The 57,125-nt window shown below is 70.9% G+C and carries 55 protein-coding genes, 1 tRNA gene and 1 pseudogene (1 of these 57 running past the window's edge); 41 read left to right on the top strand and 16 right to left on the bottom strand.

All coding sequences use genetic code 11. The features are described from left to right. On the top strand, positions 1–428 hold the end of the coding sequence (locus IFY26_RS12075) for a glycoside hydrolase family 68 protein (protein ID WP_232549251.1). The gene continues 1,726 nt to the left of window position 1, outside the view; only the last 428 of its 2,154 coding nucleotides appear in the window; the start codon falls outside the window, past its left edge; the stop codon is at positions 426–428. 22 nt (positions 429–450) lie between these two features. Here IFY26_RS12075 and IFY26_RS12070 read toward each other — a convergent pair whose 3' ends face one another. Then, positions 451–1,011: a hypothetical protein gene (locus tag IFY26_RS12070; protein WP_232549250.1), complete on the bottom strand. Its 561-nt coding sequence runs from the start codon at positions 1,009–1,011 to the stop codon at positions 451–453. Positions 1,012–1,074: 63 nt separating this feature from the next. Between IFY26_RS12070 and IFY26_RS12065 the strand changes: the two genes are divergently transcribed. The 4 genes from IFY26_RS12065 to IFY26_RS12050 are packed head-to-tail and all read left to right on the top strand — an operon-like array spanning position 1,075 to position 4,500. Beyond that, positions 1,075–2,370, top strand: coding sequence for an aminotransferase-like domain-containing protein (locus tag IFY26_RS12065; protein WP_232549366.1), 1,296 nt, complete (start codon positions 1,075–1,077; stop codon positions 2,368–2,370). Between the two features lie 29 nt (positions 2,371–2,399). After that, positions 2,400–3,365 (top strand): D-alanine--D-alanine ligase family protein, encoded by a 966-nt coding sequence (locus IFY26_RS12060; RefSeq protein WP_232549249.1) that lies wholly within the window; start codon positions 2,400–2,402, stop codon positions 3,363–3,365. After that, complete coding sequence (locus tag IFY26_RS12055; RefSeq protein WP_232549248.1) at positions 3,362–4,114, top strand: SURF1 family protein; 753 nt, start codon at positions 3,362–3,364, stop codon at positions 4,112–4,114. The genes IFY26_RS12060 and IFY26_RS12055 overlap by 4 nt, the downstream gene beginning before the upstream one ends. 2 nt (positions 4,115–4,116) lie before the next feature. Continuing rightward, positions 4,117–4,500: a DUF3817 domain-containing protein gene (locus tag IFY26_RS12050; protein WP_232549365.1), complete on the top strand. Its 384-nt coding sequence runs from the start codon at positions 4,117–4,119 to the stop codon at positions 4,498–4,500. Positions 4,501–4,573: 73 nt separating this feature from the next. Here IFY26_RS12050 and IFY26_RS12045 read toward each other — a convergent pair whose 3' ends face one another. Then, on the bottom strand, positions 4,574–5,593 hold the full coding sequence (locus IFY26_RS12045) for a ParB/RepB/Spo0J family partition protein (RefSeq protein ID WP_232549247.1): 1,020 nt from the start codon (positions 5,591–5,593) through the stop codon (positions 4,574–4,576). Positions 5,594–5,661: 68 nt separating this feature from the next. Beyond that, positions 5,662–6,570, bottom strand: a complete 909-nt coding sequence (locus IFY26_RS12040) for a ParA family protein (RefSeq protein WP_269779459.1) — start codon at positions 6,568–6,570, stop codon at positions 5,662–5,664. Between the two features lie 331 nt (positions 6,571–6,901). Here IFY26_RS12040 and cbiB point away from each other — a divergent pair, with 331 nt between their 5' ends. Both cbiB and IFY26_RS12030 read left to right on the top strand, forming a co-directional pair. Further along, the gene (gene cbiB / locus IFY26_RS12035) at positions 6,902–7,933 is read left to right on the top strand and encodes an adenosylcobinamide-phosphate synthase CbiB (RefSeq protein ID WP_232549246.1); all 1,032 of its coding nucleotides are present in this window, start codon (positions 6,902–6,904) and stop codon (positions 7,931–7,933) included. Continuing rightward, on the top strand, positions 7,930–9,180 hold the full coding sequence (locus IFY26_RS12030) for an NAD(P)-dependent oxidoreductase (protein ID WP_232549245.1): 1,251 nt from the start codon (positions 7,930–7,932) through the stop codon (positions 9,178–9,180). Before cbiB ends, IFY26_RS12030 begins: the two co-directional genes overlap by 4 nt. An 18-nt stretch (positions 9,181–9,198) precedes the next feature. On the opposite strand, the gene IFY26_RS12025 is transcribed toward IFY26_RS12030, so the two are convergent. Then, positions 9,199–9,801, bottom strand: coding sequence for a DUF1707 SHOCT-like domain-containing protein (locus IFY26_RS12025; RefSeq protein ID WP_232549244.1), 603 nt, complete (start codon positions 9,799–9,801; stop codon positions 9,199–9,201). Positions 9,802–10,082: 281 nt separating this feature from the next. Here IFY26_RS12025 and IFY26_RS12020 point away from each other — a divergent pair, with 281 nt between their 5' ends. Continuing rightward, entirely contained in the window at positions 10,083–11,528 is a 1,446-nt protein-coding gene (locus tag IFY26_RS12020) for a cobyric acid synthase (protein WP_232549243.1), read from the top strand. After that, positions 11,525–12,637, top strand: coding sequence for an Rv2231c family pyridoxal phosphate-dependent protein CobC (cobC, locus tag IFY26_RS12015; protein ID WP_232549242.1), 1,113 nt, complete (start codon positions 11,525–11,527; stop codon positions 12,635–12,637). Before IFY26_RS12020 ends, cobC begins: the two co-directional genes overlap by 4 nt. On the opposite strand, the gene IFY26_RS12010 is transcribed toward cobC, so the two are convergent. Continuing rightward, on the bottom strand, positions 12,593–13,174 hold the full coding sequence (locus tag IFY26_RS12010) for a histidine phosphatase family protein (protein ID WP_232549241.1): 582 nt from the start codon (positions 13,172–13,174) through the stop codon (positions 12,593–12,595). The two genes, cobC and IFY26_RS12010, sit on opposite strands and share 45 nt — an antisense overlap. A 36-nt stretch (positions 13,175–13,210) precedes the next feature. Between IFY26_RS12010 and cobT the strand changes: the two genes are divergently transcribed. From cobT to cobS, 3 genes are read left to right on the top strand one after another with little or no spacing between them, the layout of a single operon-like run. Beyond that, the gene (gene cobT, locus IFY26_RS12005) at positions 13,211–14,281 is read left to right on the top strand and encodes a nicotinate-nucleotide--dimethylbenzimidazole phosphoribosyltransferase (RefSeq protein WP_232549240.1); all 1,071 of its coding nucleotides are present in this window, start codon (positions 13,211–13,213) and stop codon (positions 14,279–14,281) included. Position 14,282: 1 nt separating this feature from the next. Continuing rightward, positions 14,283–14,837, top strand: coding sequence for a bifunctional adenosylcobinamide kinase/adenosylcobinamide-phosphate guanylyltransferase (gene cobU, locus IFY26_RS12000; RefSeq protein ID WP_232549239.1), 555 nt, complete (start codon positions 14,283–14,285; stop codon positions 14,835–14,837). Further along, entirely contained in the window at positions 14,834–15,628 is a 795-nt protein-coding gene (cobS, locus tag IFY26_RS11995; RefSeq protein WP_232549238.1) for an adenosylcobinamide-GDP ribazoletransferase, read from the top strand. Before cobU ends, cobS begins: the two co-directional genes overlap by 4 nt. 42 nt (positions 15,629–15,670) lie before the next feature. Here the strand turns inward: cobS and IFY26_RS11990 are convergent, their stop codons facing one another. The 8 genes and pseudogenes from IFY26_RS11990 to rpmH all read right to left on the bottom strand — a co-directional run bounded on the left by IFY26_RS11990 (position 15,671) and on the right by rpmH (position 23,252). Next, entirely contained in the window at positions 15,671–18,127 is a 2,457-nt protein-coding gene (locus IFY26_RS11990; protein WP_232549237.1) for a glycoside hydrolase family 31 protein, read from the bottom strand. Between the two features lie 208 nt (positions 18,128–18,335). Then, positions 18,336–20,012 (bottom strand): murein biosynthesis integral membrane protein MurJ, encoded by a 1,677-nt coding sequence (murJ, locus tag IFY26_RS11985; protein WP_232549236.1) that lies wholly within the window; start codon positions 20,010–20,012, stop codon positions 18,336–18,338. Positions 20,013–20,062: 50 nt separating this feature from the next. Then, positions 20,063–20,688: pseudogene (rsmG, locus tag IFY26_RS11980) on the bottom strand (16S rRNA (guanine(527)-N(7))-methyltransferase RsmG). A 3-nt stretch (positions 20,689–20,691) separates the two neighbouring features. Continuing rightward, positions 20,692–21,330 (bottom strand): Jag family protein, encoded by a 639-nt coding sequence (locus IFY26_RS11975; protein WP_416046576.1) that lies wholly within the window; start codon positions 21,328–21,330, stop codon positions 20,692–20,694. A 97-nt stretch (positions 21,331–21,427) separates the two neighbouring features. After that, positions 21,428–22,525 carry a membrane protein insertase YidC gene (gene yidC / locus IFY26_RS11970; RefSeq protein WP_332836190.1) on the bottom strand — a complete coding sequence of 366 codons (1,098 nt, stop codon included), beginning with the start codon at positions 22,523–22,525 and terminating at the stop codon, positions 21,428–21,430. Continuing rightward, positions 22,518–22,754, bottom strand: a complete 237-nt coding sequence (gene yidD / locus IFY26_RS11965) for a membrane protein insertion efficiency factor YidD (protein ID WP_232549234.1) — start codon at positions 22,752–22,754, stop codon at positions 22,518–22,520. Before yidD ends, yidC begins: the two co-directional genes overlap by 8 nt. Beyond that, positions 22,751–23,101, bottom strand: a complete 351-nt coding sequence (gene rnpA, locus IFY26_RS11960) for a ribonuclease P protein component (RefSeq protein WP_232549233.1) — start codon at positions 23,099–23,101, stop codon at positions 22,751–22,753. The genes yidD and rnpA overlap by 4 nt, the downstream gene beginning before the upstream one ends. Before the next feature lie 13 nt (positions 23,102–23,114). Next, positions 23,115–23,252, bottom strand: a complete 138-nt coding sequence (gene rpmH, locus IFY26_RS11955; protein ID WP_232549232.1) for a 50S ribosomal protein L34 — start codon at positions 23,250–23,252, stop codon at positions 23,115–23,117. Between the two features lie 319 nt (positions 23,253–23,571). Between rpmH and dnaA the strand changes: the two genes are divergently transcribed. From dnaA to IFY26_RS11935, 4 genes are all read left to right on the top strand, one after another. After that, positions 23,572–25,023 (top strand): chromosomal replication initiator protein DnaA, encoded by a 1,452-nt coding sequence (gene dnaA, locus IFY26_RS11950; protein WP_232549231.1) that lies wholly within the window; start codon positions 23,572–23,574, stop codon positions 25,021–25,023. A gap of 515 nt (positions 25,024–25,538) precedes the next feature. Beyond that, complete coding sequence (gene dnaN / locus IFY26_RS11945; protein WP_232549230.1) at positions 25,539–26,699, top strand: DNA polymerase III subunit beta; 1,161 nt, start codon at positions 25,539–25,541, stop codon at positions 26,697–26,699. Positions 26,700–26,739: 40 nt separating this feature from the next. Further along, positions 26,740–27,972: a DNA replication/repair protein RecF gene (gene recF / locus IFY26_RS11940; protein WP_232549229.1), complete on the top strand. Its 1,233-nt coding sequence runs from the start codon at positions 26,740–26,742 to the stop codon at positions 27,970–27,972. Then, positions 27,965–28,555 carry a DciA family protein gene (locus IFY26_RS11935; protein WP_232549228.1) on the top strand — a complete coding sequence of 197 codons (591 nt, stop codon included), beginning with the start codon at positions 27,965–27,967 and terminating at the stop codon, positions 28,553–28,555. Before recF ends, IFY26_RS11935 begins: the two co-directional genes overlap by 8 nt. Here IFY26_RS11935 and IFY26_RS11930 read toward each other — a convergent pair. Next, positions 28,552–29,661: a winged helix DNA-binding domain-containing protein gene (locus tag IFY26_RS11930; RefSeq protein ID WP_232549227.1), complete on the bottom strand. Its 1,110-nt coding sequence runs from the start codon at positions 29,659–29,661 to the stop codon at positions 28,552–28,554. The genes IFY26_RS11935 and IFY26_RS11930 overlap by 4 nt on opposite strands. Positions 29,662–30,174: 513 nt before the next feature. Between IFY26_RS11930 and IFY26_RS11925 the strand changes: the two genes are divergently transcribed. After that, positions 30,175–30,966, top strand: coding sequence for a hypothetical protein (locus IFY26_RS11925; protein WP_232549226.1), 792 nt, complete (start codon positions 30,175–30,177; stop codon positions 30,964–30,966). A 21-nt stretch (positions 30,967–30,987) separates the two neighbouring features. On the opposite strand, the gene IFY26_RS18250 is transcribed toward IFY26_RS11925, so the two are convergent. Then, positions 30,988–31,785: a response regulator transcription factor gene (locus tag IFY26_RS18250; RefSeq protein ID WP_232549225.1), complete on the bottom strand. Its 798-nt coding sequence runs from the start codon at positions 31,783–31,785 to the stop codon at positions 30,988–30,990. A gap of 573 nt (positions 31,786–32,358) precedes the next feature. Here IFY26_RS18250 and IFY26_RS11915 point away from each other — a divergent pair. The 23 genes from IFY26_RS11915 (at position 32,359) to IFY26_RS11805 (ending at position 55,788) form a co-directional block, all read left to right on the top strand. Next, positions 32,359–34,413 (top strand): DNA topoisomerase subunit B, encoded by a 2,055-nt coding sequence (locus tag IFY26_RS11915; protein WP_232549224.1) that lies wholly within the window; start codon positions 32,359–32,361, stop codon positions 34,411–34,413. 15 nt (positions 34,414–34,428) lie between these two features. Beyond that, complete coding sequence (gyrA, locus tag IFY26_RS11910; RefSeq protein ID WP_416046575.1) at positions 34,429–37,227, top strand: DNA gyrase subunit A; 2,799 nt, start codon at positions 34,429–34,431, stop codon at positions 37,225–37,227. Further along, the gene (locus tag IFY26_RS11905) at positions 37,220–37,720 is read left to right on the top strand and encodes a DUF3566 domain-containing protein (RefSeq protein ID WP_232549223.1); all 501 of its coding nucleotides are present in this window, start codon (positions 37,220–37,222) and stop codon (positions 37,718–37,720) included. The genes gyrA and IFY26_RS11905 overlap by 8 nt, the downstream gene beginning before the upstream one ends. A 24-nt stretch (positions 37,721–37,744) precedes the next feature. After that, positions 37,745–38,389 carry a CDP-alcohol phosphatidyltransferase family protein gene (locus tag IFY26_RS11900; protein WP_232549222.1) on the top strand — a complete coding sequence of 215 codons (645 nt, stop codon included), beginning with the start codon at positions 37,745–37,747 and terminating at the stop codon, positions 38,387–38,389. 39 nt (positions 38,390–38,428) lie between these two features. Continuing rightward, positions 38,429–38,505 (top strand) — tRNA-Ile (locus IFY26_RS11895). A gap of 174 nt (positions 38,506–38,679) precedes the next feature. Continuing rightward, the gene (locus IFY26_RS11890) at positions 38,680–38,970 is read left to right on the top strand and encodes a hypothetical protein (protein WP_232549221.1); all 291 of its coding nucleotides are present in this window, start codon (positions 38,680–38,682) and stop codon (positions 38,968–38,970) included. After that, a complete protein-coding gene (locus IFY26_RS11885; RefSeq protein ID WP_232549220.1) occupies positions 38,967–39,977 on the top strand; it encodes a hypothetical protein in 1,011 nt (336 codons plus the stop codon). Before IFY26_RS11890 ends, IFY26_RS11885 begins: the two co-directional genes overlap by 4 nt. A 5-nt stretch (positions 39,978–39,982) precedes the next feature. Continuing rightward, positions 39,983–40,411 (top strand): hypothetical protein, encoded by a 429-nt coding sequence (locus tag IFY26_RS11880; protein WP_232549219.1) that lies wholly within the window; start codon positions 39,983–39,985, stop codon positions 40,409–40,411. A 185-nt stretch (positions 40,412–40,596) separates the two neighbouring features. After that, positions 40,597–42,507: a hypothetical protein gene (locus IFY26_RS11875; RefSeq protein WP_232549218.1), complete on the top strand. Its 1,911-nt coding sequence runs from the start codon at positions 40,597–40,599 to the stop codon at positions 42,505–42,507. Between the two features lie 12 nt (positions 42,508–42,519). Continuing rightward, positions 42,520–43,071: a hypothetical protein gene (locus tag IFY26_RS11870; RefSeq protein ID WP_232549217.1), complete on the top strand. Its 552-nt coding sequence runs from the start codon at positions 42,520–42,522 to the stop codon at positions 43,069–43,071. Then, positions 43,065–43,970 (top strand): hypothetical protein, encoded by a 906-nt coding sequence (locus IFY26_RS11865; RefSeq protein ID WP_232549216.1) that lies wholly within the window; start codon positions 43,065–43,067, stop codon positions 43,968–43,970. The genes IFY26_RS11870 and IFY26_RS11865 overlap by 7 nt, the downstream gene beginning before the upstream one ends. Before the next feature lie 163 nt (positions 43,971–44,133). Further along, positions 44,134–44,694, top strand: coding sequence for an SAF domain-containing protein (locus IFY26_RS11860; RefSeq protein WP_232549215.1), 561 nt, complete (start codon positions 44,134–44,136; stop codon positions 44,692–44,694). Positions 44,695–44,701: 7 nt separating this feature from the next. Next, positions 44,702–45,511: a hypothetical protein gene (locus tag IFY26_RS11855; RefSeq protein WP_232549214.1), complete on the top strand. Its 810-nt coding sequence runs from the start codon at positions 44,702–44,704 to the stop codon at positions 45,509–45,511. After that, positions 45,508–47,043: a CpaF family protein gene (locus IFY26_RS11850; RefSeq protein ID WP_232549213.1), complete on the top strand. Its 1,536-nt coding sequence runs from the start codon at positions 45,508–45,510 to the stop codon at positions 47,041–47,043. The genes IFY26_RS11855 and IFY26_RS11850 overlap by 4 nt, the downstream gene beginning before the upstream one ends. Continuing rightward, a complete protein-coding gene (locus IFY26_RS11845) occupies positions 47,040–47,945 on the top strand; it encodes a type II secretion system F family protein (RefSeq protein ID WP_232549212.1) in 906 nt (301 codons plus the stop codon). The genes IFY26_RS11850 and IFY26_RS11845 overlap by 4 nt, the downstream gene beginning before the upstream one ends. Further along, a complete protein-coding gene (locus IFY26_RS11840) occupies positions 47,942–48,844 on the top strand; it encodes a type II secretion system F family protein (protein ID WP_232549211.1) in 903 nt (300 codons plus the stop codon). The genes IFY26_RS11845 and IFY26_RS11840 overlap by 4 nt, the downstream gene beginning before the upstream one ends. 38 nt (positions 48,845–48,882) lie before the next feature. After that, positions 48,883–49,071 carry a hypothetical protein gene (locus tag IFY26_RS11835; protein WP_166230675.1) on the top strand — a complete coding sequence of 63 codons (189 nt, stop codon included), beginning with the start codon at positions 48,883–48,885 and terminating at the stop codon, positions 49,069–49,071. A gap of 10 nt (positions 49,072–49,081) precedes the next feature. Continuing rightward, positions 49,082–49,471: a TadE/TadG family type IV pilus assembly protein gene (locus IFY26_RS11830; protein ID WP_232549210.1), complete on the top strand. Its 390-nt coding sequence runs from the start codon at positions 49,082–49,084 to the stop codon at positions 49,469–49,471. 8 nt (positions 49,472–49,479) lie between these two features. After that, the gene (locus IFY26_RS11825; protein ID WP_232549209.1) at positions 49,480–49,899 is read left to right on the top strand and encodes a TadE/TadG family type IV pilus assembly protein; all 420 of its coding nucleotides are present in this window, start codon (positions 49,480–49,482) and stop codon (positions 49,897–49,899) included. A gap of 5 nt (positions 49,900–49,904) precedes the next feature. Then, complete coding sequence (locus tag IFY26_RS11820; RefSeq protein ID WP_232549208.1) at positions 49,905–50,339, top strand: TadE/TadG family type IV pilus assembly protein; 435 nt, start codon at positions 49,905–49,907, stop codon at positions 50,337–50,339. Further along, entirely contained in the window at positions 50,336–53,584 is a 3,249-nt protein-coding gene (locus IFY26_RS11815; protein ID WP_232549207.1) for a LysM peptidoglycan-binding domain-containing protein, read from the top strand. Before IFY26_RS11820 ends, IFY26_RS11815 begins: the two co-directional genes overlap by 4 nt. A 382-nt stretch (positions 53,585–53,966) precedes the next feature. Next, positions 53,967–55,367: a hypothetical protein gene (locus tag IFY26_RS11810; RefSeq protein ID WP_232549206.1), complete on the top strand. Its 1,401-nt coding sequence runs from the start codon at positions 53,967–53,969 to the stop codon at positions 55,365–55,367. Beyond that, complete coding sequence (locus IFY26_RS11805; RefSeq protein ID WP_269779462.1) at positions 55,327–55,788, top strand: S66 peptidase family protein; 462 nt, start codon at positions 55,327–55,329, stop codon at positions 55,786–55,788. Before IFY26_RS11810 ends, IFY26_RS11805 begins: the two co-directional genes overlap by 41 nt. A gap of 87 nt (positions 55,789–55,875) precedes the next feature. Here the strand turns inward: IFY26_RS11805 and IFY26_RS11800 are convergent, their stop codons facing one another. Continuing rightward, positions 55,876–56,193 carry a hypothetical protein gene (locus IFY26_RS11800; protein WP_232549204.1) on the bottom strand — a complete coding sequence of 106 codons (318 nt, stop codon included), beginning with the start codon at positions 56,191–56,193 and terminating at the stop codon, positions 55,876–55,878. A gap of 361 nt (positions 56,194–56,554) precedes the next feature. Here IFY26_RS11800 and IFY26_RS11795 point away from each other — a divergent pair. Then, positions 56,555–57,125 (top strand): transposase (locus IFY26_RS11795; RefSeq protein WP_463366323.1); only part of this gene is annotated, 571 nt, incomplete at its 3' end.

Genomic DNA, 57,125 nt, shown 5'->3' with positions numbered 1-57,125 from the left:
CGGACTTCACGCCGGATGGCCAGACGTTCGTCGACGTGGGTGAGGACAACCAGTTCTACACCGAGATCGAATGGTTGGCGGCCCAGGGCATCACCACCGGCTGGGAGACCGACGCGGGCCGCGAGTTCCGGCCCACGACGGCCATCAACCGCGACGCCATGGCGGCCTTCCTCTACCGCTTCGCCGGTTCGCCGCGGCACGTGCCGTTCGGCCAGCGCTTCGTGGACGTCCCGCCGAGCATGCCGTTCCACACGGAAATCGACTGGCTGGCCACGACGGGCATCACCACCGGCTGGCCGACGGCCAACGGCAACGAGTTCCGTCCGACCACGCCGATCAACCGCGACGCGATGGCCGCCTTCCTCTACCGCTACGACAACCACTACCCCGAGGTGAGCCCCCTCGGCGCGGCGGTTGCGGAGCGCTGAACCCCTCGTCCGCCGGGTCGACTTACAACCGTGTGATTCTGTGCACAGTTGGGGACAACCCTGTGGACAACTCCTCCCGAACGCTCGGCGTCCCTCGTGCGGACGCCGGGCGTTCGGCGCGCGTGGCCCGGACGAGGGCGTCCACCACGCCGCGCACGGCGTCCGGCACCCGCACGGTGCTGCGCAGATCGAGCTTCCACTGCTTGCCGCGGACGCACTCCACGAACCCACGGCCCTCCAGCCACACGCCGGGGAGGTGCGCGCAGTCGGGCGTTCCGAGCGTGCCCGGGGCGATGATGCGTCGGACGCGGCGCGCCCCCTCCGCCGCCGCCAGCCGTTGGATCAGTTGCGTTCCGATCAGCTCGCCGAGATCGGGTTGACGCACCCACATCTGCACGATCACCACCGAACCGGGCGGGTGGACGTCGCCCACCTGCGACGCGGGGGCGCAGGCCACGGCGCCCACGACGGCACCGTCCCGCACCGCCTTCCACCCGAACAGGGCGCCCCGCGGCGTCCGCCCGCACCACGGGCAGGCGAGGGAGCGCAGATCGACACTGTCGAGCCGAACGAGCGATCGCACCGCCGCACCTCCTTTGGCCGACACCGGCCCGAGTGGGAGGATGGACCGGTGAGCTCGCTTGAGATGCCCCGCCGCAGCACGCGGCTGGACCCCTACGTCGACCAGTATGCAGAACGGACGTCGTCCATGACGGTCTCCGCGGTCCGAGCTCTCTTCGCCGTCGCCAACCGCCCCGAGGTGGTTTCTCTGGCCGGCGGCATGCCGAACATCACCGACCTACCGCTGGGCACGATCGGGGACGCCTTCAACGACCTCGTGCGCAGCGCCGGCGTCCAGGCCATGCAGTACGGCTCCGGGCAGGGCGAGCTGTTCATGCGCGAGAAGATCGTGGAGGTGATGGCGGAGGAGCAGATCCACGCCAACCCCGACGACGTCGTCGTCACCTGCGGCAGCCAGCAGGCGCTCGACCTGGTCACGCGCATCTTCATCGACCCGGGCGACGTCATCTTGTGTGAGGCGCCGAGCTACGTCGGGGCGTTGGGGACGTTCAACGCCTCGCAGGCGCGGATCCACCATGTGGCGATGGACGAGCACGGACTGCTCCCGGACGCGCTGCGCACCGCCGTGCTGGCCCTGCGCGCCGAGGGGGCGCGCGTGAAGTTCCTCTACACCATCCCCAACTACAACAACCCCACCGGCATCACCCAGACGCTGGACCGGCGCCGGGCGCTGCTCGACGTGGCCCACGAGGTCGATCTGCTCGTCGTCGAGGACAACCCGTACGGCCTGTTGACGTTCGACGGCGACCCGGTGCCGGCGCTGCGGGCGATGGACGACCAGGTGATCTACCTCGGGTCGTTCTCCAAGACGTTCGCGCCGGGGTTCCGCATCGGGTGGGTGCTCGCGCCGCACGCCGTGCGCGAACGCCTGGTCATCGCCCAGGAGGCGGCCGTGCTGTCCCCGCCGGTGTTCAGCCAGTTCGCGATCGCGGCCTACCTCGACCGGTTCGACTGGCGCGGCCAGATCGTGGCCTTCCGCGACATGTACCGCGAGCGGCGCGACGCCATGCTCCGCGGCTTGGAGGACCACATGCCGGCCGGCACCACGTGGACGCGTCCGACGGGTGGCTTCTTCGTGTGGGTCACGCTGCCGGAGGGTCTGGACTCCCAGGCGCTGCTCGCCCGCGCCGTCAACGAGCGGGTGGCCTACGTGCCCGGCTCGGCGTTCTACGCCGACGGTTTCGGCGGCCGCAACCTGCGGGCGTCCTACTGTTTCCCGACCGCCGAGCGCATCTACGAGGGCACGCGGCGACTCGGCCGCGTCATCGCCGCCGAGCTCGAGATGCGCGCCACCTTCGGGCTGGGCGCGGAGACACCGCTGCACCGGCCCGGCCTCGGCCCGGCGCCCGACCTGAGTTGACCCCCTCACCACCAGCCAAGGAGCACACCGTGGCCGATCCCACTGGAACCGTCGTCGTCCTCGCCGGAGGGCTCTCCCACGAACGCGAGGTGTCGCTGCGCTCAGGTCGGCGGGTTGCCACGGCGCTCCGCGAGACGGGTCACACCGTCCTCGAGGCGGACGTGAACGGTCAGTTGCTGTCGGTGTTGGCGGACGCGGACGACCCGCTGGTCTTTCCGGTGCTGCACGGCGGGGCCGGGGAGGACGGGGCCCTGCGCGAGGTGCTCGACGTGCTGGGCGTGTCCTACATCGGCTCCACCGGCCGGGCCTCGCACATCGCGTTCGACAAGGCGGTCGCGACGCCGCTGGTGGCCGCCGCCGGTTTCGCCACGCCGCGGCAGGCCGCGCTCCCCCAGGACATGTTCCGCGAGCTCGGGGCCCACGCCCTGGTCGAGGCGCTGGCGTCCGGCATCGGGTTCCCGATGATGGTCAAGCCCGCGCAGAGCGGATCCTCGCTGGGCTGCACCCGGGTCGAGAGCGCGGACGCCCTGCCCGCCGCCATCGTGACGGCGTTCGGCTACGGCGAGGTCGCCATCGTCGAGGAGTTCATCGAGGGCCGCGAGGTGGCCGTCTCCGTCGTGGATCTGGGCGACGGACCCACCGCCCTGCCGGCGGTCGAGATCGAGCCCGTCAGCGGGCCCTATGACTACGCGGCCCGCTACACCGCCGGGCAGACCCGGTTCAGCGCCCCGGCCGACCTGCCCGCGGCCGTCGCGGACGCCTGCGCCGACCTGGCCGTGCAGGCGCACCGGATCCTCGGGCTGCGGGACGTCTCCCGCACCGACCTCATCATCCGCGACGACACCCCGTACTTCCTCGAGGTGAACGTTGCCCCCGGCATGACCGACACCAGCCTGCTCCCCCTCGCCATCGAGGCGAGCGGGGTGTCGTTCGAGGAGATCTGCTCCTCGCTCGTGGCCGCCGCGCGGGGCCGGGAGGAGAGCGCCTCGGCATGAGCACCCGCCTGAAGCAGATCTTGCTCGTGACCGCCGGTGCGGTGGTGGCGTTCGTCATGGTGCTGCTCGGGCTGTGGCAGATGCAGGTCTTCGTGGATTCCGGCAACCGCGGCATCGCCGACCGGGCCGCCCAGCCACCGGTGCAGCTCGCGGACAACATGACCGATGGTGAGGTCACCGGTGACGTGTACGGCAAGCAGGTGATCGCGTCCGGTACGTATCTGCCGGGCCAGGAGCTGCTGCTGCCCACCGACGGGCAGTTTCGCGTCCTGACCGCCCTGGAACTGCCCGACGGCCGCGTCCTGCCGGTGGTGCGGGGCCTCGTGGCGGACGGCGGGGCGGTGCCGGAGCCGCCCACCGGGCCCCAGACCGAGACCGGCCTGCTCCTCCCCGGTGAGGGGGACGTCGACGGCACCCCGCCCGGCACGATCGCCTCCGTGCGCATGCCGGCGCTCGCCCAGGTGTGGCCCCAGCAACTCGCCGCCGGCTTCATCACGCTGACGGCCGACGAATCGGCCGACCAGGGTTTGGCCGTGGCTCCGGTCGCCCTGCCCGAGGGTGAGGGCGCCGCGCGGAACAGTGGCTACGCTCTCCAGTGGTGGGTGTTCGCCGCCTTCGCGCTCGGCATGAGCGTGCGCATCGCGCACGGCATGGGGCGCCGCGATCGACTGGACGCCGAGGCGGCCGCCCGCACCGAGCTGAGGGACGTGACCCCACCGAACGACCAGGAGAGGACGCCCACCCCGTGAGCATGTCGTTGGACACCCACCCGCTGCAGCCCCAGGATGTGCCGGGCGTCACCGGCGCCCTCATGCGGTACCGCGTGATGGCCTGGGTGGTCGGTGTGCTGCTCGCGGTGCTCGTGCTGGTCGGGATGCCCCTGAAGTACCTGGCGGGCAACGACCTGGTCGTGACCCTGACCGGTATGCCCCACGGTTGGCTCTACATGCTCTTGTTGATCACGGCCTACGATCTCGGGCACCGCGTGAAGTGGCCCTGGCTACGGCTTTTGATCATCGCGGCGGCCGGGACCGTGCCGTTCCTCTCGTTCTGGGCCGAGCACAACGCCACCCGCGATGTCCGGCAGCGCCTCGCCGCCGTCGAGAGCCCCGTCGAGACGACTCCCCCCGCCTGAGCGGTCGTCCCGGGTGACCTTCGCCCCGGGGCCACTGTCCCGGGGTTCCCGGTTCAGTACATTTATCGACTTGTTAGTTTGTGGGCACGCCCTGCCTGAGCACGGTGAGGATGCGCTCCAGGTCGTCCTCCCCCGCGAACTCGATGGTGATCTTGCCCTTGTTCTTGCCGATCTGCACGGCCACCCGCGTGTCGAGACTGTCGGTGAGGGTGGACGCCAGGGTCTCGGCCCGCGGGGACGGGGCCCGCACGGCCCGCGGGCGCCGGCCGACGCGTTCCCGCTCCCCCAGCGCCACCAGCTCCTCCACCGCTCGGACGCTGAGCCCCTCGGCCACGATCCGCTGCGCGAGCCGCTCCTGCGCCATCGGATCCTCCAGGCTCAGCAGGGCCCGCGCGTGCCCGGCGGAGAGCACCCCGGCTGCGACGCGACGCTGCACGGGCGCCGGGAGACGCAGGAGGCGGATGGTGTTGGAGATCTGGGGCCGGGACCGCTTGATCCGCGCCGCCAGCTCCTCCTGCGTGCACCCGAAGTCGTCCAACATCTGCTGGTAGGCGGCAGCCTCCTCCAGCGGATTGAGCTGCGCCCGGTGCAGGTTCTCCAGCAGGGCGTCACGGAGAAGATCGTGCTCGTCGGTGTCCCGAATGATGGCTGGGATCGTGGCGAGGCCGGCCAGCTTGCTGGCGCGCAGGCGACGCTCCCCCATCACCAGCTCGTAGTCACCTCCCGCACGACGGACGACGATGGGTTGAAGCAGACCCACCTCGGCGATGGACGCGCTCAGCTCGGCCAGATCGTCCTCGTCGAACACCTGGCGTGGCTGCTTCGGGTTGGGCGTCACCCGCTCGATCTCGATCTCGGCGAACGCTGCCCCGCTGGGTGCCGGAACGAGGTCGAGGGCCTCAGCCTCGTTACCCCTGTTCGTCCCCGTCGTCGCGCGGCCCTGGCCAGCCGCCGCTGTGCCATCCGGGTGTCCGGTCGAGGCGGCGTCCGTGATTCGGCCCGGGCTTGCCTGGGAGGGCTCCGACGGAGCGCTCGTGGGCCGGATTAGGTCGCCCAGGCCCCGTCCCAGGCCACTACGCGGCTTGTTTGCCATGGTGCTCTCTCCTCTTCTGGGCGCAGGTGCGCCTCGCTGGGTGGACGGCGCAGGGCGTGCCAGCGCTGTCAGTGGACACCGACGCCTCGCTCAGCGATCTCGACGGCAGCCTTGTGATAGGCCTGCGCCCCAACGGACGCGAGTTGATAGGTCAGCACGGTCTGGCCGTAACTGGGGGCCTCGGCAATACGGACGGACCGAGGAATGACGGTGTCAAGCACCTCACGTGCGAAATGCGTGCGTACCTCGTCGGCGACTTGGGACGACAAGTTCGTCCGCCCGTCGAACATCGTCAGCACCACGGTGGTGAGGGTGAGTTCGTCGTTCAAGCGGCCCTTGACGAGGTTGATGGTGCGCAGCAGTTGCGTGACACCTTCCAGCGCGTAGTACTCGCACTGAATCGGGATCATGATCTCCTTGGCTGCCACGAGCGCATTGAGGGTAAGGAGGCCCAGTGAGGGTGGGCAGTCGATGATGACGTAATCGACATAGAAATCGCGAAAGAACACGTCGAGCGCGCTGCGGAGCCGCGTTTCACGTGAAACCGTGGCGACCAGACCGACTTCAGCTCCGGCGAGATCGATGGTGGCGGGCAGCACCCACAGCCCGGGGATGTCGGCGCACCGCTGGAGAGCATCCACCAACGGATGCCCGTCCACCAACACCTCGTAGGCACCGGTGGTGCCTTCCTCGTGGTCCACGCCCAGCGCCGTGGAGGCGTTGCCTTGGGGGTCCATGTCGACGACCAAGACGCGTAGGCCCCCCATGGCCAATCCTGCGGCGATGTTGACCGCGGTCGTGGTCTTGCCGACCCCGCCCTTCTGATTGGCCACCACCATGACACGGGGCGCGTCGGGCTGGGGGAGTGTCGGGGTTTCACGTGGAACGTCAATAGCCAGGTCATCGGGGGCGTCGGGCACGTTGGCCCCGAACTCCGGCTCGTCGTAGGCGGCGCGACGCGCTGCACCTTCTGTCATGTGTGGATTCCCCCTCAGCAACGGCGTCCATCGGCCCGGAACGCCGAGCCGCGTGACCGTCCTCGACCGCGATACTGCGTGAACACTACCCATCTCGCGGACCTTGGTCAGCTGTCCTCGCCGTGAGACCCGCAACTGAACGACAACAGCGGCACCTTCCCACTCTCGGGCAGCACCACTGGCGCTGCGTGTCGACAAACCCCTTTGTCATATCGTTTTATCGGTATATAGCCCAGCTGCCGGGTGTCCCCATCGACGCCCTGTTAAGGTGAGCAGACCGCACCACCAAGGCCAGCTGCGGCCTCGCGGCGGGAATCGGGGGAGGAGTGGCATGGACGCCGAGCGACGCGGTGTTCACCGTTCCAGGCGCCGCTCGCTCCTGACGGCGCGCGGTCTGGGACTGCTGCTCGGCCTTGCTGTCGATGCCGCCTGGGGCGATCCCGAACGCCACCATCCCGTCGCCTGGTTCGGCGCCTGGTCAAGCACGGTCGAACGCTGGCTGTACAGCGACTCCAGCGCGCGTGGCGTGGCGCACACCGCTCTCAGCCTGGCCCCGGTCGCGGTGCTCGGACTTCTCGTGGACACCGGGACGCGTCGTCACCCCCTCCTGGCCATGGCAGCCACCGCTCTGACCACGTGGGTGTGCGTCGGAGCCCGTAGCCTCTCCCGGGAAGGGCGGTTGCTGGCCGCAGCGTTGGCGTCCGATGACATGATGGCAGCCCGGCAACGCCTGCCGCACCTGTGCGGCCGGGACCCGACAGGGCTCGACGGGGGAGAGCTGGGCCGCGCGACGGTGGAGTCCCTGGCCGAGAACACCGCCGATGCGGCTGTCGCCTCGCTGTTCTGGGGAAGCGTGGGCGGCGTGACCGGCCTCCTGGTGCACCGCGGTGCCAACACCCTCGACGCCATGGTGGGCCACCGCACTCCCCGGTATCGGCACTTCGGCACGGCGGCCGCACGCCTCGACGATGTGCTGGACTGGGTTCCCGCCCGGGTCACGGCCGCGTTGGCCTGTGGCTGGGCGCCGGCGGTGGGTGGTTCCACGTGGAACACTGCGCGGACGGTGCTGCGCGATGCCCATGACCACCCCAGCCCCAATGGCGGGTGGTGCGAGGCCGCGTGGGCCGGTGCGCTCGGAGTTCAGCTGGGCGGGGCCAACGTCTACGGCGAGCGAGTGGAGGTACGCGGCCTGCTGGGTTCGGCCAGCCACCCCCGCCCGGACGCCGTCGCCGTCGGCCGCGCGGCCTTCTTGGTGACGGCCGTCACGTGGTCGGCCGGATTGGTGAGCGCCGTGTGCCTGGGCTGGCTCGCCCGAGCCCGCGCGCAGCGTCCCGTTCGCCGAGGGCGGGGGGCCGACCGGTGAAGCCCGCCCTCGTCCTGGCCGTTCCGGGCGCCTGCGATGGCCCCGAGCACGCGGCGGAGGTCGAACCGCTGCAGGGCGTCCTCGCCCAGACGCTCCCCGACGTCAGGGTCATGGTCGGATTCATCAATGGCTCTGTTTCGTCCCTCGCCGACGCAGTCCGGGAAGCGCTGGGGAGCGCGAAGAGCATGGTGGTCGTCCCCCTCCTGACCGAGGGTGACCGCCACGGCCTCGACGCGATCATCGCCCGGGTGGAACCGGCCCGCCCGGTGCGCGGCAGGGCACGCCGGGGCGTCGCCGATGACCTGGTCGGCGAGGTCGCCTACACCACGTCACCGGCGGGGGACCCCCGGCTGTCGGACGACCTGGGCAGCCGCCTGCGGTCCGTCACCGGGGCCGGCCCGTCCCGCGTCGCCTCGGTGGTGCTCGGGCCGGGGGTCGGCACACCCGAGGGGCGGGCGGCGCAGGCGCGGGCGGCGCGCCTCGTCGTGGAGCAGGGCCTGTGGGGGTTGGGGCTGACCGCCTTCCTCGGGGGGACGGCACGCCCCGACCTGATTGACGCCCTGACCAGCGCCGTTGCTCTCGGATTTCGTGAGATCGTGGTGGGTGTCCTCGGCCTGGGCACCGGCGGGCTCCACGCCGAGACGCGTGCCGCCCTGGACTCCTGGCGGGCCGCGCACACCGACGTCGACGTTCGTCTGGCCCCACCCCTGACTCCCACCGCGCTGGCCGCCATCGTGGCCGATCGGTACCGCAGCGCAGCACGCTTCGGAGGGGCGCCGGGTGCCCCGGTCCACCTCGTGGGCCTGGCCCTGGCCGGCCGCCGCGTCGTGGTGGTGGGCGGCGGCGCCGTCGCCTCCCGCCGCGTCCCGCGCCTGCTCGCCGATGACGCCGCCGTGGTGGTGGTCGCGCCACGGGTGACCCCGGAGCTGGCCCAGTTGGCCGCCGCCGGGGCCCTCACCTGGCGGCAGAAGGAATTCACCATGGAGGATCTTCAGGGGGCGCGCTACGTCCAGGCGCTGACTGACGAGCCCCAGGTCAACGCCCGGGTGGCCGCCTGGGCGGAGGCACAGGGCATCTTCTGCGTGCGCGGGGACGACGCCTCCGGCGGCACGGCCTGGACGCCGGCGTCCGGCACCGCCGGAGGCCTGACCATCGGTGTGGTGGGGCATCGCAACCCCCGACGATCGGCCGCCGCGCGCGATGTGGCCGTGGCCGCCGTGGAGTCCTGGGACCTCACCGAGCGCTGACCCGCGTCGGCCCCACGGTCAGGGCCGTTCGAGCCGAACCGTGTGCCCGCCCATGATCTGGCGCCCGCGCAGCACCAACGTGCCCTGCGAGCCGTCGCCCTGGGCCTTGCGGCGCACCGTGTTGCCGCCGAGCACGCCCTGGGTCTCCTCCACCACGCGGACGCCGGCGGGGACGAACAGGGTGTGCCCGCCCAAGAAGGTGGGCACCTCGAGGATCAGCGTGACCCCGGGGCCCAACGCCGCGCCGAGGTGAATGGAGTCGCCGCCCAGCACCGCGAGGTTGCGCACCGTCTCTCCGGGGGCAACGTCGACGCGGCGTCCGGTCATGACGGTGTAGGTCCAGGACTGGCCGGCCGGGCTGACGTCCACCGAGCCTCCGACCCGGGACGCGGCCAGGGCGTGGGAGCCGTGGTCGCTGGCCCAGGCGGAGCCCTCCGGCAGGTCGTCCACGAGCGGCGGCAGTTCGTCGACGTACACGGCGTGCAGCGCTGATTCCTGCCGGGAGCGCAGGTCGGCGAGCCCGAGGCGTCCGGCCACGTGGGCCTCGTTCAGCACCTGCAGGATGGCGTCGCGATCGGCATCACCGGCGCGGAACCGGCGCCTGTGGTGCTGCTGGGCCATGCGCCCAAGCCTACCGAGCCGCCCGGCGTCCGACCCACCCGATCGGCCGAGGCCCGCCGACGCCCCCGCGCTCCGGCGGCGTGTGCCAGACTGACGCACGAACCACCGTTGCCCACGTGAGGAAGCCGGGGAGAGCCGGCACGGTCGCGCCACTGTGGACATCCTGCGGATCGCCGCAGGGTGGCAGTCAGGAACTCACGGGCGTCGGTCCCGACGATTCGAGACGCGCCATCTCGACAGTGAGGATCCATGTCTGTGCACCCGACCCCGCCCCGTCCGCGATGAGCGGCCTACTCATCGCCGGCACCTCCTCGGACGCCGGCAAGTCGCTCGTGGTCACGGGGTTGTGCCGCGCGTTCGTGCGTCGGGGGATCGACGTGGCTCCGTTCAAGGCGCAGAACATGTCGAACAACGCCGCCGTGTGCGCGGACGGCGCCGAGATCGGCCGCGCCCAGTACCTCCAGGCGCAAGCGGCGCGGGTGGAGCCCTCGGCCAGCCACAACCCGGTGCTGCTCAAGCCCGGGTCGGACCGGCGGGCGTTCGTCGTGCTCGACGGACGCCCCGCCGGCACGCTCGAGGCGGGGGAGTACGCCACCGGACGCGCCCACCTCGCGGAGGCCGCCTTCGCCGCGTACGAGCGGTTGGCCGCCGCACACGACCTGGTGGTGGTGGAGGGCGCGGGATCGCCCGCCGAGATCAATCTGCGGGCCCGCGACTATGTGAACCTCGGCCTGGCACGCCGGTTCGACCTCCCGGTCGTGCTGGTGGGCGACATCGACCGCGGCGGCGTCTTGGCCTCGCTGTACGGCACGTGGGCGCTCGTGGACGACGACGACCGGGCGCTGCTCGCGGCTTATGTCATCAACAAGTTCCGCGGCGACCCGTCGGTGCTCGCCCCGGGGTTGGACGAGATCAGCCGTCGCACCGGTCTGCCGTGCCTCGGCGTCCTGCCCTGGCTGGACGACGTGTGGCTCGACTCCGAGGACGCCCTGACCGTGGGTCCTTGGCGACCGAGCGCTGACGGGGCCGATCTCGTGGTGGCCGTCGTCCGGCTCCCGCGGATCAGCAACGCCACCGATGTGGACGCGCTCGCCCACACCCCCGGCGTCCGAGTGGTCGTGACGGCGGATCCCGCCGTCTGCGCGGCCGCCGACCTGCTCGTGCTGCCCGGCACGCGCGCCACGGTGGCCGACCTGGCGTGGCTGCGCGCCCGGGGGATCGATGCGGTGGTGGGGGAGCGTCACGCGGCCGGACGCCCGACCCTCGGGGTGTGCGGCGGGTACGAGATGCTCGCCGCCACGATCGACGACGGGGTCGAGTCCGGCGTGGGTGAGGTGCCGGGCCTGGGGATCTTGCCCGTGGCGGTGACCTTCGGCGCGAAGGTGACGGCACGGACGTCGTGGCCGTGGCGCGGGCGTGACGTCGCCGGTTATGAAATTCACCACGGGCACTGCGCTCTGATCGGCGAGGTGGACGAGCCCTTTCTCGACGGGGTGCGCGTCGGCGCCACCTTCGGCACCCTGGTGCACGGGGCGCTGGAGGACGACGCGTTCCGCGTGGCGTTCTTGGCGGAGGTCGCGGCGCTGAGTGGGTCGGCCTGGAGGCCCGATGCCGACGCCCCCGGTCATGCCGCCCTGCGCGAGGCCATGATCGAGCGCCTCGCAGACGCGGTGGTGACCCACGTGGACCTCGACGCGCTGCTCGCGCTGGCGGGGAGGGCGTCGTGAGCACGGCGCCCTCGTTCGATCTCGACCACCACGGCGACGCCGATACCTCGCCCGGGTTGGTGGATCTGGCCGTCAACGTCCGCCCCGGCCCGCCGCCCTGGCTGGCGGCGGCGCTGGGGACGCCCCCCGACTGGGTGGCCTACCCCGACCCCACCGCGGCCAGGGAAGCCCTGGCCGCGCGGCACAGCGTCCCGGCCGCGTGCGTGCTGCCCACCGCAGGCGCGGCGGCCGCGTTCACGCTGGTGGCCCGCGGTGTGCGCGCGCGCAGGCCGGCCATCGTGCACCCCCAGTTCACCGAGCCCGAGGCCGCCCTGCTGCGCGCCGGGGCCCAGGTGCGCCGCGTCCTGCTGCCGCCGCCGTTCACGCTGGACGCGGCCCTCGTGCCGGCCGATGCCGACCTGGTGGTGCTGGGCAACCCGACCAACCCGACGGGCGTGCTGCACCCGGCCGAACGGGTCCGCGCGTTGCGCCGCCCCGGGCGCGTGCTGGTCGTTGACGAGGCGTTCATGGACTTCGCCCACGAGTCCGCCTCCCTGCTGGGCCCGCGTGAGGTGGGTGGCGGGACGCCGGACCTCACCGGCCTGCTGGTGGTGCGCTCGGTCACGAAGATGTGGGGCCTGGCCGGCGTGCGGGCCGGCTACGTCGTGGGCGACCCCAATCTCATCGCGCGCCTCGCCGCGCAGCAGGTGCCGTGGGAGGTGTCGACTCCGGGGCTGCGCGCCCTGAGCGCGTCCGCCACGCCGCGGGCCAGGGCCGAGGCGTCCGCCATCGCCACCCGGACGGACGCCGACCGCGCCGCCCTGCTGTCCGCCCTGGCCGGGGCGGGATTCCCGGTGCCCCACGCGACCACACCCGGGGCCCCGTTCGTGCTGGTGGACGCCACCGCCGCCGGGCCGCGCGTGCGGGAGCGGCTCGCCGATCGGGGGTTCGCGGTGCGGCGTGGGGAGACGTTCCCGGGGCTCGGCCCGGAGTGGATCCGGGTCGCGGTGCGCGACGCCGCCACCTCGCAGCAGTTCGCCCGGGTGCTCGGGGCCCTCCGTCAGGAGGCGGTCGAGGCGTCGTCCTCAGGTTTCGGGCACGTCCACCACCAGGACTCCGCCCGTGAGTAGCGCATCGTGCCAGGTCACGTCACGCCAGCTCACCTCGGCACCGGACCGTCCCCCCAGCACCGCGCGCAGCACCTGCAGGGTCGCGCTGTGGGAGACGACGACCACCGCCGCGGCCGGCGGCGTCCGGGCCACGAACCGGGCGACGCGCTCCCAGACGTCCGCGATCGACTCCCCGCCGCCCCACCGCACCGCGTGCACGTGGCTCCCGGGAGGCGTCGGCAGGGCGGTGAGCTCGCGCGTGAGGCGTCCGGTCAGGGTGCCGGCGTCCTGCTCGCGGAGGTCCGGGTCGGCCGCCACCGGCGCGCCGACCGCGTCCGCCACCACCGCGGCCGTCGCGGCGGCCCGCTCGAGGTCGGAGGTGAGGACGCGCACGCTCGCTCCGTCCACCTCGGGGCCCAGCACCGCCGCGACCGCGGCGCCGGCGTCCGCCGCCTGCTGCCGGCCCAGCTCGGTCAGGCCGACGCCGGGCGCTTGGCCCTGCACCCGACCCTCGACGTTCCACGTCGACTGCCCGTGCCGCACCAGGATCCACCTCACCCCCTCACCGTAACGACACCCACCGGAGAGAAGCCCATGACCCATCCCGACAGCCCGCTCGGCCGCACGCTGGCCGCCATCACCGGCGCGGACGCCGACGCGCGCGCCGCAGCCGAGGCCCACCAGCTGGCCATGCTGAAACCGCCGGGTTCGCTCGGCGAGCTCGAGACGCTGGGGTGCAGGCTGGCCGCCATCGCCGGCACGTGCCCGCCGCCGGTGCCCGCCCCCGCGCTGGTGACGGTCTTCGCCGGCGACCACGGCGTCCAGACCCACGGCCCCTCACCCTGGCCGCAGGAGGTCACCGCGCAGATGGCGGCCGGGGTCGCGGGCGGGGGAGCCGCTGTCTCGGTCCTGGCCCGGCACGCGGGGGCGGACGTGGCGGTGTACGACGTCGGCATGGTCACGGCCCTGCCCGAGGACGCCGGCGTCCACGACCGGCGCATCGCGGCGGGCACCGCCGACATGACGGTCGGGCCCGCCCTGACGCCCGCGCAGTGCACGGCCGCGATCGAGGTGGGGCTCACCGTCGCCGCCGACGCTGTGGCCCGCGGCCACCGCTGCCTGGTGCCCGGCGAGGTCGGCATCGGCAACACGACGGCGGCCGCGGCGTTGGTGTCGGTGTTCACGGGCTTGCCGCCCGCGGAGAGCACCGGCGCCGGCGCCGGCGCAGCCGGGGAGCGGCTGGCGCGCAAGAAGGCGCTCGTGGCGCGGGCGATCGACGTCAACGGCGCCACTGCCGCCGATCCGCTCGCGGCGCTGGCGGCCGTGGGTGGGTTGGAGCACGCGGCCATCGTCGGGGTGCTGCTGGGGGCGGCGGCGGCGCGGGTGCCGGTGGTGCTCGACGGCGTGAACGTCTTGTCGGCCGCGCTGGTGGCCGCGGCGCTGGCGCCGGCGGCGTCCGACTTCTGGATCGCCGGTCACGAGGGGGCCGAGCCGGGGTGCGCCGCCGCGCTCGCCGCGTTGGGGTTGCGGCCGGTGCTGCGTTTGGGGTTGCGGCTCGGGGAGGGCTCCGGGGCGGTGACGGCGCTGCCGGTGGTGGCGGCGTCGGCGACGCTCATGGCCGAGATGGCGACGTTCGCGTCCGCCGGCATCGCGCCGGGGGCCTGACGTGCGGCGGCTGGTGATCGGCGGGGCGCGGTCGGGCAAATCCCGGTTCGCCGAACAGCTCGTGGCGGACGCCGCGTCCGTCGACTACGTCGCGACCTCCGAGCCGCGCGTCGATGACCCGGAGTGGGCCGAGCGCATCGCGGCGCACGTCGCGCGGCGGCCGGCCTCGTGGCGCTCGGTGGAGACCGTCGACCTGGCGGCCGTGCTGGGGGAGGGCCCGGGAAGCGGATCGGCCGAGCAAGGCGCCGTCGTCCTGATCGACTGCCTGACCGTGTGGCTCACCCGCGTGATGGACGCGTGCGGCTGCTGGGAGGCCGACGCCGCCGAGGGACTGCGCTGCCTGGGTGACCGGGTCGATGAGCTGGTGGCCGCGCTGGAGCGCACGGGGCGCGACGTGGTGCTCGTGACGAACGAGGTGGGCCAGGGCGTGGTGCCGGCCACGGCGTCCGGCCGCCTGTTCCGCGACCAGATGGGCATCGTCAACGCCCGCGTGGCGGCCGTGACCGACGAGGTGTGGTGGCTGGTGGCCGGCCTGCCGACGAGGTTGAAGCCGTGAGCCGCGGGTTCTTCGCGGCGGTGGGGGAGGGGGTGCACGCCGGCGTCAGCTTCTTCACGTGGCTCCCGGTGCCGCCCGTGGCCGTCGGACCCCACACGCCGCGGCGGGCCATCGCGGCGCTGCCGTGGGTCGGGCTGCTGCTGGGGGTGCTGGCGGGTGTCGCGGCCTGGGTGGTGCTCGCCGCCGGGGCGGGCCCGCTGCTCGCCGCCGCGGTGGGGGTCGCCGCGCTGGCCGGCCTCACCGGCGCCCTCCACCTCGACGGCGTCGCCGACACGGCGGACGCCCTCGGCTCGCGCAAGCCGGCCACCGACGCGCTCGTCATCATGCGGCAGTCCGACATCGGGCCGATGGGCGTGGCGACACTCGTGTTCGTGTTGCTGCTGGACGTCGCGGCGCTGGCGTCACCGCGGTTGGACGCCGCGGGCGTGGTGGCGGCCCTCGTGGCCGCGCCGCTGGTGGGCCGGGTGTCGGCGCTGCTGGGCACGACGCGGTGGTTCGCTCCGGCCCGCGACGGCGGGTTCGGGCAATTGTTCGCGCAGGTGACGGCGCCGGTCACATTCCTCATGACGGCCGTCGCTGCGCTGGCCGTCGCGGGGGGTGCCGGTTGGTGGGCCGGGGGAGTGCGCGGGGCGGTGGTGCTCGGCGTGGGCAGTCTGCTGGCCTGGCTGGTGGCGGCCGGCTGGATCCGTCACCTGCTCCGGCGGTTCGGCGGCCTGACCGGGGACACCTTCGGCTCCCTGATCGAGATCACCCAGGCCCTCGTGCTGCTCGCCGTCGCCCTCGCCTGGTGAGGGGACGCCACCACCGGCCCATCGCTGGGGGCTGCGCCGGCCTCACCAGACCGCGCCGCCTGAGGCGATCTCGACCAGCGCACCGCGGAGGTCGTCGGGCAGGTCGATGGTCGCCAGCTCCTCGGCCAGGGCGAGGCCGGTGTGGTTCTTCACCGCCTGCCAGGCCTGTTCCTTGGCGACGAACGCGATCTCCGCGGCGGCGAGCAGCGCGTGGGCGTCCGCGGTGGTGTCGCGCGCGATCGGGCGCGCGCCACGCAGGGTGAGCTCGAAGCCGGCGTCGAGGTCCACGTGGCCCAGCTCGCACCGCAGCGCCGGTGCCAACAATTCATCACCATGCGGGCTTCCCTGCGCGGCGCGGGGCAGCTCGACCACGCTGCCGCCCACCCGGAGCTCGGCCGCCGCCACCGACGCGACACCGGCCACGTCGACCACGACGGAGCGGGGCGCACCGTACGCGGGTCCGGTGGGCGCCTCGGCGGTGAGCACGAGCTCGGCCGCGCCGTCGGCGTCCACCACGAGACGCTGGGTGAAGACGGTCTGGCGGCGATCGGCCAGGGTGGGGACGCCGGTCACGTCGTCCTCAGCAAGGGTGGAGCGCCCGTCGCCGGGAATCACGCGCAGCTCGAGGGCGTCCGGATTGGCGGCGATGTCGGCCAACGCGTCCGCCTGCAGGGGGAGGACGGCACCGGCCCGGGCGAACACCGGGTACTGACCGAGGGGGCGGTGGAGGACGAGGCGGCGTCCGCCGTCGTAGCGCAGCCCGGTGAACAGGTCGACCCACGCGCCGGGCGGCAGCCACGCGGCGACGGACGCGACATGCGTGCGCGGGTCGCCGGGGGCAGTGATGGGGGCGAGCAGCAGGTGCTCGCCGATGAGGGCCTGGTTGGGCACGAGGTAGGCGTCGCGGACCATCGGGTGCTCGTGGTACACCGGCCGGACGAGGGCGGTGTGGTCGGTGTGGGCGGCCCAGGCGGCGGTGTACCAGAAGGGCACCATCTTGTGCCGCAGCCGCAGGAACGCGCCCATGACGGCGGCGGCCGCCGGGCCGTAGGACCACGGCTCCTTGGTGGCGAACGGGCTGTTCGCCGAATGGAGCCGGTTGATCGGCGAGAACGCGCCGAGCTGGAACCACCGGACGGCCATTTCGACGTCACGGTCGCCGAACATGTGGCCGCCGATGTCGTGGCTCCACCACGGGTAGCCGATGTTGGCGGCCGTGGCGGTGAAGTAGGGCTGGAAGTCGAGGGACTCCCAGGTCGTGATCGTGTCACCGGAGAACCCCACGGGGTAGCGGTGGCTGCCCGGCCCCGCGTAGCGGGAGAACGTGAGCGGGCGCCGGCCCGCGCGCGCGGCGTCCGTGTAGTGGATGTGGTTGAGCATCCACAGCGGGTCCAGGCCGGGGATGCGCGTGGTGCCGCCGGACTGCCAGTCGAGCCACCAGAAGTCGACGCCCTCGGCCTCCCGGGGGTGGTGGAGGTGGGTGAGGTAGGCGTCCACGAAGGCGCGGTCGGTGACGTCGAATTCAACACGGACGCCGTCGGCGGGGTCCATGCCGAGGGCGCGGGCCATCTCCGGGTACCGCTCCTCGTGGCGGCGGACGCCGTCGGCGGGGTGGACGTTGAGCGTGGCCGCGAGGCCGCGGCGGTGGAGCTCACCGAGGAAACGCTCGGGATGGGGGAAGAGGTCGGGGTTCCAGGTGTAGCCGGTCCACCCCGTTCCGATCTCGGGGTCGATGTCGACGAGGTGCCAGTCCATGTCGATGACCGCGACCGAGAAGGGCAGCCTGTGCTCGGCGAAGGTGTCCATGAGGGCGAGGTACTCGGTGTCGGAGTAGGGCCAGTAGCGCGACCACCAGTTGCCGAGCACGAAGCGGGGGACGAGCGGCGTCGGGCCGGTCAGGTGGTGGTAGTCGGCGAGGGCGGCGGCGTAGTCGCGGCCGTGGCCGAAGAGGTAGAGGTCGCGGGCGGGTTCGGACGCCCCCAGGCTCGGCCGGGGCGCCACCCAGCCGTCCGGGGTGAGGATCACCGAGGTGGAGTCGTCGAGCGTGGCGAAACCGTAGGTGGCGAGGATGCCCGGTTCGAGCGGGCAGGCGCCGTCCACCTCGTCCAGCGTCCGGGCCGTGCCGAACAGATTGCCGCGCAGGGGCAGGTGCTGGGGGTAGGAATCGCCGAAGCGCCACGTGGTGTAGTGCGGGTCGGTGCCGCCGCGGACGAGCGTCACCGAGAGCGACGACCCGGAGAACGGCCCCCCGGAGTAGCGCAGGCGCAGGTGGCTCGTGGTGATCTCCACGCCGTCGCCGTCGCCGTCGCCGACTTCGGTGACGGTGAACTCCGGCACCTCGAACTCCCGGTTGACCACCAGCTGCGTGCGCTCGTCGACGAAACGGCCCTCGGCGTCCCACTCCAGGCGGATGAGCCGTTCGGAGAGCACCGTGAAGCGCCAGGTGTCTCCGCTGATCACCGCATCGGGGTGGGCGGGAGCGGGCTTTCCGTCGGACATCGCGAACACGGTGGATCCCTTCACGTCGCTGGTTGGGCACGGGCCGGATGGGGTGGGCGTCACGTGGCCCCGGTCGGGCCTGCGCGAGACCACCGTAGTCGCTGGATCGGCTCCACGGTCGGGCCGGCGGGGGGTGCGAGGTTTCACTCGGGAAGGGGTCGGACAGGGGTGAGGGGCCACGCCCGAGGTTCAAACTCCGGAAACGTGCTCAAACTCCGTCACCGGTACCGGAGTTCGAGCCCGGAGTGTGCGTGTCGGCGGCCCCTGCGGCCCCGGCGGCCCCGGCGGGGCGGAAGCGGCGGGGGAGGGTGGCGTCCAGCTCGGGGATGCGGAGCAGCCGGGTGCCGAGGGCGAACGCCACCAGGAACGCGGCCGTGCCGGCGCCGAGGGCGAGCAGGGAGGTCGTCCACGCGAAGGGGAGCGCACCGGACACCCAGGCGACGGCCCCCCCGGCCAGCAGCGCGGCGGGCACCGACACCACGACCAGCCGCAGCAGCAGGACACCGAGGCGGCGCAGCGGCAGGCCGCCGACCTGGCGTTGCGCCACCGCCACGAACGCGAGCGCGGCAAGGCCATTGCCGAGGGTCTGGCCGGCGCAGATCACGGCAACCGCCCAGGCCGGCGGCACGAGCAGGGCCGCTCCGCAGGACAGCAGCTGGACGCCGGTGACCACCAGTTGGAAGCGCACGTTCATCCGGCCGTCGCCGCGGGCCAGGGCGTACCGCTGCTGCAGCGCGACGACGCCGTAGGGGAACAGCCCCACCGCCATGAGCGAGAACGCCCACGCGAGGCTGGTCACGCCGGGCGGCTCGAGCGAGGGCGTCAGCACCTTGACACCGGGGGCGGCCAGCGCGACGGCGGCGGCGCTGATCGGCACCATGATGAGCGCGGGCACGGTGAGGGCACGGGTCACGTCGGAGCGGAGGCCGGCCACGTCCCCGGCGTGGGCGGAGCGGGCCATGCGCGGGTAGAGGGCGGTGAGGATCGAGGTGGTGATGATGCCGTGCGGCACCATGAAGATCTGGAACGCCAGCGTGTACACCATGTAGCCGGCCACGACGACCCCGGCCTCGCGGGCTGCGGACGCGACCGCATTCGCCACCATCGTGACCACCACGCCGCCGGCCTGGCCGATGAGCAGCGCGCTGATCGTCCAGACCGCGACCCGGAACGGCCGCCGGAACCCGTAGCCGCGCCAGCCCCAGCGCGGGGTGAAGCGGAACCCCGTCCCCCGCAGCGCCGGGATCAGCGCCACCGCCTGCACCGCCACGCCCAGGGTCGCCGTGCCGGCGAGCAGCCAGATCATCGGCGGCGTCCACCGCTCGGCCGGCTGGGCGCCGAGGTACTGGCTGAGGAAGATCCCCATCCCGGCGATCTGGACGACGTTCGCGAGCACCGGCGTCCACATCACCGCCGCGAAGCGATCGTGGGCGTTCAGCACCTGCCCGAGGATCGCCGAGACCCCGTAGAAGAAGATCTGCGGCAGGCACAGGTAGGCGAAGAAGATGCCGAGGTCGCGGGCGGGGCCCTGCAGCTGGAACAGCGTGATGAGCGGCGCGGCGAGCAGCGTGGCCGCCACGGCGACGATCGTGACGAGGCCGAACGCGGCGGTGAGGAGCCGGTCGATGATGTCCTGGCCGCCGTCTTCACGGGCCATCGCCCGGGTGATCTCGGGGATGAGGACGGCGCTCAGCACCCCGCCGGAGAGCAGGATGAAGATGGTGTTGGGGAGCGTGTTGGCGGTCTGGAAGGCGTCCGACGTGCCGCCCATCGACCCGACGCAGGCGACCAGCAAGGCGTTGCGCACGATCCCGAGCACCCGGGAGACCATCGACCCGGACGCCATCAGCGCGCTCGCGCGTCCCAGTCCACCTCCCGCTGCCACCCCGACAGCTTGTCATGCCCGGACGCCTTCGCGCCGCCCGGGGGGCGCCGTCAACGCGTGCAGACCACCAGGTGGGTGGGTTCGGCGCCCTCGACCACGACGACGGTCTCGACCTGCGCCGTGAGTCGGAAGCGCTTCAGCTCGCGCCCCGCGTCCGCGATCTCCTCGGACGCCGACGCGCCCTTAGCGCCACCAGGCGCCCGCGGCGTCCGATCAGGGGGGCACACCAGCCGAGCAGCTTCGGCAACCGGGCCACGGCGCGGCAGGTGACGACGTCGTAGGTGTCCTGGTGCTCCTCGGCCCGGCCGCGGACGACGGCCACCCGGTCGTCCAGGCCGAGCTCGCCGACCACCTCGGACAGGAAGTTCGCTCGCCGCAGCAGGGGTTCGAGCAGGGTGACGCGCAGTTCGGGGCGGGCCAGCGCCAGGGGAATGCCCGGCAGGCCGGCACCGGAGCCCACATCCACCACGGAGGCCGACCCCGCCGACGCACCACCACCGGGGATCGCCGCGGCGACCGCCAGGCTGTTCACCACGTGGCGGTCCCAGATCCGGCCCACCTCGCGGGGGCCGATCAGGCCCCACTCGACGCCCCGTGTCGCCAGGATGTCGGCGTACCGGACGGCGAGGTCGGCACGGGTGCCGAACAGCTGTTCGGCGCCCGGATGCTGCTCCACGGGTCAGCCCTTCGGCAGAACCACCACGCGGCGGTGGGGCTCCTCGCCCTCGGACTCGCTGACCAACCCGGCCGCCGCGATCGCGTCGTGCACGATCTTGCGCTGGTAGGGGTTCATCGGGGTGAGCCGCACCGACTCGCCGGTCGACTTCACCTCGGCGATGGCGTCGGCCGCCATGTCCTGCAGCGAGGCCCGCTGCTTGTCGCGGTGGCCCGCGATGTCGAGCATCAGCCGGCTGCGGTGCCCGGTCTCGGTCATGACGGCCAGCCGGGCGAGCTCCTGCAGCGCGTCCAGCACCTCACCCTTCTTGCCGACGAGCACGTCGGAGTCGGTCAGGATCGAGACGTGCGCCCGGCCGCCCTCGTTGTAGGTGTCGATGTCGCCGTCGAGGTCGGCGATGTCGAGCAGCTCCTCGAGGTAGTCGGCGGCGATCTCGCCCTCGTTGGTCAGCGACTCCTCGCGCTTGCTGCGCCGGGGCCGCTCCTCACCGGAATCACCCCCGGCATCGCCGTCATCGGGCTCGGTCTCGCCGTCACCGGGCTCGGCATCGCTCTCGTCATTGTCGTCGTCGTCCGACTCCTCGGCGGCGTCGTCCTCGGCGTCCACTGGGGCTTCGACGACCTCGTCGGACACCTCGGCCACCTCCGCCACCTCGGGCGCAGCCGGCTCGTCCGTGGTGGGGGCCACCTCGGGGGCGTCGATCGTCTCGTTCTCCTGCTGGTCTGCAGTCATGTCCTTCTCACTCCTTCGATCCGCCGGACGGGCGGGGGCGTGCCTGCTTGCGCGTGGCCCGGGTCTGTCGTGTGGGCTGCTGGCGGCGGACAACCTGCGGCTGGGTGGCGTCCACGGCGGTCGCGCCACCGCTCTCACCGGCGGGGGCGGACGTCTGCCGCGACGTGCCCTGCCGGGTCACCTTCGTGGGGTCGGACGCCGCCGGCGTGGGCCGGGCGCCGCGGCGCATCTTGGCCGTGCGCTGCCGGATGATCTCGTCGGGGTCCTTGCCCTTCGCCCGCATGCGATCCTGCCAGTCGACGAAGGCAGGGGTGTTGGGCGTCGGGTTGTTGCGAATGAGGATGAACTGCTGCCCGAGCGTCCACAGGTTGGAGGCGAGCCAGTAGATCATCACGCCGATGGGGAAGCTCACGCCGGTGAACAGGTAGATGGCCGGGAAGAGGTACAGCATCATCTTCTGCTGCTGGGCCAGCGGGCCCTCGAGGGCCTCCGGCGGCATGTTCTTGCGCATCAGCTGCAGCTGCGTCCAGAACAGCGTGCCGGTCATGGTGATGATGAGGAAGAGCGCGACCCACTGCGTCGGCCCGAAGCCGGCCGCCATGGGCAGGAACGTGCCGGAGATCTCGGCACCGAAGATCCGGGAGTGCTGCAGGGAGTCCACCAGCTGGGGGTTCTGCTCGAACCAGTAGCCGCGCGCGCTGCCGCGGGCGGCGTCGTTCAGCACCCAGAACAGGCCGATGAAGATCGGCATCTGCAGCAGCAGCGGCAGGCAGGACGCGGCGGGGTTGACGCCCTCCTCCTGGTAGAGCTTCATGACCTCCTGGCCATAGCGCTCCCGGTCCTGGCCGTACTTCTCCTGCAGGGCGCGGGCCTTGGGGGCGACGAGCTGCATCTTGCGCGAGCTGTTGATCTGGCGCACGAACAACGGGATCATCAGCGACCGGATCACGATCGTCAGCGAGACGATCGACAGCACCCAGGTCCAACCCGAGTTCGCGTCCAGCACCATGCTGTAGAGGTTGTGGAACCCGACGATGATGCCGGAGATCGCCCAGTAGATGGGCTGCATGAGCAGGTTGAAGAACCCGCCGATGGCTTCAAACACGTTGAACCTTTGCGTTCACGGTCGGCACGGGGTCGTAGCCGCCCAGGGACCAGGGATGGCAGCGCGCGAGGCGCTTCACGGTGAGCCACGTCCCACGGATCGAGCCGTGGGTGAGCACGGCGTCCAGCGCGTAGGCCGAGCACGTGGGGTGGAACTTGCAGACGTCGCCGTACAGCGGGCTGATCACGGCGCGGTACGCCCGCAGCACCAGCGCCAGGACGTGTCTCATGCCGCGGCCAGCTTGCGCATCGCCCCGGCCCACGCGGACGCGAAGTCCTCACGCAGGCGTCCGGACGCGGCGCTCGGCAGGGCGCGCACCACGACGTCCACCGACGAAGCCACGGGGCGGACGCCGCCGCCCAGCTCGGCGGCCACGAGGTGACGCAACTGCCGCTTGACGCGGTTGCGGGTCACGGCATTGCCGACCGCCTTGGACACGACAAAACCGGCCCGCGACGGCGGGCCGGGCTTGGCGAGGGCATGGACGACGAGCGTCTCCCGCGCCACCCTCACGCCCCGCCGTGCGACGACCCGGAAGTCGTCGGCCGTGCGGAGGCGCGCGGCGACAGGCAGCACCGGAGGGCCGCCGTCAGCCGGCGAGGCGCTCGCGACCCTTGCGGCGGCGAGCCGCCAGGATGGAGCGACCCGCGCGGGTCCGCATGCGGAGACGGAAGCCGTGGGTGCGGCTGCGGCGCCGGTTGCTCGGCTGGAAAGTGCGCTTGCTCACGTGAGCTCCCACCATTCGATTTCGTCGGACGAACTGTGCCCACGCGGACACAGGCGTCGCCGTGCGGGCGACTGTCCAACTCTACGCGGCACGGGCCAGCCCGGGCAAACCGAAGGGTGTCCACCGGTGCCGTCGAGCCGACACGCCGGTGGGAGGAACGAATGTGCGCCAGGCATTTGCGGGTGACCCCGGCACGGGCTAGCGTAGCGGCCCAACGGCCACCCTCGTCGCACCCCGCGGGCGCTGCGGCTCGCGGTCGTTGGACATTTCCACATGGTGTGGACAACATTGTGGACGCCCACCTGACGAGGGGAGACCGATGGCCGCGGACGCCACCTCGAACGCCCTGACAGCGGCGTGGGAGTCCGTGTTGGCCCAGGCCGACACCCCCACCCGGGCCCGCCTCGCCAACGCCCGCCCCCTGGCCCTCCACGAGTCGAGCTACCTGCTCGCCGTGCCCAACGAGACGGCCCGCGAGCGCATCGAGACCCGGAGTCGCGGCGCGATCGAGCAGCAGCTCTCCGCCCACCACGGTCGCCCGATCCACCTCGCTGTGAGCGTCGACCCCTCCCTGGAGCCCAACCTGGAGGACGACCCGACCGTCCTCGCCCCCGAGCTGCCGCTGCGGGAACCCACCAGCGGTGGTTCGCCGTCCGCCGGCGCGGTGAACGGGGGCCGGGGCCCGGCCGCGGCGTCCGGAGCCGGAGCGCCGCTGGTGAATGGCGCGAACGGGGATCGGCTGAACCCGAAGTACACCTTCGACAACTTCGTGATCGGCTCCTCGAACCGCTTCGCGCACGCGGCGGCCGTCGCAGTGGCGGAGACACCCGGCAAGTCGTACAACCCGCTGATGATCTACGGGGAGTCGGGGCTCGGGAAGACCCACCTGCTCCACGGCATCGGTCACTACGTGCGGCAGTACACCCCGCACCTGCGGGTGAAGTACGTCTCGACCGAGGAGCTGACGAACGACTTCATCAACGCCATCTCGGAGAACCGGACGGCGGAGTTCCGCCGCAACTACCGCGAGATCGACGTCCTGCTGATCGACGACATCCAGTTCCTGGAGAGCAAGATCCAAACACAGGAGGAGTTCTTCCACACCTTCAACACCCTCCACAACGCCCAGAAGCAGATCGTGCTGACGTCCGACCGGCCCCCGAAGGCCCTGGAGGCGCTGGAACCCCGGCTGCGCAGCCGGTTCGAATGGGGGCTGCTCACCGACATCCAGCCGCCCGACCTCGAGACGCGCATCGCGATCCTCCGCAAGAAGGCCATCGCCGAGCACCTGATGGCCTCCCCCGAGGTGCTGGAGTTCATCGCCGGCAAGATCGCCACCAACATCCGCGAGCTCGAGGGCGCGTTGATCCGCGTGACGGCGTTCGCGAGCCTCAACCACCAGGCGGTCGACCTGCACCTGGCCGAGGAGGTGCTGAAGGATCTCATCCCCGCCGGCGTCGAGACCCAGATCACCCCGCAGCTCATCATGAGCGAGACGGCCAGCTACTACAACGTCACGGTGGAGGAGCTGTGCGGCCCCGCCCGCACGCACGTGCTGGTCACGGCACGCCAGATCGCGATGTACCTGTGCCGGGAGCTCACCGACTCGAGCCTGCCCGCCATCGGACGCCTCTTCGGCGGCCGCGACCACACCACGGTGATGCACGCCAACAAGAAGATCCGCCAGCTCATGGCCGAGCGGCGAACCATCTACAACCAGGTCACCGAGATCACCAACCGCATCAAGCAGGCCGCGACCTACCGTCGCTGACCCCGCCTGGCCGCCGTTGGCGGGCGCGCCGCAGCGCCCGAGCCCCACTCCACCCCCGCCGGGCGCACTGCGCTCTCCCAGCACGGCACCGCTCCCCTCGTCAGGATCCTGTGGGCAACACGGGGAGTTCTGCACAACAAACCTGTGGACAACCAGTGTGAAATGTGGAAAACCGGATCGGTGGCTCGGGCCGCCCACAAATCCTCCCCGTGTGATTCGGCATCGCTCCACACCCCCTGCACGGGCGACTCGCCGCACTGAGAAGGGTCGAGACCCGTTGTGCACACGATCCACACCCGTGATGACCATGAAGAAGACATAGACATCTCCTTCTCTTTGAACTCATCTCCCCGCCCCGGTGTGGGTAACCCAACCCACCCGGTCGTCACCTCACGAGCCGGGAGCACACAGGTGGTTCCTCCCCACACCGCGCCCATCGGGACGCGCCGCGTCCTGCTCGATATGATCGACAGCGCCCGCACCGTGGGCGCGAGCGAACCACAAGGGAGAAGTCAGTGAAGATCCGAGTTGAGCGCGACGTGTTGGCCGACGCCGTCCAGTGGGTGGCGCGCAGCCTGCCGAACCGGCCCAGCGTGCCCATCCTCGCCGGCATGCGTCTGGAGGCCGCGGGCAACGAGGTCGTCCTGTCGAGCTTCGACTACGAGACGTCGGCCAAGGTGACGCTCCCCGCCGATGTCTCCGAGGAGGGCACGGTGCTCGTCTCGGGGCGCCTGCTCGCCGACATCGCCCGCAGCCTGCCGGCCAAGCCCGTCGACATGGAGGCCGACTCCACCAAGATGGAGCTCACTTGCGGCAGCGCCCGGTTCACGCTGCAGCTCCTGCCCGTGGCCGAGTACCCCGAGCTGCCGACCATGCCCGAGGCCACCGGCACGATCACCCCGGACGCCTTCGCCCAGGCCGTCTCCCAGGTCGTCGTCGCCGCCGGGCGTGATGAGCTGCTGCCTGTGTTCACCGGCGTCCGCCTCGAGATCGAGGGCGACACCCTCTCCCTGCTCGCCACCGACCGCTACCGCATGGCGCTGAGGGAGCTGCCGTGGCGGCCGGCGTCCGGGCGGGCGGAGGGCGCGGCGCTCGTGCCCGCCCGCGTGCTCGCCGAATCATCGAAGTCGATGACCGCGGGCGAGAGCGTCACGCTGAGCCTCTCCTCCTCCGACGGCGGCGACGGCCTGATCGGCTTCGCCGGCGAGGGCGCCAACGGCGTACGGGAGACCACGACCCGGCTGCTCGACGGGGAGTTCCCGAAGGTGCGGCACCTGATGAGCGTGCAGCCGTCGGTGACCGTGCGCGCCAACACCAGCGAGGTCGTCGCGGCCGTGCGCCGTGTGGCACTCGTGGCCGAGCGCAACACGAGCCTGCGCATGATGATCGCCGACGACCACATCACCCTCGAGGCCGCCACCGGTGACCAGGCCCAGGCGGTCGAGGCCGTGGAGGCCACGGTGGTCGACGAGACGGGCCAGGGGCTCGCCATGACGGCGGCCGGTTTCAACCCGCACTACCTGCTCGACGCGCTCAACGCGCTGGACACCCCGTACGTCAACTTCGCGTTCACAGCGCCCGGCAAGCCCTGCTTGCTGACACCGCTGCTCGAGCTCGACGGCGAGGCGTCCGACGACTACAAGCACGTGATCATGCTGATGCGCCTGCCGCAGTGACAGGTGCCGCAGTGACGGTGACGCGACGGCCGGTGACCCCGTGTTCGTGACGCACCTCAGCTTGGCCGACTTCCGCTCCTGGCCGTTGGCTGAGCTGGCGCTTGAGCGCGGCGTCACCACGCTCACCGGCCGCAACGGCCAGGGCAAGACGAACCTGGTGGAGGCGGTGGAGTACCTCGCGACGCTGGGTTCGCACCGCGTGGCGGCGGACGCCCCGCTGATCCGGTTCGGCGCGCCGCGGGCGATCGTGCGGGCCCGCGTCCAAGCCGGTGCGGACGATCCGCGCACCCTCGCGCTCGAGATCGAGATCATCGCCGGGCGCGCCAACAAGGCCTCGCTCAACCGGGGCCCGCTGAAGCGGCCGCGCGACCTGCTCGGCGCGCTGCGTGTCGTGCTGTTCTCCCCGGAGGATTTGGCGCTCGTCAAGGGCGATCCGGCCGACCGGCGTCGGTTCATCGACGACCTCCTCACCCAGCGATGGCCGCGCCTGGCCGGCGTCCGTGCCGACTACGACCGGGTGCTGCGGCAGCGCTCGACGCTGCTGAAGTCCCTGGGTGGACGCCGCGGTGCGGTGGACGCCGGCGCCGCGGCCACGCTCGATGTCTGGGACGACTCCCTGGCCCGGCTCGGCGGGGAGATCGTCCATGCGCGGCTGCGGACCCTCACCGACATGGCCGGGTCGGTGGCCGACGCCTACCTCGCCATCGCACCGTCCAACAACGACGCGCGCGTGGCGTACAAGTCGTCGTCGCTCGGGTTGGATCCCACCCCCGACGCTGCCGCCCCGTCCGATCGGGCGGCCCCGTCCGGTGGGGCGGGGCCGCAGGGGCCGCCGGAGCACCCGCCCGCGGGCGAGTGGGCCGACCGTTCGCCCGACGAGCTCGCCGAGCAACTCCGTGGCACGATGGAGCGCCGGCGCGGCGAGGAGATCGCGCGGGGGGTGAGCCTCGTGGGGCCGCACCGCGACGATGTCGTGCTGACCCTGGGGCCCCTCCCGGCGAAGGGTTACGCCTCCCACGGCGAGTCGTGGTCGTTCGCGCTGGCCCTGCGCCTCGGCGCCTACGCGCTGCTGCGCGAGGACGGCGTGGAACCCGTCCTCATCCTCGACGACGTGTTCGCCGAGCTGGACGAGGTGCGTCGCTCCCGGCTGGCCGAGCGCATCTCGGGGGCCGAGCAGGTGCTCATCACGGCCGCGGTGGCCTCCGATGTCCCCGATGCTCTGGCCGGTCGCCGATTTCGGATCGCGGACGGACAGGTGAGTCCCGATGAGTGACGAGCCGATCGCCCCCGAGGGGTCGGCCGAGCAGCCCACCGACGCCGATGCGTTCGATCCGCCCGCCTTCGATCCGCCGGAGCTCGAACCACCCGCGTTCGAACCGACGGGGCTGGACCTGGCCCGTCAGACCGCCCAGGCCGCCGGCCGGGCGGTGGTGCCTCCGCCGCCGCGGAAGAAGGCAGCGGCCGGGCGTCGGCGTCCGCGCGGATCCCAGGGCCGCGGCAGCGGTGATCCGACCCCGGTGGGTGACGCGCTGGAGGATGTCATCACGACGCGTGGGTGGGGCACCGAGGTGAACGTCCACCTGTTGCTGGGCCGCTGGGCCGAGCTGGTGGGCCCGGCGGTGGCCGAGCACAGCACGCCCGAGGCGTTCCGGGCCGGGGTGGTGGTCGTCCGGACATCGTCGACGAACTGGGCCGCGCAGTTGCGGCTCATGGCTCCCCAGCTTGTCGCGCGCATGAACTCCTCGCTCGGCGACGGCACCATCCGGTTGGTGAAGGTGCTGGGCCCCGAGGCGCCGAGCTGGCAGCACGGCCCGCGTACCGTCAAGGGCCGTGGACCGCGCGACACCTATGGCTAGCGGGGCAGCGCGGCGCTGAGCCTCGGCACAGCACTGGCCACGGCCGCGGGCAGGGACCCGAACGGGGCGAGGGCGACGGGCCTCCCCGCGGTCGTGGCCTTCTTCCAGGTGGCGACCGCATGGCCGCGGTGGAGGACCGTACCCTTGAACACGCCGTTGCCGCCCGGGACGACCAGCCGTTCCTCCTCGCGGGTCAGGACGGCGGAGCGGTCGCCGTAGCCGAGCACGATCTCGTCGAATCCCGGCAGCAACAGCGGGGCGGCCGTGGCCCGGCGATGTTCGGCGAAGCGATGGGGCAGGTCCGGAGCCATCCAGAACTCCCGCCCATCGACCTGGGTGGACACGATGTCGCCGGCGGCGGCGAGGTCGGCCACATGCGGTCGCGCCTCGGCCTTGCCGATCTTGGACCACCAACAGAAGTCGTCGACCGGCGCCGGTCCGCGCGCCCGGAGGTAGCGGGAGAGAAGCTCGCGCACGCCCTCGGCGCGGTCGAGGCGCCGGGGGGCGGGGATCCACGCGTCGGTGAGTACGAAGCGCTGCTCGCGGCCCAGCGTCGGCCCTTGGCAGATCACCCCCGCGACGGCGAGGTGGAACAGGTGGCGGTAGCCGCGTCCGTCATGGGTGGGGACGCCAGCGTCCTCCCACCGCGCGAAGAGTTCGGCGCGGGGCAGACCGTGGCCGGTGAGCCCCCCGCCGGCCAGCCCACTGCCGGCCAGCCCACCGCCGGCCAGCACCGTGCGGGCGGTCGCCTCCGCCCGCTCGAGCATGGCGGGGGTCAGGCCGAGCTCGTCGCGGCGGCGCGCCGTCGCCGTGCGGGTCTTCTCCGCCGTCAGTGCGGTGACCCAGCCGGCATCCTCGGCGGCCACGACGAACAAGGTGCCGCGCATCGGCCAGGTCCGGACGATCTGTCCCGCGTCGTAGGCGGCGGTCACCGCGGCGAGGGATCGCGCCTCGCTGCGGAGCGCCAACGACAGGCAGGACCCCGGGAAGTCCTGACCCTGCACGCACGTCAGATGCCGCACCACGTCGACCACGCCGGCGAGCGGCGGCACGAGGCCCTGCGCCACCAGGCGCATGCGAGCGACATCGGCGAGTGAGGTCTCCATGAACGCAAACTAGCCGCACCGGCAGCGAGCGCGCGAGTGTCTGGATCGCCGCGATGCGGCCCCCCGGGGTGGGCGGTGTGGGGGCGCCTGGGGTGCGGTCTCCCTGGTGCCGGTCGTGTTCGTAGATCTACGTATTTCGCCGTCGGTATCAACGATGGATGATCAGCTCTCCTGAGGTTGACCAGATGACCGACTGTCGAGCAAGGCGGACCGGGGAGGACTTTCGACGTGTCAATTTTCACGAAGGGTTTGAGACAGCAGCATGCGCCGTCGAGTCTGAGCACCGATCGTTGCCCTTGGAGTGGGCGACACGAACTCATCGATTCAGTCGAAAAGCTGGCCGAGACAAGGTCGAGACCCACCGCCTCGCCGCCAAAGACCTCGGGCCCGTTCGGCTCAAACCGCGGCGTCTCCACCCCGGCCCCCCATCGCCCATGGCAGGCGACGGCTCTGGCCCGGGCGCGCCTGCTGCAGTTCCAGGTGGAGCACCGGTCGGGCGGCGGGGCGAGTGCCGTGTACAACGGCTTGCTGGCCGATGTCGTTCGCATCTGCACGACCCGGGAGACGCTGCCGCAGAGGATCTCGGGAGTGCGGGTCGAGTGGGCATGGACCAATCTCCATGCGGCCGAGGTGATCTCGATCAGGACCATGAGGCCCGACGAGCTGTCGGCCGTGATTCCCCGAGCTGTCGACCTCGCGGCGAAGCGAATGCCCGAGGATCGTTCGCAAGGTGCAGCGCTGGCGCGGCTGACCGACCCCAACGCGGGTGCGCCGTCACCGCTGCTGGTCGCGCAGGTGGTTCAGAAGGCACACCAGCTCAGCGATGCGGCCCACGCCCGGGCACGCCACTTCCGCAACCTCGTGCTGGCGACCTCGGCGGGGCTGTTGCTCGCCGCCCTGCTGCTGATGCTCGTGGGCTGGTTGCAGCCCGCAGCCCTTCCGATGTGCAGCGGGGACCGGGCGGTGTGCCTGCTGGGGAACAGCCCCTCGTCCTGGGACGTGACGCTGATCGCCCTGGTGGGCGCGGCGTCAGGTGCCGTGGCGGGGGTCGTCGCCCTGCGCCGCATGCATGAGGAGGCCACGCCCTACCGGGTGCCGGTCGCACTGGCCCTGCTCAAGGTGCCGTCCGGCGCGCTGATGGCGGTGCTCGGGCTGCTGGTGCTGCGTTCCGGCATGATCGTGGCGCTCGAGGACGTGTCGACCGCCGCCGGCCTCCTGGGCGGGGCGATCGTCTTCGGGCTCGCCCAGGAGCTGCTGACCGGGCTGGTCGATCGACGAGGGCAGGAGGTCCTCAAGGCTGCCTGATGGCGATCTGGGTCCCGGCCGTCACATCGGACGGAGCAGCTGCACGGCGGACGTCCGATTGTCCACCTCCAGGCGGTCGAACGCGTTCTCCAGATGCTTGGCAACGGTGCTGGGAGCCACGCCGAGTCGCCGGGCTGCTTGGTGGTTGCTGAGGCCGTCCGCGACCAGGTGCAGGACCTCCACCTGCCGCGCGGTCAGGCGGGCCGCCATGGCGTCCGGCAGGTGGAGCACCGGGTCGTGACGGCCGAGAACCACGCGGTCGACCACAGGGACGACGGCCTGGGCCAGGTAACCGGTGGACAGCAGGTAGGCCCGCCGCATCGTCGCGCGCACGTGCGGGGCGAGCACGTTCAACATGTCCCGCTCGCGCAGGGAGTAGGCAGGTGAGGCACGCGCAACCGACACCGCTCTGACGCGTGGCAGTCGTCCCGCGATGTTCACGGTCATCTGGTGGTGTGCGCCCATCGGACCGTGGGACTCGGCGAACAGCGCGCTGGCCCTCCACTCGCGAGCACTCACCACGTCAAGGATGGTGACGGGGATCTTGGGTAGTTCGCGCGCGAACGTCCGCACGAAGGGATGGGTGTGCATGACAGAGCTGTAGGCCTCAAGGCTGGGCCGGAAGACGTCGGACGGCCAGAAGATGTCGATCTCCAGCAGCGGCGCCAGATCGCAGTGGTGGTAGACGGCCAGATCGGAGTGCAGCAAAGTGGCGATTCCGGGCAGCAGTCGATCTTCGACCTCCGCGAAGGTACGGATGTCGAGCATCTGCTCCACGAGATCCAGGGCACTCAGAAGATCGCCGCGAGTGAGTCCCACCGATATCACCCCTTGACGCCCCGCCGGTCGCTGGGGGATCACCAACCGGTCAGGCCGTGCTCACGACGGTACGCCTGTGGAGCGGGCCGCACCAGAGCCGTCTTCTGGGCAGGAAATCATCACCTGGCAAGAAGAGCGGGCAGCGCAGCTGCGGACGTCGGCGCAGGCCCGGGGGACGCGTCCGGGCGTCACCCCAGCTGCGGGCGTCCGTCGGTGAGGTGCTCGGCCAGGAACGCCTGCGGGTCGAGGCGGCCAGCAGGGCTTACCTCCACCCCTCAAACTCCGGTTTGGTGCTCGAACGCCGCCACCGGAAGCGGAGTTTGAGCCCGAAGTGTGAGTGTCGGCGCGGGCCGCGGGCCGGGCCCGTCGGCCGCTTCGGGCGGCTGGGGTGGTGTCCGGGGTCGATTGGGGGGAGATCGTCGGCTCTGAGGGGCGTCACGTCCGTGTGAGTGGGCATTTCGGAGGCGTGACGACCACGGAATCCGGTGCCGGTCGGGTAGAATCACACTGTTTCGAGGTCGCCGCCCGCCCGTTGCGCGCTGGGCGGCGACCGTGCGCAGGGAGAGAGTTTCGGTGACGACTGAGAATCACGGGCCGCGGCCCTCGGCGACATCGGTGGCCGAGGGTGTCTATGACGCCAGCGCCATCCAGGTGCTGGAGGGGCTCGAGGCGGTCCGGAAGCGTCCGGGCATGTACATCGGCTCCACCGGCGAGCGGGGCCTGCACCACCTGGTGCAGGAGATCGTCGACAACTCCGTCGACGAGGCGCTGGCCGGGTACGCCGACATGATCACGGTGACGCTGCTGCCGGGCGACGGCGTCCGCGTCACCGACAACGGCCGCGGCTTCCCGGTCGACCTGCACCCCAAGGAGAAGATCCCGGCGGTCACGCTGGCGCTCACGGTGCTGCACGCGGGCGGCAAGTTCGGCGCGGGTGGCTACAAGGTCTCCGGCGGCCTGCATGGCGTGGGCGCGTCCGTGGTGAACGCCTTGAGCGACCGGCTCACCGTGGACGTCCGCCGCGACGGCTACCACTGGCAGCAGAGCTTCACCCTCGGCGTCCCGGACGCCGACCTCGCCCGCCTGGAGCCGCTCGGCCCCGACGACGAGGTGGGCACCACCGTCACCTTCTTCGCCTCGCCCGACATCTTCGAGACGACGACGTACAACTGGGAGACGCTCGCCGGGCGCTTCCGGGAGATGTGCTTCCTCAACAAGGGCCTGACGATCCGGCTGGTCGACGAGCGGCCCACGAGCGCCGACGAGATGAACGCGGACGACCACGAGGCGGGCCTGACCGACTTCGTCGACGATGCCGAGGAGGAGGCGCGCGAGGTCACGTTCCGCTACGACGACGGGCTGATCGACTTCGTGACCTACCTGACCGGCACGAAGGACACGATCCACCCCACGGTGATCGCGATCGACGCCGAGGCTCCGGACGACCAGCTCGCCCTCGAGGTGGCGATGCAGTGGAACAGCTCGTTCACCGAGAGCGTGCACACCTTCGCCAACACCATCAACACCCACGAGGGCGGCACGCACGAGGAGGGCTTCCGCGCGGCGCTCACCAACACCGTCAATCGGTGGGGCGCCCAGTGGGGCATGATCAAGAAACCCGAGGACCGTCCCTCCGGTGATGACATCCGCGAAGGCCTCACCGCGATCATCTCGGTGAAGTTGGGCGAGCCGCAGTTCGAGGGCCAGACGAAGACGAAGCTGGGCAACACCGAGGCGAAGGGCTTCGTGCAGCGCGTGGTCAACGACCTGCTGGGCGACTGGTTCGAGAAGAACCCGGCCGAGGGCAAGGACATCATTCGCAAGGCCCAGGCCGCGGCCCAGGCGCGGATGGCGGCCCGCAAGGCGCGCGACCTCGCCCGCAACCGCAAGGGGCTTCTCGGCTCCAGCAGCCTGCCGGGCAAGCTCTCGGACTGCTCGAGCCGCAACCCGGCCGAGTGCGAGGTGTTCATCGTCGAGGGTGACTCCGCCGGCGGCTCGGCCAAGGGCGGACGCGACCCGCGCACCCAGGCGATCCTGCCGATCCGCGGCAAGATCCTGAACGTCGAGAAGGCGCGGCTGGATCGGATTCTGGCCAACAAGGAGGTCGAGGCGATCTTCAACGCCCTCGGCACCGGGTTCAGTGATGATTTCGACGTGGAGCGCCTGCGCTACCACAAGATCGTCCTGATGGCGGACGCCGACGTCGACGGCGCGCACATCCGCACCCTGCTGCTGACGCTGCTGTTCCGCTTCCTGCGCCCGCTGATCTCGGCCGGCCACGTGTACCTCGCCCAGCCGCCGCTGTTCCGGCTGCGCTGGACGAACGCGCCGCACGAGCTGGCCTACTCCGACGAGGAGCGGGACGGGCTGCGGGAGGCCGGCCTGGCCGCGGGCAAGAAGCTGCCGCAGGTCAACCCGATCCAGCGGTACAAGGGTCTGGGCGAGATGGACGCCGAGGACCTGTGGAACACCACCATGGACCCCGATCAGCGCACGCTCGCCCAGGTGACGCTCGAGGACGCGGCCGCGGCGTCCGACATGTTCAGCATTCTCATGGGGGAGGACGTCGAGCAGCGCCGGAGCTTCATCCAGCGCAACGCCAAGGACGTCCGCTTCCTCGACATCTGACCAGGAGGAACCAGCATGAGTGACACTCCGAACGAGCCCCCCGTTGACGGCCCTGGTGGCGAGGGCCCCGGTGGCGACGGACCGTCGGCGTCCGACCCCGTCGTGGGTGACGCGGCGGCGGCGAGCGACGCGGCGGCGTCCGCCCAGGGCACGGTGACGCTGCAGGGCAAGGTCGAGGAGATCGACCTCAACGAGGAGATCCAGAAGAGCTACCTCGACTACGCGATGAGCGTCATCGTGGGCCGGGCGCTGCCCGACGTCCGCGACGGCCTCAAGCCGGTGCACCGCCGCGTGCTGTACACGATGTACGACGGTGGCTACCGGCCCGACCGTGGCTGGAACAAGTGCTCGCGCGTCGTCGGGGACGTGATGGGCAAGTACCACCCCCACGGTGATTCGGCGATCTACGACACCCTCGTGCGCCTCGCGCAGCCGTGGGTGATGCGGCACAAGCTGGTGGACGGGCAGGGCAACTTCGGCTCGCCCGGCAACGACGGCGCCGCGGCCATGCGGTACACCGAGTGCAAGATGAACCCGCTCGCCATGGAGATGGTGCGCGACATCGACCAGAACACCGTCGACTTCCAGCCCAACTACGACAACAAGGACACCGAGCCCACGGTGCTGCCGGCGCGGTTCCCGAACCTGCTGGTGAACGGCTCGACGGGCATCGCAGTGGGCATGGCCACCAACATCCCGCCGCACAACCTGCGCGAGGTGAACGAGGCCGTCCAGTGGATGCTGGCGAACCCCGAGGCGTCCAAGGAGGAGATCCTGGAGGCGTGCATCGAGCGCATCCAGGGCCCCGATTTCCCCAACGGCGCCTACATCGTCGGGCGCAAGGGCATTGAGGACGCCTACCGCACCGGCCGCGGGTTGGTGACCATGCGCGCGGTGATCGACGTCGAGGAGGACGCCCGCGGGCGCACTTCGCTGGTGGTCACCGAGCTGCCGTACATGTGCAACCCGGACAATTTGGCGCTCAAGATCGCCGATTTGGTGAACTCCGGGCGGCTGACCGGCATCGCCGACATCCGCGACGACACCTCGGCCCGCACCGGGCAGCGGCTCGTGATCGTGCTCAAGCGCGACGCCCAGCCGCGGGTCGTGATGAACAACCTGTACAAGCACACCCCGCTGCAGGACACGTTCGGCTGCAACATGCTCGCCCTCGTCGACGACGTGCCGCGGACGCTGCGGCTCGACCAGTTCCTCGGCTACTGGATCCGCCACCAGATCCAGGTCATCCAGCGCCGGACGCAGTTCCGCCTCGACGAGGCCGAGCAGCGGGCGCACGTGTTCCGCGGGCTGGTGAAGGCGCTGGACGCCCTTGACGAGGTCATCGCGCTGATCCGGGCGTCGGCCACCACGGAGGAGGCCAGCACCGGACTGCAGCGGCTGCTGGACATCGACGAGGTGCAGGCCCGGGCGATTCTCGACATGCAGCTGCGGCGCCTGGCGGCTCTCGAGCGGCAGAAGATCATCGACCAGCTCGCCGAGCTCGAGCGGCAGATCGCCGACCTCAAGGACATCCTGGCCTCGCCTGCCCGGCAGCGCGAGATCGTCGGCTCGGAGCTGGCGGAGATCGTCGACAAGTGGGGCGACGAGCGCCGGACGCGGATCATCGCGGCCGACGGCGACCTCTCGAACGAGGATTTCATTCCGAACGAGGACATGGTCGTCACCATCACGCACGGCGGGTACGTGAAGCGGACGCGGTCGGACCAGTACCGGCTGCAGAAGCGGGGCGGCAAGGGCGTCCGGGGGGCGTCCCTGCGGGCCGACGACGCCGTGGAGCACCTGTTCACCACCGCGAGCCACGATTGGCTGTTGTTCTTCACCAACTTCGGCCGGGTCTACCGCACCAAGGTGTGGCAGCTGCCCGAGGCGGGGCGGGACGCGAAGGGCGGCCACGTCGCCGGGCTGATGAGCTTCCTGCCCGAGGAGCACATCGCGTCGATCCTGACCATTTCGGGGTACGACGCCAAGCCGTACCTGCTGCTGGCGACGAAGCGCGGGCTGGTCAAGAAGACGGCGCTGACCACGTACGACAGCGCCCGGCAGGCCGGGCTCATCGCGATCAACTTCCGCGACGAGGACGACGAGCTCATCGGCGCCGGGGTCTGCGGGCCCGAGGACGACGTGCTGCTCATCTCGCGCAAGGGGCAGGCGATCCGCTTCCAGGCCACCGACGAGCAGCTGCGGCCGATGGGGCGGGCGACGTCGGGCGTGACCGGCATGAAGTTCCGCGGGGACGACGAGCTGTTGTCGATGGCCGTCATCGGCGCCGACACCCCCGAGGACGACCGGTTCGTGTTCACCGTGACCGACGGCGGGTTCGCCAAGCGCACGGCGGTGAGCGAGTACCGGCTGCAGGGCCGTGGCGGCCTGGGCATCAAGGCCATGAAGCTGAACGAGGACCGGGGTTCGCTCGTCGGCGGGCTCGTGGTCGGGGCCGACGACGAGGTGATCGCGATCAAGGAGTCCGGCCAGGTGATGCGTTCCTCGGTGGACGAGGTGCCCGCGAAGGGTCGCGACACGATGGGCGTGAGGTTCGTCGGGCTGGCGTCCGGCGACAGCGTGTCGATCATCGCGCTCTACCCCGAGGCGCGGGCCGAGGAGATTCTCGCCGAGGCGGGGATGGACGGGTCGGCTGCGGGTGAGTCGGCTGCGGGTGAGTCGGACGAGGGTGACGCGGCGGCGTCCGAGGGGGGTGACTCCCCGGAGGAGGCCGGAGCGGCTACGGTTGTGGACACTGATCCGGAGGGGTCGGCCCGGGTGGATGACCGGGGTGAGGAGGACGACGGTGAGTGATTCGCGGCCGGTTTCGGCCACAGCGTCCTTCGACGACGGTCTGACGCTGTCGCCGGAGCCCAACGACCGGCGCACCGGCAACCTCGCCGACACCCGGCCCCGTCCCGCCGCGAGTGCTGTGCGGACGCGGCGCGCGCGCCTGCGCATCTCGCGGGTGGACCCGTGGTCGGTGATGAAGACGTCATTCCTGTTCTCGATCGCCGGCGGCATCATGACGTGGGTCGCGGTGTACGTGATCTGGACGCTGCTGGGGGCGTCCGGCATGTTCGAGGCGATCGACGCCGGCCTGACGATGCTGCTGAGCAATCCGCAGGACCAGACGCCGGTGCGCATGGAGGACTTCGTCAACACCAACCGGGTGATGGGCATCACGGCGCTGTTCGCGGTGGTCAACGTGATTCTGCTGACCGCGCTGGGGACGATCTTCGCGTTCCTGTACAACCTGTCGGCCAACATCCTGGGTGGTCTGGAGCTGACCCTGGCTGAGGACTGAGGCGCCGTGGGGGCGACGAGCCGGGTGGCTGCCGGGCGAGACCCGGGGGTCTGGACGGTTCCGAACGTCATCACGGTGCTGCGGTTCCTGCTGATCGGGCCGATCTGCTGGATGATCGTCACCGGTACGGCCGCGGGCACGTGGACGCCGGTGGTGCTGCTCGCCGTGTGGTCGAGCACCGACTGGGTGGACGGCCTGCTGGCGCGGATGCTGGACCAGCGCTCGCGGTTCGGGGAGATCATGGATCCCCTGGCCGACCGGCTGGGCATCACGGCGATCCTAGTGTCGCTCGGGGTGGCCGGCGTGGTGCAGTGGTGGTGGCTGGTCGCGATTGTGGCCGTGGACGCCCTCGTGATCGTGTTCGCCCACCGCGCCGCGCGCGACGGCAGCCTGCACGTGAGCTGGACGGGCAAGACGCGGACGGCGGTGCTGATGACCGCCATCGTGCTGCTGGTGCTCGGCGTCAGCGTGTGGCCGGCCGTGTTGGGCTGGGCGCAGGGGCTGATGGTGGCCGGCGTCGTGCTGCACGTGATCGCGGGGGCGGGGTACATCGTGAACGCCCAGCGCAAGCGGCCGGCGTCCGATGGAGGTGTTGAGGCGACGACCGGGGCGACCGACGGCGCCGAACCGCACGCCCGGGTAACCGGAGCCAGCGGATTTGAGCGCTGACCGAGCGGGGCGGTAGGGTAAGCACTCGGTGCACAGCACGGGCCTATAGCTCAGATGGTTAGAGCGCCGCCCTGATAAGGCGGAGGTCACTGGTTCAAGTCCAGTTAGGCCCACCACGAAAAACCCCCTCCCACTAGGGCAGGGGGTTTTTTCATGCCTCGGTGGGAACTCGTGGGGAACTTGGAGGTGCTTGTTCCGCGCCCTCCGAGAACTCGTGTCCTGCCCGGTGTCCGTCGACACCCCTGCTCGGCACTTCTGGTTAGCGAGAGCTACTGGAAGGGCGGGACGGCATGGATGAGTTGTTGGCACTGGGGTTGGCGCTGGGTCACGTGCGGAGCGCGGTGGTCGCGTTCGTGTCGGCGGACGACCCAACCGGGGAATCGCTGTTCCTGGCGGCGGAGTGTCTGGACCTGGAGGGCCTGTTCGGTGACTTCGGGGTCGTGCCACAGCAAGTCGATCCCGGCTTGGACGCGATCGCGTCGCTGGACGCCGCGTCCAATGTGTTGGTCGCAGCGCGGCAGGTGGTGCCGTTGGCCTTGTGGGCCGCGTTACAGGCGGTGCGGGCGAGGGCAGCACGATGACCACCACGGTCGGGATGCTGCTGGACGACGTCCACACCCGCGCCTGGGACCTGTGTGCGGAACTCGAGGACCGGCGTGCCGAGAATCGCTACGGCGAGCGCGGCCTGGAGGTTCTGGCGGTATGGCCCAGGTTGGCGACCGCAGCTCTCCGCGTCCTGGACGCGGTGCCACTGGAACCGGCATGGCTGGACGACATGGGGTCCGTCCGGTTGGTGTTGGGCCAAGTCGGGCGAGGGGTGCTCGAGGCCACGGCCGACAACGGTTCCGCAGCAGCGTCCCTGAAGCCCGATCCGGCGGTGTTCGAGCTGGCGCTCCGATTGGGGCTGATCGCGGACCTGCTGGTTGGCGAGAAACCGGCGCGCACCGATGTGGACCGGGCTGCTCTGGAGGGCTTACAGGCCAACGTCGTCTCGATCGTTCACGCCGTGGCCACGGTGTCCCTGCCACTCCTGCAGGACCGGGACCATCTGCAGGCGCCTCGATCGGTGCTGGCTGCTGTCAAGGCCCGCACGGAACGGTTCGCGATGATCCCCGCCGAACGACGGAGCGGCCGATACGAAGACGTGGGCGCGGTCACGTCGAAGTCGTTGGACGCTGCGATCTCGACCTGGGTGCACGCCACGGTAGACATCCTGAGCTCACGCCGGGGGGTGAGCCAGGCGGCCCTCCAGGTCGCCGCGGGTGACGCCTTGATCCTCACCGCGACGGCAGGAACGGTCTGCGCGGCGGCCCGCCGGCTGGGGCTTGTGGACGCAGACCGGGCAGCCGTGGCCACCTCGGCGCTGGGAGCGGCGCACGCCGCTTGGCGGCGGCCGGCAGCGTGGCCGGAAACGGTGCGACTGGAGGGAGTCCTGACCCGGAACATGTCCACGCGTCGCGTCAGCTGCGGCAGCTGGTCACCGACAACCTGCGCCAGGGGCGGGACTGGTTGCCGCCCGAGCGCATGGCTGACCGGTTCGACATGGGGCTACTGCTGGGCACGATGCGGCGCGGCGTTCATGGGGTAGGAAACGTGGCGTTGGCGCACTTCCAAGCTCTCGACACTCTGGTGCGTGGACGTGGCCGCTTGTGGATCGATGCGTCGGCGGTGACCCAGCCGGCCTACCGCGGCCCAGCGACGATCCGAGCAGCCCTGCGTCACGGGTGGGTCCTGATGCCACCGGGCGAACCCGCCGGGCGGGCACTGCATGCCGACGCGAAGCACGCCCTCGACATGACGACGATGGCCTTGGCTGCCTTTGACCGCACCGCAGCCTCTATCACCACCCGTCAATCCGACGGTGGGCTGCGGTGGGACCGCGCCCGGATCGTGGCAGTCGAGACGACGGACCAGCCCGTCCTGTTCGAGACCGTTCGTTCCTCGCCCTTGGCCGGCTTCCGGGCCGAACAGCGGAACCCGATCCAGCTCGGCGGCCGTCCCGCGCCGGGACCGCGACGGTGACCCCTGCCATCACCCCGCCGCGCAGCGACGCTCCGCGCGGGGAGGTCGACGCTTGGGTGTTGACTGGTCGGATCAGCCCGCGACGCGTGGTGCGCTCCGCAGGGGTGGATGGCGATGGTCAGCCGATCAACAGCTACCCGCTGGTCCATCCCATCGCAGGGGCACGACCCCGGACGCCGTGGGCCGTGCACCTCGCCGACGCGACCGGTCGCTATCGACTGTTGTGCGTCGATTTGGACGCCAAAGGTTCGTCCGAGGCCGCCGCCGCGGACGCCACTCAGTTCGGCGGCTTGGTGTCCGAGCTGGGGATAGAGCACCTGGTGTGCGCGTCCGGACCCACGGGCGGCCGGCACGTGTGGGTCGGACTGCGCGACGCAATGGACGCCGAGGCGGTCCGCGCCCTGGCGTACCTGCTGAAGGCCTGGCTGCCCTCCCTCGATGTCGCACCGCTGACCAACCCGACTTCGGGATGCGCGCGCCCCCCGGGTGCACCGCATCGCCTCGGGGGTAACTCGCAAGTGATCGCCGGATCGGTGGCGGTGCTCACCGAACCCACCGTCACCACAGGCCAGATCCACGCGCTGATGAGCCGGGTCGCCGACCACGTCCATGCAGTCGAGCCGGCGACCCAGCCGACGCGATCCCGTCCCGTTGCGGTGGTGGACGGAATGCCGTTCCTGCCCGGGACCAAGCGGGCCCTCTCAGCGTCCTGCCGAGGGCTGCTGGAGGCGACCCCGACCGGAGACCTGTCAACCGTGCTGTGGCGGGTGCTCTGCGGCGCAGCGGCGGCCCGCTGGCGGTTCAGGGACGTCTTGGCGCTCGCCGACGCGCCAGGGCTCGAGCACGCCCGCACCCTCCGCGCGGGGGCAACCCGGATGCCACGCCCGACACGCGGGCCAGCGTCCCCAACGGCGATGCTGCGCCGCCAGTGGACCCGCGCCGTCCAGGCAGTCGCCCAACTCGGCCCCGGCCAAGCCATTGAGGGCACCGATAAGAGCTTCGACACCCGCGCTGAGGTCGTCACAGAACTCGTCCGCACCGTGCAGCGTCGAGCGGACGCCACTGCCGGTCGGTGGGGCCGCTCCCGAGCGTGCCACGCGCAGCGGCGCGTCCTGGATGCGCTGTGCCTGTTCCACCTCCAAGGCGTCCGTCCCGATGAGGTCGAGGCCGACATCCGCCGCCTGGCAATGACCTGCGGCCTCGACCGCGAGACCGCCCGGCGATCCCTGCTCGCGCTGACGACCGACGGCTGGATCACCCGAACCCAGTCCGCCGCCGGGCGCCGCGGTGCTCGCTGGTCCATCGACCCGGGCGGCGCCGTCCACAGCCGCATCAGCGAGCTGCTGTCACAAGCGGACCCGCGCCCCGCTGGCACCGGCTCCGCCCTGCGCTCCGCGCTCCTCAACCAGCTCGCGGACCGGCTGAACGACAACGCACACGATGCCTTCGCCACCAACGGTGGCCTGGGCCCCGACGCCGGCACCCTCTACGGACGCTTGAGGGAACCGATGGACGCCGCGGAGTGCTCCTACCTTCTGGGGTGGTCGATCGACAAGACGACCATCATGCTTGATCGGTTGAATTCGGTCGGCCTGGTTGAGTGGCGCGAGCGATGCTGGCGGCGCGTTGACACCGCGCAGATTGACCAAGTCGCGATCGCCCTGGGAACCAACGGAGTAGGGCAGCGACGAGCCGACCTCTACGCCGTCGAGCGGACCCTGTGGGCTTGGTGGTGCACCGAAGTCGAGCAGCTGCGCACGGTGCGGTCTCAGCGTGGCTCCCAACGCGTCCGACAAGCGCGTTCATGGCCTCCCCACCCCCGACGTCACAACGGACGAGCTGACTTTGCGGCCGCTCGACGGACGCTTCGCCGCCGACCAGAAACGCTAGTGGGACTGGTGTCACTCCGTGGGACGCCCGAAGCCGCACCGATTTCGCGGCCTACATTCGGGGCACTGTCCCCCAGGACGACGCTCAACAGAACAGGACCAGGGCTCCCTGGCCGAGTCACCCCCGGCTCGAGTGAACGAAGTCGTTCAAAGAATGTTGCCCCGGGGTGTCCGCCAACGGCCCTCCTCCTTACTTCTGGTAGGTGAAGGAGAAACCCCATGGTGAACCAGAACACCCTCGGACGGGCCCTGCTCGCGCTCACGCTAGCGCCCGTGATGGCTGCCTGCACGGCTGCGCCAGCATCGAGCCCTTCCGCATCCGTCGCTCCGACGCCGACGCAGACCGCTCCGACGCTGTCGCCGGCTGAGCAGGACCTCGCCAACGCCAAGCAGGCCGTGACGAACCTCTGGTCAGTCGTTGATCGCTTGACCAATGACCCCCAAGCATCACTGCAGGACCTCGACACCGTGGCGTCCGGTGAGGCGTTGGAGTTCTTCCGCAAGAACCTCACCGGTTACCGACTCGAGCAGCTCACCGGGTCGGGCAGTTCGGTTGTTGAACTCCAGTCAGCCCAGCCGTCCGGGAACAACAGCCAGGGCGTTCCCACGTGGACCGTCACCGCTTGCGTCGACACGAGTGACACCAAGCTGGTGGACCCCTCCGGCAAGAACGTCACAGCACCGCCGTACCGCTTCCAGCACCGCTCGGTCGTGGTGGAAAGGTCAGGGGCCCTGCGGGTCGACCAAGACGAAGTGCTGGGCACATGCTGACCCGCGCGTTCGCGGCGATCGGGTTGGCTGTCGCATCGGTGCTTCTGGGAGCCGTCCCGGCGATCGCGGCCGGGCCGCCGGTGGACTGCGGCTCCGACGCTCAGTGGGACGGCCGCCAGTGCAAGATCACCGCCACCAACCCCGGTCGGTCTGGCAAGACACCGCTCAGCGGCGGTGGCGGAAGCGGGGAGTCGGCACCCCGAACCTGCGCCTACGGTTCGATCCCCATGCCTTGCCAAGATGCCGAATTCGGCTGGTGGTCGGATTCCAAGAGCTGCTACGTCCAGCTCACCAACCCCCAGCCACCGGCCACCGCGCCTGCCTGGGAAGGCCACACCGACGGCGCCATTTACGACTGCTCGCTCCCACGTTCAGGGGGTTTTGGCGGGCAGTACAGGTTCTGGTCCGCCACCGCCCCCGCGGGTCCTGATCCCGTCGTGTTGGCGCAACAGGCGATCGCGAGCATGAACTTGAGGCCGATCTCGATCGGGATCGTGCCGGAGGACCGACCGGGCTCGGTGGGTCTGGTCGGGATGCCGGTCTGGTTGTGGGCATCCAGCCCGGACGCGCAGTCGTGGGGCCCGATCACCCGCAGCGCGTCGGCGTCCGGAGTGACCGTGACCGCAACGGCCAAGGTCCAGCGGGTCCGCTGGCAGATGGGCGACGGCGCCGTGGTGGTCTGCGCCGGGCCGGGCACTGCCTATGAAGACCGGTTCGGCAAGACCGACTCACCCACCTGCGGCTACACGTACAGCAAGCCGGGCACCTACACCGTCCAGGCCGAGACGCAGTGGTCGGTGGCATGGTCGGGCATGGGCCAATCCGGGACGATCCCCGTCACGTTGAACCAAGCGACCACGATCACGGTCGGAGAATTGCAGGTCCTCACGACGGGCTGACCGAGCCCTCCCCCCTTCCGTGCACGCACCCCCCACGAGAGCGAGCCACCCCATGTCAGTGACCACCCGCCCGTCCACCACCAAGCCGGCCGCCGCGCCGGCTCAGGAACCGCCGGCGCTGGCCACGCCACCGAAGTTGCGCCGACGACCCGTCGCCCTGCTGGTGTCGGTCGCCACCATCGTCCTCGGCTCGCTGGGCGGATTGTGGTTGTGGACCGCCGCCGGCCACACCACCGAAGTCCTCGCGGTTCGCACGCTGGTACATCGCGGTGAGGTGATCGACCGCGACGACCTGATGACGGTGCGGGTCAGCCTTGACCCGGCAGTCCAGACAGTGGCAGCCACCCAAGCGGACGCCGTCGCCGGCCAACGAGCCGCGCTCGACCTCGCACCCGGCGGCCTGCTCACCCCCAGCGACTTCGCCACCTCGGTGCTGCCGGCACGAGGAACCTCGGTGGTGGGCGTCGGCCTTGCGCCGGGCATGTTGCCAGCTGAGCCGATCGCGCCGGGCGACGCGGTGCGCGTCGTGCAGACCCCTGGCGCCCAGGGTGAGGTCGCCGATGCACCGGTGACAGTCTCGGCGACCGTGGTGGGCGTGCATCCTTCGGAGACGGGCGACCAGACGATCGTCGATGTGGTGGTCCCTGCGGAGGCCGCGGCGGATCTGGCGGCGCGGGCGGCCACCGGCAAGGTGGCTCTGGTGCTTGATTCCAGGGAGCGGTGAGTCGGCCATGGCGATCATCGCGTTGACGGCATGCTCCGGCTCCCCGGGGGTGTCGACCACGACCGTGGGCCTCGCGCTGTGCTGGCCGCGTCCGGTGGTGCTGGTGGAGGCCGACCCGACGGGCGGGTCGGGGATCTTGGCCGGCTACTTCCAAGGCCAGGTCGCCCACGACGGCGGCCTGATCGAATTGGCGATGGCCCAACGTGAGGACCTGGTTGCCGCCGAGCTGCCGCACCAGCTCCTCGATCTGCCTGGCTCGCAGGCTCGGCTGCTGCCCGGCAGCCGCTCCCACGCCCAGGCAGGCAGCATGACCACCTTGTGGCCGGTGCTGTTGGATGCGTTACGGGATCTGGAGGCAACCGGACAGGACGTGTTGGTCGACGCGGGCCGCCTCGGCTTGGTCGGCTCTCCGGCCCCACTGTTGTACGGCGCGGACCTGACGTTGCTGTTGACGCGCAGCACCTTGCCCGCGGTGATCGCGGCCACGTCGTGGGCCGAGACCCTCCGCGACCAGACCGAGGCCACCGCCACCCGCGTGGGCGTGGTGGTGATTGGTGAGGGCCACCCGTACTCGGCCCGCGAGGTGTCCGACGCGCTGGGTCTGCCCTTGGTGGGCACCCTGCCGTGGGACCGCCGCTCGGCCGCGGTCTTGTCCAGGGCCCGCGGCTCCTTCTCCAGGCGCGCTCCATTGCGCTCGGGGTTGTCGGCCTTGGGAGAGGCGATCCGCGTCCACGCCTCAGCAGGAGTGGGTCGTCCGGTGTCCCCGCTGGCGTGGTTGGCCCGTTCCGTTCCGCAGACTTTGGGAGGTTCCCGATGACGCTGCCCCTTGACGAGAGGCGACCCGACCCGCGGTCGTTGCCGTTGTTCGCGTCCCGCGCCCGGCGCGCTGACGCCGGTGAGGAGCACGTGGGGCGGCCGGCTCGGCCGCGATCGGCTTCCGGGCTGCATGCCGTGCCCGCCGGCGAGCCTTCGGGCACGCCCACCCCGCGCCGCGCCACGGGATCTGAGGTGGATTGGGAGTTGGTGGCCGCGTTCCGGTCACAGGCCTCGGAGTTGTTGACCAAGCAGCTCGGCGGCGATCGGCTGCACCTGGACAAGGCCGCTCAGGAGGCTTTGGGCCGCTCGATCATCGTGGAGCTGCTGGAGGCTGCGGCAGCGGACGCCGTGACCGCCGGCCGGCCATCGTGGACGCCTGTCCAGCAGGACGAGTTGGCGCAGGCGATCTTCAACGCCTTGTTCCGCATGGGTCGCCTGCAGCCCTTGATCGAGGATGACAGGATCGAGAACATCTCCATCGTCGGGTTCGACGGGGTGTGGCTTGACCTGGCCGACGGCAGCCGGGTCCCGGGACCGCCGGTCGCTGACTCGGACCAGGAGTTGACGGACTTCCTGACCTTCCTGGCGTCCCGGTCGGAAATTTCGGCTCGCCCCTTCGGCGAGGCCCAGCCAAAACTGCACCTCCAGCTGGATGACGGGTCGAGGCTGGCGGCCACCGCCTGGGTGAGCCAACGGCCGCTCGTGTTGATCCGCCGGCACCGGCTCACCGAGGTCAGCCTGCAGGACCTGGTTGATCGTCAGGCATTGTCGCCGTTGGCCGCGTCGTTCCTGACCGCAGCGGTCCGGGCCAGGTTGTCGGTCGTGGTGGCAGGGGCGCAGGGGTTCGGGAAGACGACGATGGCCCGCGCCTTGTGTGGCGCATTCGACCCCAAGGAGTCGATCGCCACGCTGGAGTCGGAGTTCGAGCTGGGTCTGCACGAGATGCCGGACCGGCACAAGATTGTGTACGCGTGGCAGTCGCGGCCCGGCTCGGGGGAACGCGGCCCGGACGGTCGACAGTCGGGGGAGTTCACGCTGAATGAGGCCCTGCACGACTCGTTTCGGTTTACGGCGGGGCGCACGATCGTGGGGGAGGTCCGTGGCCCGGAGGCCTGGCTGATGGTCAAGGCGATGGAGTCCGGGTCGGGGTCGATCTCGACGACCCACAGCGTGAACGCGCGCGGTGCAATGCGAAAGCTCGTCACCTGCGCGATGGAGTTTGGGCCGCAGGTCACCCACGAGCTGGCCACCCGCAAGCTCGCCGAAACCATCAACCTGATCGTGCAGCTGGACATGGAGGTCGAGGAGTTGCCGGACGGCACCGAACGGCGCCACCGGTGGGTGTCCGAGATCGTCGCCATCAGCCCCGGCGAGAAGGACCTCGGCTACGCCACCACCACGGTGTTCGACGCCCATGAGGGCCGGGTCGCGGTCGCGCACACGCTCCCGGACGAGTTGCGGCGGCTGGAGCGTCACGGGTTCGACCTGGCTGGCTTCCTCACCGAGGCACGCTCGAGCGGTGTGATCGCATGACCGCCCTCCTCGCTGCGCTCTCCGGCGCCTTGGTGACCGCTGGCGTCCTGGGTGTCATCGCGTCACTCCGCCCCCGCCCGGTGGCCCCGCCCACCAACCCGCGCCGAACCGCTGCCCTGCGGCGGCGCGTCCGGAAGATCCCGACCCGCACCCGCGTGTTGGCGCTGGTCGGCTTCGGCGCCGGCGCGTTGGTCACGGTGCTGTCGGGCTGGCTGGTCGCGGTGGTGGCGATCCCGCTGGCCGTGGTCGGTCTGCCCAGCCTGTTGCGGTCCCCGGCTGAGACGGCCCAGATCGAACGCCTCGAGGCGATGGCGGAGTGGACGAGGAACCTCGCCGGCGTCCTCACCGTCGGGGTCGGGTTGGAGCAGGCACTGGTCGCCACCTTGCGCTCCACCCCCGAACCGATCAAGCCGGAGGTGTCCAGGCTGGTAGCCCGGCTGCGTGCCCGCTGGTCGACCGAGGACGCCCTGCTGAAGTTCGCTGACGAGCTGGACGACGCGACCGGGGACCTGGTGGCCGCCTACCTGATCCTGGGTGCCCGGCGACGCGGCGCCGGCCTGGCCAGCGTGCTGCAGGGGTTGGCCGAGTCGGTGGCCGACGACGTCACCGCCCGCCGCAAGGTCGAAGCTGACCGGGCCAAGCCCCGCGCCACCGCCCGCAACGTCACCTTGATCACTCTGGGGGTGCTCGGGTTCCTCGCCTTCAACGGCCAGTTCATGGCCCCCTATGGCACCCCGCTGGGCCAAGCCCTGCTGGCGGTGTTGCTGGGCGCGTACGCCGGCACATTGGTCTGGCTACGGCGGATGTCGGTGGGTGAGCCCCTCCCGCGGTTCCTCGGCGAAAGCCAAGGCTTCGCCGCTGAAGTCGATCTGGTGGCGGACCGTGCGGGGAGGGCGTCATGACTGGCGCCCAACTCGCCCTTGCCTCCGGCGCACTGATCACCCTCGGGCTGGTACTCGCGGTGTGGCGGCTCGTGCCCGCTGCGCCGGACCTGGGCGACGTCGTCGAGCGGCTGTCGCCCACCTACGGACGCCGCCGGCGCGGCGCCGTTGACGTGCCGGTCACCGGCGGCAAGGAGCGTGTCGGCCTCTGGGCGATGCGGAACCTGCCGGGCGGTGTGTGGGGCAGGGTGCCCAACCGGGAACTAGCGCTGCTGCGCATCAGCCTGCCGCGCTACTACGGTGAGAAGATCACCTTCGCGCTGCTCGGCTTGGTGTTCCCCAGCGTGCTGGTGTTGGTGGTGGGACTATTCGGCTTCCAGGTACCGGTGGTCGTGCCCGTGGCCGCGAGCCTCGCCCTGGCTGGGGCGTTGTGGTTCCTACCGAACCTGAACGTCCGTGACGATGCCAAACGGGGCCGGCTGGAGTTCCACCGCGCGCTGGGCGCGTACGTCGACCTGGTCGCCCTCGAACGCAACTCCGGCTCGGGGCCGAGGCAGGCGATGGAAGCGGCCGCCGGCATCGGCCACAGCTGGGTCTTCCACCGCGTCGGCGAAGAACTCGCCCGATCCCGCTGGTCCGGCCAAGCACCCTGGGACGCGCTCACCAAGCTGGCTGACGAGGTCGGCGTCCCAGAACTGGCCGACCTGGCCGACATCATGCGCCTGTCCGGGGAGGAGGGCGCCCAGGTGTACGCCACCCTCAGGGCTCGCTCCACGGCGCTCCGCACCGCCCTGCTCACCAACGCCCAGGGCAAGGCGTACGAGTTGTCCGAACGGATGGTGGTGCCCGGCAGCTTGCTCGGAGTCGTCTTCATCGCCCTGCTCGTCACCCCGCCCCTGCTCCGCCTGTTGACCTCCTGACCTCCCGCAACAACCCAACCCAACCGAGAGGAAACCCCATGTTGACCACCCGCCTGATGACCACGTTCCTGCTGATCAAGGCTTGGCTCGACCCGAAGCTCCGCGACGAGCGCGGCAGTGTCAGCACCGAACAGGCCGTGATCACCGCGGCAGTCGTGCTGCTGGCTATCGCGATCGGCGCCGCGATCACCGCGTACGCCCAGGGCAAGATCGCCGCCCTCGGCTGAACGCAGCATCGTGAAGGGTCCCCGGTTCTTCCGCGCCGACGAGCGCGGTTCCGCGTCGGTCGAGTTGGTCGTCCTGATGCCGCTGCTGCTGCTGATCCTCTTCAGCGGCGTCCAAGGAGCGGTGTACTACCACGCCAGCACGCTCGCGTTGGCGGCGGCCCAAGAGGGCGCCCGCGCAGCCGCGCGCGAGAACGCCACCCTCGCTGCGGGAACCTCCGCAGCGACCGCGTTCGTGACCGACACCGCTGGGGACTCCCTGAGCTCCGTCGCGATCACCGGATCACGCACGGCCGTCACCGTCACCATCACCGTCCGTGGGTCCAGCCTGAGCCTCGTACCTGGCTGGACCCCCACGGTGGAACGTTCCGCCAGTCTTCCCGTCGAACGGATCACCCGATAATGCCCAGAATGAAGCGGGACGAGCGGGGGTCAGCCGCGGTCGAAGCCGTCTTCGGCGTCCCCGCGCTGCTGCTGCTGGTCGGCCTGCTCGTCCTCGGTGGCCGCACCGCGATCGCCCAACAAGCCGTTCAGGCCGCCGCCGCGGACGCCGCTCGATCGGCCTCCATCGCCCGGACCCCGGCCGCAGCACGCAGCACTGCGAGCCATGCTGCCCACAGCAGCTTGGCCAACCAGGACCTCGACTGCGCGACCACTTCGGTGAGTGTCGACACCGCGGCGTTCGGCACCCCGGTGGGGACGCCGGGACAGGTGTCCACGACCGTGACCTGCGCGCTGCGACTGGACGACATCGGGCTGCCGGGACTCGGCGGCACCAAGACCATCACTGCCACCATGTCCAGCCCCTTGGACACCTACCGGGGAAGGTGACCACCATGACCGTTCACATCCGACGTCGCCATGACGAGCGCGGCTCGGTGAGCGTCTGGCTCGCGCTGGCCGCATTGACGATCGTGTTGTGCGTCGGGATCGCCGTCGATCTCGGTGGTCACGTCCATGCCCAGCAGCGGGCCCGCAGTCTTGCCGCCCAAGCTGCCCGCACCGCCGGGGAGGAAGTGGCGGCCGCCCAAGCCGTCCGCGGCCAGACCCCGACCGTCGACGTCGCGGCCGCCAAGCAAGCTGCATCGGCCTACCTCGCTCAAGCCGGGGTCACGGGCAGCGTGGGTGTCCGGTCCGGGAACGTCCCGGAGGTCACCGTGACCGACAGCTACACCCCGATGTTCCTCACCTCGATCGGCGTCCGCTCCCTCACCGTCACCGGCCACTCCACGGCCCGACTGGTCCGCGCTGTGCAAGGCACCGAACGATGATCCGGCAACGACTCACCGGACTGGCCGCCACCGTGGGCATGGCCGTCCTGCTTGTCGGCCTGCCCGCCCTCCTGCTCCAAGTTGGCCTCGGCAACCTGCCGACCATCACCGACTGGAGCGACGTGGTTGCCCTGCTCCTGCGACGCGATGACGGCACTCTCGCGCTGGTGGTGATCAAGGCCCTCGGCTGGGTCACGTGGGCGATGCTGGGAGCACTGATCCTCTTGGAGATCGTGACCCGGATCCGCGGCGTCCAACCCCGCGATCTACCCGGCCTCCACCTGCCGCAGGTCGCCGCCCGCCAGCTCGTCGCGGCCGCGGCGGCCCTGTTCGTTGCGCCAGGCCCCACGCTCGCGTATGCCGATCCCCTCCCGGCGCCCGCGTCCATCGCCACCGTGACCGCGCCTCCCGCGCCGCAGGTGACCGCCTCACACACGGCGCCTCACACCGTCGAGGACACGGCGCCTCCGGTTCAGACCAGGCAGCACACCGTCAAGCGCGGCGAGTCGCTGTGGTCGATCGCAGCCGCCGAACTCGGCAACGGACGCCGCTACACCGAGATCGCCGCCCTCAACACCCGCCTCCTCGACGGCAAAGGAGACGACTTCCTTCGTGCCGGCTGGGTCCTGGCCCTCCCCGTCGGCGGCACCGACTCCACCACCAACCAAGCTCCCACCGAGACCTACACGGTTCGCGAGGGCGACACCCTCAGCGAGATCGCCCACGACCACCTCGGCGACGCCCAAGCGTTCCCCAAGATCGTCGAGGCGTCCCGGACCATCACGCAACCCGGCGGCCGCCACCTCACCAACCCTGACGTCATCGACGTCGGCTGGACCTTGGCGATCCCTCAGCCGAGACCCGACACTGGCCAGAATCTGGCACCAGTTGCATCACCCACCCAACCGACGCGCGACGCGGTGACTCCGGAGCCGGTCGTGGAAGAGCCAGTCACGCACGAGCTCCCCGCGCCAGCTGAACCGGCGGTGATGCCTGCAGCATCGCCCGTCCCGTCCGCCCCCGAACCGGCGCCGGTGCAGACGACCCGAGCCGTCGAGGCGGCCGACACCTCCACCGTGACCGTGGACGAGGCGGCACCCATTCCCGGCTGGCTGGTGCCCGGGCTGGTCGGTGCGGGCAGCCTCCTGGCCGGATCTCTCTGGGTGGCGTTGGGCCACCGCCGTGCCGCACAACTGCGCGCCCGGCGTCCCGGCCGGATGATCGCCACCCCGCCCCCCGCACTCGACCCGATCGACAAGACGCTGCGTACCGAAGGTGCCTCGGCCGCGCTCGACGTCGCCTTCCTCGACGAAGCACTCCGGCGCCTGGCGTCCCGTCGCGGTCGAGCCGGCGAGCCCATGCCTCACCTCGCCGCCGTGGAACAGGCCGACGACGTGATCCGGCTGCATCTCGCCGACCCGGCCGACCTACGCGAACCCTGGCGGCACGCCCCGGACCGGCTGCGCTGGGAACTCCCTATCCAGAGCGACCTCGTCGAGGTGGGTCCGCTCGACGGTGCACTACCCGCGCCCTACCCGCAGCTGGTCACCCTCGGCCTGGACGAGGGCGGCCACCGCTGGCTGTACAACCTCGAAGAGGCCGGCGTCCTTCGTGTCATCGGCGACCCCGATCGGGCACGCGACTTCGTCCGCCACGCCGCAGCTGAGCTCGCGGTCCACCCCTGGACCCGAGACGTCCACGTCGAATGCGTGGGCATCGCTGCCGAAGCCGTCGCCTTCAACCGACGACGCGTCCGCCACCACGACACGGCCGACATCACCGCTCACGTCATTGCCGACACCGTCGCCATGATCGACCGCACTCGCGAAGCCGGTCTGGACATCCACACCGGCCGCGCCACTCTGCTGGACGACCCCCTGTGGGACAGCCGGCTCCTCCTCCTGGACACAGACCGCACCGACCTCACCGAACAACTGGCCCGTCTCCTCAACGACCAACCCCGCCAAACAGGCACCGCGCTCATGATGATCGACGTCGACGGAGGTCACGAAGACATCGACGCTGAGGTGCTTCGGGTCACAGGTGACGGCCGCCTTCAGCTGCCCGGGGTCGGGCTCACGCTGACCGCCGCCGGGCTCACCGCACGGGATACGGCCGGGTGCGCCGCGATCTTCGCCCAAGCCGACGAGCCCGACGTCGAGTACCCCCAGCACCCCGAACCTGCCGAGGGATGGAGGGCCCACACCAACCAAGTAGGCCAACTGTTGCCGGAGCACATCGTCGCGCGTGACCAGGTCCCTGACGAGCCTGTCACCAACGTGCTGCCCGAGATCGATGAGGTCTACGTCGACGCCGCGGCCGTCACTCCTGACGACCTGACCGCCCTCGCCCCCCACATCCCCGAGAGCGTCCGCGAGCTGGTTGAACAAGACGACCCGACCCTCGACGACGACGTCAGCACGTGGTTCGATCCGAGCTGCGACCTGCCCAAGCTGATGCTGCTGGGTCCCCTCACCGTCCGGGTCGCCCCCACCGGGACGCCAACCGCAGCCGTGGACCGCAAACCCTACTTCAGCGAACTGCTCGCGTTCCTGGCCACCCGCCCGCACGGCGCTACCACTGAGGAAGTCGCCGACGCCATGGGCATCCCCTCCGGACGCGTCCGCAAGGACGTCCTCGCCCTCCGCACCTGGCTGGGCGTCAACCCGCGCACCGGCCGTCCGCACGTGCCCGACAGCCGCCAAACCACAGCAGCGAGCGTCCGAGGACGAGCTGCTTATCAAGTCGAAGACCTTCTGGTCGACGCGGACCTGTTCCGTCGCCTCCGCGCGCGGGGTGAGGCGCGAGGTTCTGCCGGCCTGGACGACCTTCGTCGGGCCCTGAGTCTCGTCAGCGGCACGCCATTCGGACAACTCCGCCGGAACGGTGGCACCTGGCTCAGCGAAGGGCAGCGGCTCGACCAGGTCCTCCTGTGCTCGATCGTCGACGTTACCCACCTCGTCACGACTGCCAGCCTCGCCCTGGGCGACCACGCCGCGGCCCAAAAAGCTGCCCAGCTCGCCGTCCGTGTCGCGCCAGCGGAGGAGACCGCCCAGCTGGATCTCGCCGCCGCGCTTGCGTCCCAAGGACACCATCGCGCCGCCGAACAACTGCTCCGCGAGAACGTCTTCGACCGCAGCGACGACGAAGATGAGGCCCCTACCGAGATCCCCGCCCGCACCGAACAGATCATCGACAACAACCCCAAGTGGCTCGCCCGTCGAAGCACCAGAGCGTCAGCCTGATGAGCGGGCTGCCATGGATGGGCCCTCCTACCCCTGCATCGGGACGCCGTTAGCGTCATCGCACGCACCGGCAACGCCCAAATCAGGATCACTGGATGGGCGGCGTGCGAGGTGGCCCAGATGGGGGGACGAGCAGCAGCCAGGAAGCCAGGCGCCCCTCGCGGCCGCGCTCGAATCCCGACATTCGACGCCCCCGAGCGGGATCGCCTGCCGCGTGTAGCCTCGTGGGGTCAGCGGCGCGCCCTGTGTGTTCTCCTGGGGGTGGGTAGGACCCGGGGCGCCGTCGCTGGCCACCCACGCTGACCGTCCACCATCTCGGAGAGGTGAGGATGACGTCTCCCCCGCACGGCGTTTCCGTTCGCCACGGCGAACGACGATGGCCATGCGCACGGTGATCGGCGCGGACGGCGTCCGACACCCGGTCAGCGCGGAGGTGGAGGAGTTCCTCGCCGGTCTGGATGACCTGTCGGTGCGCGAGCTTGTGCTGGTGTTGGCGTCCTACAGTCCCGAGGCCATGCGCGCGCTGCAGCTGCTGGCCACCCCCGACAACACCCACGTCGAAACCGAGCTCGTCAGGATGGTCGACGCCGCCATCTCGGGCGTCGACCTCGATTATGGCGATCCCTTCTCCTATGACGAGGACGATGATGACGGCATCGCAGCCGTGGACGAGGTCCTCGACGAGTTGGAACGCCACCTCGACCAGGGCGCACACCCCATTGTCGGACAGGTGCTGGAGCACCTCCTCACCCGGATCGGCGACCTGGGTCAGTCAAGCGACAACGCTGACGCACTCGTGGGTGTCGCCGAGCGCGCCTGCGAACTGTATGCCCGCGCAGTGGAGGGACACCCCGACCCCACCGCGCTGGCCCGCTGGATACTCGGGTTCCGGATGGAGTACGGCTGGCCGTCCTTGACTCTGGCTACCGTCGCCCACGCCCTGGACGACCCGGCCTGGGTGGCCTACCGCGACAGGGTCGCCGCACTCGCTGGTAACGCGCCGGCTGGTGACCCGTACCGCGATGAGGTGGCGGCCATGCTGCTGGAACTGGCCGACCACGATGGGGACACCGACGCCGCTGTCACCCTGCTGTCGTGTGGACCCACCCCCTATTACGGGGAGATCGTGGGCCGGCTCCAGGCCGCCGGACAGACGGCGTTGGCCCTGCACTGGCTCGACCGTGCCGTCGCAGCCCACGCCGTCGGCCACCCATGGCAGGCCTTGCACACCACGGTTTCCGCGCCGGTCGCGACCCGCGCCTACCTGGACGCGGGGCGTCCCGACGCAGCCCTCGCGGTGGCCCGAGACCAGTTCGCCGTCGACCTCAGCGAGACCGCCTACCGCCTGTTGTGCGCGGTCGCCGACGAGTCAGGCGACCTGGCCGAACAACGCACTTGGGCCATCGAGGAGGCCACCAGCCGCGCGGGCGCCGGCGGCCACCACCTGATCTGGCTCCACCTGAGCGACGGGAACCTCACCGACGCCTGGGCAGCAGCGGACGCCCACGGTGCCGGTCAGGCCTGGCGCGAACTCGTGGACGCCTCCGAGGACGACTACCCCCTCCGCGCCGCACGGTTGTGCCTGGCCCAAGCAGAGGCGCAACTCACCACTCCGAACTCGAAGCAGTACCCGTCAATCGTCGCTCTGCTGGTGCGGGCGCGCTCCCTGTACGACAAGGCCGGGCACAACGAGGAAGCAGTCAGCCACCTCATCAGGCTGCGCGAGGCCTACCGGCGCCGACCTGCCCTCATGGCAGAACTCAACCGCGCCCACCTGCCCTGATGCCCCCCCGGCCCCACACCCACCAGGCCGTATTCCCGGGCAGATCATCGGCGGGAACCTGTGCACGCTGAACCTGCTGCAGGGAACCCCGTGGATGCCGTCGGTGCGGGACGTCGTCTTGTTCCTGGAAGATGACGAGTTGAGCGATCCCGTGGAGTTCCGGCGAGACCTGAACTCGCTCATGCAACTCCCCGACGCGCACACCGTCCGCGGGCTCGTGCTCGGCCGGTTCCAGAACGCCAGCGGTATGGCACGCGAGGACCTTGAAGCCATCGTCGCCACCATCCCGTCGCTGGCCGGCAAGCCCATTGTGGCCAACGTCGACTTCGGCCATACCACCCCCTTGATCACCTTCCCCATCGGTGGCCGCGTTGAACTCCACGTCGCCAATGCGACACGCATCACCTTCCCCCAGCACTAGCGTCAACACCGGCACCTCGCGGCAGATGAGGGCGTTCATACGCTGGCCATCCCACGCCTTGAATCCAGCAGCATCCCACAGCCCGTGTCAGGTATTCATGGGCCGCTCGAATGCCGCGACTCCGTCCGCACAAACCTGCATCAACCCCGCGGCCACTACACCAATCGTCTCGGAGAAGGTGTTCAACGCCGGTTCAAAGCCAAGGTGTGTAGCACCGACCAGATGGATCAATGTGTCCAACGTTGGTCGAGCGACCGTTTCTGCGAACAGCTCTGTCGGACCCAAGAGCCAGCCTGAGTTCCTCAACAGGACGGAGGTTTGTATGCCAGCCGCGTCACCATGCACGAGGCCATGAGAGCTGGCCACCAACAGGCGCCGATGGCTGAGCATGGCCAGCTTCTCCAACTGGCCCATGGTGGGGGGCACTCGTCGACCCTTAGCCCCAGTAGGCATCAGAGGGACGGCCCATCCGTACTGACTTCCGAAGGGGTACTTCGAGTCAACCACTGCATTGGTGCGTTCGAGTTCGTCAGCCTTGGCGATGCGATCTCGAAGCTCTTCCTCAGGGACGGGTCCCACCCCGTGGTTGTCTAGGTACTCACTTAGCCGGCGCGTCTGAACCACGTAGCCGTGGTCCAAGAATCGGGCTCATCACAGTTGAGGGTGTAGAGGCGGGGTGATCTGGGGCGGCGCGTCGGTCCGCGGTTGAGGGTCGAGGTCTCCCGAAGATGGAAGTTCTCACGCTGCCCATCTGGAAGACCTCGACGTGCCACACGCTACCTTCGTTCGTCCTGACCTGACCACGTTCACCCGCCTTGACGAGCTCGGCCTGGAGGTTGTCGGCCAGCGCCTCGAACCTGCTCGGGCGGTGTTGGCGTGCCGGGTCGTCGATGATGACCGGTGGTGCCGTCGGTGTGGCTGCGAGGGCATCCCGCGTGGCACCGTGGTCCGTCGCCTGGCCCACGAGCCGTTCGGCTGGCGCCCCACCCTCCTGCTGATCACCGTGCGCCGCTACCGGTGTGCCGAATGCGGCCACGTGTGGCGCCAGGACACCAGCAAGGCCGCCGAACCGCGGGCCAAGCTGTCCCGGCGAGCGTTGCGGTGGGCGCTGGAAAGCATCGTGGTCGCCCACCTGACCGTCGCCCGGATCGCCGAAGGCCTCGCGGTGTCCTGGAACACCGCCAACGACGCCGTCCTCGCCGAGGGCCAGCGCGCCCTGATCGATGACCCCAAGCGATTCGACGGCGTCCAGGTGATCGGCGTCGACGAGCACGTCTGGCGGCACACCCGCAAGGGCGACAAGTACGTCACCGTGGTCATCGACCTCACTCCGGTCA

Source organism: Propioniciclava soli (assembly GCF_014858005.1).
GTDB classification, from domain to species: domain Bacteria; phylum Actinomycetota; class Actinomycetes; order Propionibacteriales; family Propionibacteriaceae; genus Propioniciclava; species Propioniciclava soli.
This window is presented reverse-complemented; position numbering and strand designations above follow the sequence as displayed.

Excerpts from the sequence above, each read along its gene's own strand:
- IFY26_RS12065 (WP_232549366.1), top strand. The coding sequence starts at position 1,075 with ATGCCCCGCCGCAGCACGCGGCTGGACCCCTACGTCGACCAGTATGCA.
- IFY26_RS12055 (WP_232549248.1), top strand. The coding sequence starts at position 3,362 with ATGAGCACCCGCCTGAAGCAGATCTTGCTCGTGACCGCCGGTGCGGTG.
- IFY26_RS12050 (WP_232549365.1), top strand. The coding sequence starts at position 4,117 with ATGTCGTTGGACACCCACCCGCTGCAGCCCCAGGATGTGCCGGGCGTC.
- IFY26_RS12045 (WP_232549247.1), bottom strand. The coding sequence starts at position 5,593 with ATGGCAAACAAGCCGCGTAGTGGCCTGGGACGGGGCCTGGGCGACCTA.
- IFY26_RS12040 (WP_269779459.1), bottom strand. The coding sequence starts at position 6,570 with ATGACAGAAGGTGCAGCGCGTCGCGCCGCCTACGACGAGCCGGAGTTC.
- cbiB (WP_232549246.1), top strand. The coding sequence starts at position 6,902 with ATGGACGCCGAGCGACGCGGTGTTCACCGTTCCAGGCGCCGCTCGCTC.
- IFY26_RS12025 (WP_232549244.1), bottom strand. The coding sequence starts at position 9,801 with ATGGCCCAGCAGCACCACAGGCGCCGGTTCCGCGCCGGTGATGCCGAT.
- IFY26_RS12020 (WP_232549243.1), top strand. The coding sequence starts at position 10,083 with ATGAGCGGCCTACTCATCGCCGGCACCTCCTCGGACGCCGGCAAGTCG.
- cobT (WP_232549240.1), top strand. The coding sequence starts at position 13,211 with ATGACCCATCCCGACAGCCCGCTCGGCCGCACGCTGGCCGCCATCACC.
- IFY26_RS11990 (WP_232549237.1), bottom strand. The coding sequence starts at position 18,127 with ATGTCCGACGGAAAGCCCGCTCCCGCCCACCCCGATGCGGTGATCAGC.
- yidD (WP_232549234.1), bottom strand. The coding sequence starts at position 22,754 with ATGAGACACGTCCTGGCGCTGGTGCTGCGGGCGTACCGCGCCGTGATC.
- dnaA (WP_232549231.1), top strand. The coding sequence starts at position 23,572 with ATGGCCGCGGACGCCACCTCGAACGCCCTGACAGCGGCGTGGGAGTCC.
- IFY26_RS11935 (WP_232549228.1), top strand. The coding sequence starts at position 27,965 with ATGAGTGACGAGCCGATCGCCCCCGAGGGGTCGGCCGAGCAGCCCACC.
- IFY26_RS11930 (WP_232549227.1), bottom strand. The coding sequence starts at position 29,661 with ATGGAGACCTCACTCGCCGATGTCGCTCGCATGCGCCTGGTGGCGCAG.
- gyrA (WP_416046575.1), top strand. The coding sequence starts at position 34,429 with ATGAGTGACACTCCGAACGAGCCCCCCGTTGACGGCCCTGGTGGCGAG.
- IFY26_RS11890 (WP_232549221.1), top strand. The coding sequence starts at position 38,680 with ATGGATGAGTTGTTGGCACTGGGGTTGGCGCTGGGTCACGTGCGGAGC.
- IFY26_RS11885 (WP_232549220.1), top strand. The coding sequence starts at position 38,967 with ATGACCACCACGGTCGGGATGCTGCTGGACGACGTCCACACCCGCGCC.
- IFY26_RS11870 (WP_232549217.1), top strand. The coding sequence starts at position 42,520 with ATGGTGAACCAGAACACCCTCGGACGGGCCCTGCTCGCGCTCACGCTA.
- IFY26_RS11865 (WP_232549216.1), top strand. The coding sequence starts at position 43,065 with ATGCTGACCCGCGCGTTCGCGGCGATCGGGTTGGCTGTCGCATCGGTG.
- IFY26_RS11855 (WP_232549214.1), top strand. The coding sequence starts at position 44,702 with ATGGCGATCATCGCGTTGACGGCATGCTCCGGCTCCCCGGGGGTGTCG.
- IFY26_RS11850 (WP_232549213.1), top strand. The coding sequence starts at position 45,508 with ATGACGCTGCCCCTTGACGAGAGGCGACCCGACCCGCGGTCGTTGCCG.
- IFY26_RS11845 (WP_232549212.1), top strand. The coding sequence starts at position 47,040 with ATGACCGCCCTCCTCGCTGCGCTCTCCGGCGCCTTGGTGACCGCTGGC.
- IFY26_RS11840 (WP_232549211.1), top strand. The coding sequence starts at position 47,942 with ATGACTGGCGCCCAACTCGCCCTTGCCTCCGGCGCACTGATCACCCTC.
- IFY26_RS11835 (WP_166230675.1), top strand. The coding sequence starts at position 48,883 with ATGTTGACCACCCGCCTGATGACCACGTTCCTGCTGATCAAGGCTTGG.
- IFY26_RS11825 (WP_232549209.1), top strand. The coding sequence starts at position 49,480 with ATGAAGCGGGACGAGCGGGGGTCAGCCGCGGTCGAAGCCGTCTTCGGC.
- IFY26_RS11820 (WP_232549208.1), top strand. The coding sequence starts at position 49,905 with ATGACCGTTCACATCCGACGTCGCCATGACGAGCGCGGCTCGGTGAGC.
- IFY26_RS11815 (WP_232549207.1), top strand. The coding sequence starts at position 50,336 with ATGATCCGGCAACGACTCACCGGACTGGCCGCCACCGTGGGCATGGCC.
- IFY26_RS11810 (WP_232549206.1), top strand. The coding sequence starts at position 53,967 with ATGCGCACGGTGATCGGCGCGGACGGCGTCCGACACCCGGTCAGCGCG.